This is a genomic window from Cryobacterium sp. MP_M3, from assembly GCF_015752155.1.
Taxonomy (GTDB): domain Bacteria; phylum Actinomycetota; class Actinomycetes; order Actinomycetales; family Microbacteriaceae; genus Cryobacterium.
Window position 1 is genome coordinate 1 of record NZ_JADOVI010000003.1, and the last position, 56,717, is coordinate 56,717.

52 protein-coding genes (1 of these 52 running past the window's edge) are annotated in these 56,717 nt (G+C 69.3%); 25 read left to right on the plus strand and 27 right to left on the minus strand.

Going from position 1 to position 56,717, the window contains the following annotated elements; genetic code table 11:
* Positions 1–100 precede the first annotated feature (100 nt).
* Positions 101–517, plus strand: coding sequence for a SufE family protein (locus IWX89_RS04600; protein WP_196902650.1), 417 nt, complete (start codon positions 101–103; stop codon positions 515–517).
* A 33-nt stretch (positions 518–550) separates the two neighbouring features.
* Here IWX89_RS04600 and IWX89_RS04605 read toward each other — a convergent pair whose 3' ends face one another.
* Entirely contained in the window at positions 551–1,738 is a 1,188-nt protein-coding gene (locus tag IWX89_RS04605; RefSeq protein WP_196902411.1) for a S9 family peptidase, read from the minus strand.
* A gap of 65 nt (positions 1,739–1,803) precedes the next feature.
* Between IWX89_RS04605 and IWX89_RS04610 the strand changes: the two genes are divergently transcribed.
* The 4 genes from IWX89_RS04610 to IWX89_RS04625 all read left to right on the plus strand — a co-directional run bounded on the left by IWX89_RS04610 (position 1,804) and on the right by IWX89_RS04625 (position 7,025).
* Positions 1,804–2,394: a DUF3000 domain-containing protein gene (locus IWX89_RS04610; protein WP_134509935.1), complete on the plus strand. Its 591-nt coding sequence runs from the start codon at positions 1,804–1,806 to the stop codon at positions 2,392–2,394.
* Positions 2,387–3,583 carry an HRDC domain-containing protein gene (locus tag IWX89_RS04615; RefSeq protein WP_374220485.1) on the plus strand — a complete coding sequence of 399 codons (1,197 nt, stop codon included), beginning with the start codon at positions 2,387–2,389 and terminating at the stop codon, positions 3,581–3,583. The genes IWX89_RS04610 and IWX89_RS04615 overlap by 8 nt, the downstream gene beginning before the upstream one ends.
* A gap of 76 nt (positions 3,584–3,659) precedes the next feature.
* On the plus strand, positions 3,660–4,859 hold the full coding sequence (locus IWX89_RS04620; protein ID WP_196902413.1) for a thiolase family protein: 1,200 nt from the start codon (positions 3,660–3,662) through the stop codon (positions 4,857–4,859).
* 3 nt (positions 4,860–4,862) lie between these two features.
* On the plus strand, positions 4,863–7,025 hold the full coding sequence (locus IWX89_RS04625; RefSeq protein WP_196902414.1) for a 3-hydroxyacyl-CoA dehydrogenase NAD-binding domain-containing protein: 2,163 nt from the start codon (positions 4,863–4,865) through the stop codon (positions 7,023–7,025).
* A gap of 113 nt (positions 7,026–7,138) precedes the next feature.
* Here IWX89_RS04625 and IWX89_RS04630 read toward each other — a convergent pair whose 3' ends face one another.
* The 8 genes from IWX89_RS04630 to dut all read right to left on the minus strand — a co-directional run bounded on the left by IWX89_RS04630 (position 7,139) and on the right by dut (position 18,129).
* On the minus strand, positions 7,139–8,116 hold the full coding sequence (locus IWX89_RS04630; protein WP_196902415.1) for an aldo/keto reductase: 978 nt from the start codon (positions 8,114–8,116) through the stop codon (positions 7,139–7,141).
* Entirely contained in the window at positions 8,113–8,496 is a 384-nt protein-coding gene (locus IWX89_RS04635; RefSeq protein ID WP_196902416.1) for a MerR family transcriptional regulator, read from the minus strand. Before IWX89_RS04635 ends, IWX89_RS04630 begins: the two co-directional genes overlap by 4 nt.
* A gap of 170 nt (positions 8,497–8,666) precedes the next feature.
* A complete protein-coding gene (gene dxs / locus IWX89_RS04640; RefSeq protein WP_196902417.1) occupies positions 8,667–10,622 on the minus strand; it encodes a 1-deoxy-D-xylulose-5-phosphate synthase in 1,956 nt (651 codons plus the stop codon).
* Positions 10,623–10,718: 96 nt separating this feature from the next.
* Complete coding sequence (locus IWX89_RS04645) at positions 10,719–13,541, minus strand: aconitate hydratase (RefSeq protein ID WP_196902418.1); 2,823 nt, start codon at positions 13,539–13,541, stop codon at positions 10,719–10,721.
* A gap of 203 nt (positions 13,542–13,744) precedes the next feature.
* Positions 13,745–16,138: an HAD-IC family P-type ATPase gene (locus IWX89_RS04650; protein ID WP_196902419.1), complete on the minus strand. Its 2,394-nt coding sequence runs from the start codon at positions 16,136–16,138 to the stop codon at positions 13,745–13,747.
* 4 nt (positions 16,139–16,142) lie between these two features.
* Positions 16,143–16,982, minus strand: a complete 840-nt coding sequence (locus IWX89_RS04655) for a DUF3159 domain-containing protein (protein ID WP_196902420.1) — start codon at positions 16,980–16,982, stop codon at positions 16,143–16,145.
* A gap of 29 nt (positions 16,983–17,011) precedes the next feature.
* Positions 17,012–17,641 (minus strand): DUF3710 domain-containing protein, encoded by a 630-nt coding sequence (locus IWX89_RS04660; protein WP_307836421.1) that lies wholly within the window; start codon positions 17,639–17,641, stop codon positions 17,012–17,014.
* Positions 17,638–18,129 (minus strand): dUTP diphosphatase, encoded by a 492-nt coding sequence (dut, locus tag IWX89_RS04665; RefSeq protein WP_196902421.1) that lies wholly within the window; start codon positions 18,127–18,129, stop codon positions 17,638–17,640. Before dut ends, IWX89_RS04660 begins: the two co-directional genes overlap by 4 nt.
* A gap of 38 nt (positions 18,130–18,167) precedes the next feature.
* Here dut and IWX89_RS04670 point away from each other — a divergent pair, with 38 nt between their 5' ends.
* Complete coding sequence (locus IWX89_RS04670; protein ID WP_196902422.1) at positions 18,168–18,623, plus strand: DUF3093 domain-containing protein; 456 nt, start codon at positions 18,168–18,170, stop codon at positions 18,621–18,623.
* A 6-nt stretch (positions 18,624–18,629) separates the two neighbouring features.
* Here the strand turns inward: IWX89_RS04670 and IWX89_RS04675 are convergent, their stop codons facing one another.
* Positions 18,630–18,923 (minus strand): DUF4193 domain-containing protein, encoded by a 294-nt coding sequence (locus IWX89_RS04675; RefSeq protein ID WP_066599570.1) that lies wholly within the window; start codon positions 18,921–18,923, stop codon positions 18,630–18,632.
* A gap of 197 nt (positions 18,924–19,120) precedes the next feature.
* Here IWX89_RS04675 and sepH point away from each other — a divergent pair, with 197 nt between their 5' ends.
* From sepH to IWX89_RS04695, 4 genes are all read left to right on the plus strand, one after another.
* Entirely contained in the window at positions 19,121–20,203 is a 1,083-nt protein-coding gene (sepH, locus tag IWX89_RS04680) for a septation protein SepH (protein ID WP_196902423.1), read from the plus strand.
* Positions 20,204–20,295: 92 nt separating this feature from the next.
* Entirely contained in the window at positions 20,296–20,577 is a 282-nt protein-coding gene (locus tag IWX89_RS04685) for a hypothetical protein (protein ID WP_307836440.1), read from the plus strand.
* Between the two features lie 19 nt (positions 20,578–20,596).
* On the plus strand, positions 20,597–21,784 hold the full coding sequence (locus tag IWX89_RS04690; RefSeq protein WP_196902425.1) for a winged helix DNA-binding domain-containing protein: 1,188 nt from the start codon (positions 20,597–20,599) through the stop codon (positions 21,782–21,784).
* A 4-nt stretch (positions 21,785–21,788) separates the two neighbouring features.
* Entirely contained in the window at positions 21,789–22,826 is a 1,038-nt protein-coding gene (locus IWX89_RS04695) for an aromatic acid exporter family protein (protein ID WP_196902426.1), read from the plus strand.
* Between the two features lie 254 nt (positions 22,827–23,080).
* Here IWX89_RS04695 and IWX89_RS04700 read toward each other — a convergent pair whose 3' ends face one another.
* Together IWX89_RS04700 and IWX89_RS04705 are read right to left on the minus strand one after the other, a co-directional pair.
* Positions 23,081–23,641, minus strand: a complete 561-nt coding sequence (locus IWX89_RS04700) for a YceI family protein (RefSeq protein WP_196902427.1) — start codon at positions 23,639–23,641, stop codon at positions 23,081–23,083.
* A gap of 106 nt (positions 23,642–23,747) precedes the next feature.
* Entirely contained in the window at positions 23,748–25,001 is a 1,254-nt protein-coding gene (locus tag IWX89_RS04705; protein WP_196902428.1) for a glycoside hydrolase family 3 N-terminal domain-containing protein, read from the minus strand.
* Positions 25,002–25,108: 107 nt separating this feature from the next.
* On the opposite strand from IWX89_RS04705, the gene IWX89_RS04710 reads away from it, so the two are divergent.
* The 6 genes from IWX89_RS04710 (at position 25,109) to IWX89_RS04735 (ending at position 30,512) form a co-directional block, all read left to right on the plus strand.
* On the plus strand, positions 25,109–25,909 hold the full coding sequence (locus IWX89_RS04710) for an oxygenase MpaB family protein (RefSeq protein WP_307836422.1): 801 nt from the start codon (positions 25,109–25,111) through the stop codon (positions 25,907–25,909).
* 40 nt (positions 25,910–25,949) lie between these two features.
* Positions 25,950–26,444, plus strand: coding sequence for an Lrp/AsnC family transcriptional regulator (locus IWX89_RS04715; protein ID WP_196902429.1), 495 nt, complete (start codon positions 25,950–25,952; stop codon positions 26,442–26,444).
* A gap of 111 nt (positions 26,445–26,555) precedes the next feature.
* Positions 26,556–27,722, plus strand: a complete 1,167-nt coding sequence (gene pdhA, locus IWX89_RS04720; RefSeq protein WP_196902430.1) for a pyruvate dehydrogenase (acetyl-transferring) E1 component subunit alpha — start codon at positions 26,556–26,558, stop codon at positions 27,720–27,722.
* A complete protein-coding gene (locus IWX89_RS04725; RefSeq protein WP_196902431.1) occupies positions 27,719–28,735 on the plus strand; it encodes an alpha-ketoacid dehydrogenase subunit beta in 1,017 nt (338 codons plus the stop codon). Before pdhA ends, IWX89_RS04725 begins: the two co-directional genes overlap by 4 nt.
* Complete coding sequence (locus tag IWX89_RS04730; RefSeq protein WP_307836423.1) at positions 28,732–30,201, plus strand: dihydrolipoamide acetyltransferase family protein; 1,470 nt, start codon at positions 28,732–28,734, stop codon at positions 30,199–30,201. The genes IWX89_RS04725 and IWX89_RS04730 overlap by 4 nt, the downstream gene beginning before the upstream one ends.
* A gap of 158 nt (positions 30,202–30,359) precedes the next feature.
* A complete protein-coding gene (locus IWX89_RS04735) occupies positions 30,360–30,512 on the plus strand; it encodes a hypothetical protein (RefSeq protein WP_196902432.1) in 153 nt (50 codons plus the stop codon).
* On the opposite strand, the gene paaZ is transcribed toward IWX89_RS04735, so the two are convergent.
* Genes paaZ through IWX89_RS04755 form a run of 4 tightly spaced genes read right to left on the minus strand, consistent with a single transcriptional unit; the run spans position 30,509 to position 35,384 of the window.
* A complete protein-coding gene (paaZ, locus tag IWX89_RS04740) occupies positions 30,509–32,554 on the minus strand; it encodes a phenylacetic acid degradation bifunctional protein PaaZ (RefSeq protein ID WP_196902433.1) in 2,046 nt (681 codons plus the stop codon). The two genes, IWX89_RS04735 and paaZ, sit on opposite strands and share 4 nt — an antisense overlap.
* Complete coding sequence (locus IWX89_RS04745) at positions 32,551–33,456, minus strand: 3-hydroxyacyl-CoA dehydrogenase family protein (protein ID WP_196902434.1); 906 nt, start codon at positions 33,454–33,456, stop codon at positions 32,551–32,553. The genes paaZ and IWX89_RS04745 overlap by 4 nt, the downstream gene beginning before the upstream one ends.
* Positions 33,453–34,199, minus strand: a complete 747-nt coding sequence (locus IWX89_RS04750; protein WP_196902435.1) for an enoyl-CoA hydratase/isomerase family protein — start codon at positions 34,197–34,199, stop codon at positions 33,453–33,455. The genes IWX89_RS04745 and IWX89_RS04750 overlap by 4 nt, the downstream gene beginning before the upstream one ends.
* Positions 34,200–35,384, minus strand: a complete 1,185-nt coding sequence (locus IWX89_RS04755; RefSeq protein WP_196902436.1) for an acetyl-CoA C-acyltransferase — start codon at positions 35,382–35,384, stop codon at positions 34,200–34,202.
* Between the two features lie 119 nt (positions 35,385–35,503).
* Here IWX89_RS04755 and IWX89_RS04760 point away from each other — a divergent pair, with 119 nt between their 5' ends.
* Positions 35,504–36,736 (plus strand): low temperature requirement protein A, encoded by a 1,233-nt coding sequence (locus IWX89_RS04760; RefSeq protein ID WP_196902437.1) that lies wholly within the window; start codon positions 35,504–35,506, stop codon positions 36,734–36,736.
* Positions 36,737–36,820: 84 nt separating this feature from the next.
* Here the strand turns inward: IWX89_RS04760 and IWX89_RS04765 are convergent, their stop codons facing one another.
* From IWX89_RS04765 to IWX89_RS04790, 6 genes are all read right to left on the minus strand, one after another.
* Positions 36,821–37,321: a hypothetical protein gene (locus IWX89_RS04765; protein ID WP_196902438.1), complete on the minus strand. Its 501-nt coding sequence runs from the start codon at positions 37,319–37,321 to the stop codon at positions 36,821–36,823.
* Positions 37,314–37,850, minus strand: a complete 537-nt coding sequence (locus IWX89_RS04770) for a hypothetical protein (RefSeq protein WP_196902439.1) — start codon at positions 37,848–37,850, stop codon at positions 37,314–37,316. Before IWX89_RS04770 ends, IWX89_RS04765 begins: the two co-directional genes overlap by 8 nt.
* Before the next feature lie 5 nt (positions 37,851–37,855).
* The gene (treZ, locus tag IWX89_RS04775; protein WP_196902440.1) at positions 37,856–39,670 is read right to left on the minus strand and encodes a malto-oligosyltrehalose trehalohydrolase; all 1,815 of its coding nucleotides are present in this window, start codon (positions 39,668–39,670) and stop codon (positions 37,856–37,858) included.
* The gene (treY, locus tag IWX89_RS04780) at positions 39,660–42,020 is read right to left on the minus strand and encodes a malto-oligosyltrehalose synthase (protein ID WP_196902441.1); all 2,361 of its coding nucleotides are present in this window, start codon (positions 42,018–42,020) and stop codon (positions 39,660–39,662) included. Before treY ends, treZ begins: the two co-directional genes overlap by 11 nt.
* A complete protein-coding gene (gene glgX / locus IWX89_RS04785) occupies positions 42,017–44,317 on the minus strand; it encodes a glycogen debranching protein GlgX (RefSeq protein ID WP_196902442.1) in 2,301 nt (766 codons plus the stop codon). Before glgX ends, treY begins: the two co-directional genes overlap by 4 nt.
* 117 nt (positions 44,318–44,434) lie before the next feature.
* Positions 44,435–45,469, minus strand: a complete 1,035-nt coding sequence (locus IWX89_RS04790; protein ID WP_196902443.1) for an LLM class flavin-dependent oxidoreductase — start codon at positions 45,467–45,469, stop codon at positions 44,435–44,437.
* A gap of 772 nt (positions 45,470–46,241) precedes the next feature.
* Here IWX89_RS04790 and IWX89_RS04795 point away from each other — a divergent pair.
* A complete protein-coding gene (locus tag IWX89_RS04795; protein WP_196902444.1) occupies positions 46,242–47,075 on the plus strand; it encodes a class I SAM-dependent methyltransferase in 834 nt (277 codons plus the stop codon).
* 34 nt (positions 47,076–47,109) lie between these two features.
* Here IWX89_RS04795 and IWX89_RS04800 read toward each other — a convergent pair whose 3' ends face one another.
* Entirely contained in the window at positions 47,110–48,081 is a 972-nt protein-coding gene (locus IWX89_RS04800) for an NAD(P)-dependent alcohol dehydrogenase (protein WP_196902445.1), read from the minus strand.
* Positions 48,082–48,257: 176 nt separating this feature from the next.
* Here IWX89_RS04800 and IWX89_RS04805 point away from each other — a divergent pair, with 176 nt between their 5' ends.
* The gene (locus IWX89_RS04805; RefSeq protein ID WP_196902446.1) at positions 48,258–48,461 is read left to right on the plus strand and encodes a hypothetical protein; all 204 of its coding nucleotides are present in this window, start codon (positions 48,258–48,260) and stop codon (positions 48,459–48,461) included.
* Here the strand turns inward: IWX89_RS04805 and IWX89_RS04810 are convergent.
* A complete protein-coding gene (locus IWX89_RS04810; RefSeq protein WP_196902447.1) occupies positions 48,452–48,826 on the minus strand; it encodes a hypothetical protein in 375 nt (124 codons plus the stop codon). The genes IWX89_RS04805 and IWX89_RS04810 overlap by 10 nt on opposite strands.
* A 210-nt stretch (positions 48,827–49,036) precedes the next feature.
* Between IWX89_RS04810 and IWX89_RS04815 the strand changes: the two genes are divergently transcribed.
* Positions 49,037–49,714, plus strand: coding sequence for a hypothetical protein (locus IWX89_RS04815; RefSeq protein ID WP_196902448.1), 678 nt, complete (start codon positions 49,037–49,039; stop codon positions 49,712–49,714).
* Between the two features lie 67 nt (positions 49,715–49,781).
* Here the strand turns inward: IWX89_RS04815 and IWX89_RS04820 are convergent, their stop codons facing one another.
* Positions 49,782–50,483 carry a TetR/AcrR family transcriptional regulator C-terminal domain-containing protein gene (locus IWX89_RS04820; RefSeq protein ID WP_196902449.1) on the minus strand — a complete coding sequence of 234 codons (702 nt, stop codon included), beginning with the start codon at positions 50,481–50,483 and terminating at the stop codon, positions 49,782–49,784.
* A 143-nt stretch (positions 50,484–50,626) separates the two neighbouring features.
* Here IWX89_RS04820 and IWX89_RS04825 point away from each other — a divergent pair, with 143 nt between their 5' ends.
* The 5 genes from IWX89_RS04825 to IWX89_RS04845 all read left to right on the plus strand — a co-directional run bounded on the left by IWX89_RS04825 (position 50,627) and on the right by IWX89_RS04845 (position 55,402).
* Entirely contained in the window at positions 50,627–51,673 is a 1,047-nt protein-coding gene (locus tag IWX89_RS04825; RefSeq protein ID WP_231382916.1) for an NAD(P)-dependent alcohol dehydrogenase, read from the plus strand.
* Between the two features lie 68 nt (positions 51,674–51,741).
* The gene (locus IWX89_RS04830; protein WP_196902450.1) at positions 51,742–52,143 is read left to right on the plus strand and encodes an SDR family NAD(P)-dependent oxidoreductase; all 402 of its coding nucleotides are present in this window, start codon (positions 51,742–51,744) and stop codon (positions 52,141–52,143) included.
* Positions 52,140–52,400, plus strand: coding sequence for a hypothetical protein (locus IWX89_RS04835; protein ID WP_196902451.1), 261 nt, complete (start codon positions 52,140–52,142; stop codon positions 52,398–52,400). The genes IWX89_RS04830 and IWX89_RS04835 overlap by 4 nt, the downstream gene beginning before the upstream one ends.
* A gap of 255 nt (positions 52,401–52,655) precedes the next feature.
* Entirely contained in the window at positions 52,656–54,752 is a 2,097-nt protein-coding gene (locus IWX89_RS04840; protein ID WP_196902452.1) for a ribonucleoside triphosphate reductase, read from the plus strand.
* On the plus strand, positions 54,749–55,402 hold the full coding sequence (locus IWX89_RS04845; RefSeq protein WP_196902453.1) for an anaerobic ribonucleoside-triphosphate reductase activating protein: 654 nt from the start codon (positions 54,749–54,751) through the stop codon (positions 55,400–55,402). The genes IWX89_RS04840 and IWX89_RS04845 overlap by 4 nt, the downstream gene beginning before the upstream one ends.
* Positions 55,403–55,428: 26 nt before the next feature.
* On the opposite strand, the gene IWX89_RS04850 is transcribed toward IWX89_RS04845, so the two are convergent.
* Together IWX89_RS04850 and IWX89_RS04855 are read right to left on the minus strand one after the other, a co-directional pair.
* Positions 55,429–55,833 carry a YchJ family protein gene (locus IWX89_RS04850; RefSeq protein WP_307836424.1) on the minus strand — a complete coding sequence of 135 codons (405 nt, stop codon included), beginning with the start codon at positions 55,831–55,833 and terminating at the stop codon, positions 55,429–55,431.
* A 73-nt stretch (positions 55,834–55,906) separates the two neighbouring features.
* Positions 55,907–56,717, minus strand: partial view of an erythromycin esterase family protein gene (locus tag IWX89_RS04855; protein ID WP_196902454.1) — the 3' portion only. 512 nt of this gene lie beyond the right edge of the window; the window shows 811 of its 1,323 coding nt (coding positions 513–1,323); its start codon lies beyond the right edge, outside the window; the stop codon is at positions 55,907–55,909.

Sequence of the window (56,717 nt, forward strand, 5' to 3'; positions counted from 1 at the left end):
GTGTTTCTTACCTTTGTCAGTTAGAAACCTAGACGGAGAGCGGCGTGCACTCGTTAAGGAGCTCGGAAACCACCCACGGAAGAGTCAGGAGAGCCCGAAACTGGCTGAGATCCGAGACGACTTCCTCGCCCTCGAGCAACCCGACCGCCTGCTGCTCCTGCTCGAGTTCGCGGGCGAGTTGCCGGCGCTCCCCGCGCGCTACGAGGAGCATCCCGACCTGCTGGAACGGGTCGTCGAGTGCCAGTCCCCCGTGTTCATGTTCGTCGAGGTCGATGACGACGCCCGCAGGACGGTGCACCTGTATGCGACCGCACCTCGGGAATCGCCGACCACCAGGGGCTTCGCGTCCATCCTCGCCCAGGGTCTCGACGGCCTCAGCACCGAGGAGGTCCTCGCCGTTCCCGACGACTACCCCAACTCGATCGGCCTGACCAAGGCGGTGTCGCCCCTGCGGATCCGCGGGATGACGGCCATGCTCGCTCGCACGAAACGACGGCTCCGCGCGAGCGCCGTCTGAGCACGCCTGTGCGCCCCGATGCGTCCGCCCGGGTCACCTGGCCGGGAGGGTGGCCAGCCAGTTCGTGATGGCCTGGTTCCAGCTCTCCCGGTCGTAGTTCCACAGCTTGGTGTGGCGGGCGACCGTGAACGGCAGGAAGGTGACGATGTCGGGCCGGCGCACGGCCAGCGCCCGGGAACCGGTCGCCGGCACATAACCGTCGTCGTCGCTGTGCATCAGAAGCACCGGCAGGTCGAGATCGCCTGCCCGCGACACGAAGTCCAGCCGGCCGAAGTCGATCGGGGCGCTCTGCCCGGTGATCCGCCCACCCCAGCGCCGGCCGAGCACCTGCATGGCGCCACTGGACACCATCCCGGGCAAACCCAGGCTTCCGCCCTGGTACGCGACGACATCGGCCCAGTCGATCACGGGCGAGTCCAGCACGACCCCGACGACCAGCTCACGGAGCCGTGACCGGGTGGCCGCCTGCAGCACGATGGCGCCGCCCATCGACCACCCCATCAGCACGATCTCGGTTGCCCCGCGGCTCGCGGCGAATGCCAGGGCCGCCTCGGCATCCTGCCATTCCGTGTCTCCCAGCCCGTAGCGCCCGTCCGCGCTCACAGGTGCCTCCCCGTCGTTCCGGTAGGAAATGAGAAGGGACGTGAAACCCGCATCCCGGAAGACCGGTACGGCCCGCAGCGTCTCCTGCCTGCGCACGCCGCGGCCGTGCACCTGGATCACCCAGCGCCCGCCGGGCACCGCAGCCGGAATCAGCCAGGCCGGCGCATCCCCGACCGAGGTCGGGACGAGCACATCCTCGTAGTCCACCTCGAGGTCCCAGGGACCCAGGAAGGAGTAGCCGCCGAGACGGCCGCGCCGCGCCGCGGCCAGGTCGCCGTAGTCGACCCGCAGGATGCGCCGGGTCACGGCCTCCGGCGTGCTGCGGAGGACCTCCCCCAGGTGCGCATGCCCATGGTCGCCGGAAAACCAGAAACTGTAGTCGCCCTGGAGCACGGAGTCGGCCGTGGACTGCAGCGTGATCGTGCCGGCCGCGATGTCGACGGCCTCGACCCGCACATCGTCGGCGCGCTTCGTCGACGGAGTGACGATCCGGCGGGCCATGACGCCGGACAGCACGGTCGCCGCCAGGCCGGCAACGGCCAGCACCGCGACACCGATCAGCCCGGTCACCGCTGCAATCCGCGCCGGCCGTGCGCCCTCTTCGAACCGTCTGCCCACCCGCTACCTCCCGCTGCCCGGCGTGCCTCGCGTACGGCACCCTGAAAAAACTCTAGTCTGCAGTCGTGCCCGAAACACTGGAACCGCTCCCGCCGGAGTTCGCCGCAGCCCTTGAGGCCGTCCGCCGCGCCCAGTCCAGGGTCGAACTGATCGTGAACGAGATCTCCGCGCCCGGAAACCTCGCCCCGCACGCCGTGGCGCTCTCCGCCGACATCACGCCGAGCCGGCACGGCGGAAACTCCGATTTCGGCACCGGCCGCTTCATCCTGCTCTACGACCCCGACGAGCCGGAGGCGTGGGGCGGGGCTTTCCGAGTCGTCTGTTTCGCGCAGGCTCCACTCGAAACGGATATCGGCCTCGACCCCTTCCTGGCCGAGGTCGCCTGGGCCTGGCTGGTCGACGCGCTCGACGCGCACGGCGCCCGATATACCGCTGCATCAGGGACTGCGACTAAGATCATCTCGTCAGGCTTCGGCGAACTTGCCAAGCAGGGCGATGGCGCACAGATAGAGTTGCGAGCTTCGTGGACACCGCTGGACCACAATCTCACCGCCCACGTCGAAGGATGGGGTGAACTGCTCTGCATGCTCGCAGGTCTTCCACCCACTGGCGAAGGAGTCAGCATGTTGTCCACACGCCGAACCGGACGTGGTTGATCACCACGTGATCGACACGCGGGATGCCTTTATGACGGCGACCGCGGAGATTGTGGGCGGCACCGGCCCGATCGGAGTCGACGCCGAGCGCGCCTCCGGGTTCACGTACTCCCAGCGCGCGTACCTGATCCAGATCTACCGTCGCGGCGCGGGCACGTTCCTGTTCGACCCGCCGGCGATCGGCGACTTCCAGGAGCTGAACGATGCCCTTGCCGGTGAGGAATGGATCTTCCACGCGGCCAGCCAGGACCTGGCCTGCCTGCGCGAGGTCGGCCTCGACCCGGCACGCATCTTCGACACCGAACTCGCCGCCCGCCTGCTCGGCCTGCCCAGGGTCGGCCTCGGCACCGTCGTCGAGGAGCTGCTCGGCATCCATCTGGCCAAGGAACACTCGGCGGCCAACTGGTCGACCCGCCCGCTCCCCGAGGCCTGGCTCGTCTACGGCGCACTCGACGTCGAACTGCTGCCCGACCTGCGCGACCGGATGGTCGACATGCTCGCGGCAGACCAGAAGACCGTCATCGCCGAGCAGGAGTTCGCCGCGGTGCTGACACGCGAGCCGAAGCCGGTCAGCGCCGAACCGTGGCGACGGCTTTCCGGCGTGCACTCGCTCCGAGCCCAGCGCAACCTGGCCGTGGCCCGTGAGCTCTGGCTCGCCCGGGACCGGCTGGCCCAGGACATCGATGTGTCACCGGGCCGTCTCGTCCCGGACGCCTCCCTCCTCGCCGCGGCCCGCACACTGCCGCCGACCCGCCAGGCCCTCGCCGACCTCCGCGAATTCAGCGGACGGGCCAGTCGCAGCGAACTCGATCGCTGGTGGGGCGCCATCCAGTCCGGCCTGGCCACGACCGATCTTCCCTCACTCCGTGCCAACGGGGACGCCCTGCCCCCGCCGCGAGCCTGGGCCGACCGCAATCCCGACGCCGATCTGCGTTTCAAGGCCGCGCGCGCGGTGCTCGCCGAGATCTCCGACGAGTTCGCGATCCCTCTGGAAAACCTGGTGACACCCGATTACGTGCGCCGGATGGCGTGGACTCCGCCGGAACGGATCGACTCCGAATCGGTGGGCGAGGCACTCGCCGTCCTCGGCGCCCGGGCGTGGCAGATTGAACTGACCGCACAACGAATAGCCGATGCCTTTGTCGAGGTTCACCAAACGATAGACGCGCCCTTGGAAGAGGATTCGTAGGAACCGTCCAACGATTCTTCCGCCCCAGGGTGTCACCTTAGGATCGACCGACACCCGTTGGATTGATGGAGGCAAAGTGGCCGATAGAGCAGAAGTCGTCTTCGTGGACGGGGTTCGCACCCCGTTCGGGAGAGCCGGCGAAAAGGGAATGTACTGGAACACCCGGGCCGACGACCTGGTGGTCAAGGCCATGATCGGGCTGCTGGAACGCAACCCGGCCGTGCCCGGAGAACGGATCGACGAGGTGGCCATTGCGGCCACCACCCAGACCGGGGACCAGGGCCTCACCCTCGGTCGCACGGCGGCACTGCTCGCCGGCCTGCCGAAGTCGGTGCCGGGATTCGCCATCGACCGGATGTGCGCGGGCGCCATGACCGCCGTCACCACTCTCGGCGCGGGGATCGGTTTCGGCGCCTACGACCTGGCCATCGCCGGCGGAGTCGAACACATGGGGCGTCACCCGATGGGGTCCGGCGTCGACCCGAACCCGCGTTTCCTGTCTGAGCGTCTCGTCAGCGAGGACGCCCTCAACATGGGCGCCACGGCCGAGCGCATCCACGACCGGTTCCCCTCGTACACCAAGGAACGCTCCGACCGCTTCGCGCTGCGCAGCCAGCAGAAGGTCGCCGCGGCCTACGCCGCCGAGAAGATCCAGCCCGACCTCATCCCCGTGGCCATCCGCAGTGACGCCGGCTGGGGACTGGCGACCAGGGACGAGGCACCGCGCCCTGAAACCACGCTCGAGGGCCTGTCCACGCTCAAGACCCCGTTCCGTCCCTTCGGCCGGGTCACCGCCGGCAACGCGTCCGGCCTCAACGACGGTGCCAGCGCCTGCCTCCTCGCCAGCGGCAAGGCCGCCAAGGAACTCGGTCTCACGGTCAAGATGAAGCTGGTCAGCTTCGCCTTCGCCGGGGTCGAACCTGAGGTCATGGGCCTCGGACCGGTGCCGTCGACGGAGAAGGCCCTGCGCAAGGCGGGCCTCAGCATCACCGACATCGGCCTCTTCGAACTCAATGAGGCCTTCGCCGTGCAGGTCATCTCGTTCCTCGACCACTTCGGCATCGACGACGACGACCCGCGGGTCAACGAGTACGGCGGCGCGATCGCGATCGGCCACCCCCTGGCATCCTCCGGCGTGCGCCTGATGAACCAGCTTGCCCGCCAGTTCAGCGAGCACCCCGAGGTGCGCTACGGCCTGACCGCCATGTGCATCGGTCTCGGCCAGGGCGGCACCGTGATTTGGGAGAACCCACACTTCAACCGAAAGGCCAAGTAAACGATGAGCGACTACTCCGCACTCGATTTCTCCCCGCTGGTCGCCCTGTCGGCCGACGAGGTCGTCACGCATTCCTTCGTCCGGGATGTCCCGCTCTCCCAGGGCCGTGTGCTCGCCCTGGTCACGCTCGACAACGGCCGGGACCACACCCGCCCGAACACCCTCGGCCCGGTCACCCTGCTCGAATTCGCGGCCACCATGGATGCCCTGAAGGAGCGGGCGGCACGCGGGGAGATCCACGGCGTCGCAGTCACCGGCAAGCCGTTCATCCTGGCTGCGGGCGCCGACCTGAGCAAGGTCAGCGAGATCCCGTCCCTGGAAACCGGCAAGCTCCTTGCCCAGCTCGGCCACCACGCCCTGGGCAAGCAGTCGGAGCTGGGCGTGCCGTCCTTCGTCTTCATCAACGGGCTCGCGCTCGGCGGAGGGCTCGAGATCGCCCTGAACGCCGACTACCGCACCGTCGACGCCTCCGTTCCCGCGATCGCGCTGCCGGAGGTATCCCTCGGGCTGATCCCCGGCTGGGGTGGCTCCTACCTCCTGCCGAACCTGATCGGAATCGAGAACGCACTCAAGGTGATCATCGAGAACCCGCTCAAGAACCGGGTGCTCAAGGCCGCGGATGCCCTCGAACTCGGAATCGCGGACGTCCTGTTCGACTCGGCTTCCTTCCTCGAGAACTCCATCGCCTGGGCCGACAAGGTCATTTCGGGCACCGAGACGGTGGCCAGGCCGAATGTGCCGGGCAAGATCGAGCGCCTCGTGAAGTGGGATGCCGCCGTGGGAATCGCCCGCCGGATGCTCGAAAACCGGATCGGCACCGTCGCCATGTCGCCCTACGTCGCACTCGACCTGCTGAAGGCCGCGAAGAGCGGCACCCGCCAGGAAGGCTTCGAACGCGAAGACGACTCACTGGCCGGCCTCATCTCGGGCGACCAGCTGCAGGCCAGCATCTACGCGTTCAACCTGGTGCAGAAACGAGCCAGGCGTCCAGCCGGCGCCCCGGACAAGGCACTGGCCCGCCCCATCACGAAGGTCGGCGTCATCGGCGCCGGGCTGATGGCCAGCCAGTTCGCCCTCCTCTTCGTGCGCAGGCTGCGCGTGCCCGTCGTGATCACCGACCTCGACCAGGCCAGGGTCGACAAAGGCGTCGCCTACATCCACGACGAGATCCTCGCGCTCGAGAACAAGAAACGGATCACCTCCGACGAGGCGAACCGGCTCCGCGCGCTGGTCACCGGGACCACCGACAAGGCGCAGTTCGCCGACGCCGACTGGGTGATCGAGGCCGTCTTCGAGGAGCTGGGCGTCAAGCAGGACGTGTTCGCCGAGATCGAGAAGCACATCGCCCCCGACGCCATCCTCGCGACCAACACGTCGTCGCTGTCGGTCGAGCAGATCGGAGCGAAACTCGCCCACCCGGAACGGCTGGTCGGCTTCCACTTCTTCAACCCCGTCGCCGTCATGCCCCTGATCGAGGTGGTGAACACCCCGCAGACCAACGACGTCACCCTGTCCACGGCCATGGTCGTCGCGGGCAAGCTGAAGAAGAACGCGGTGATCACACGGGACACGCCGGGGTTCGTCGTCAACCGGGTACTCGCCAAGGTGCTCGGAGAGGCGATGCACGCCGTAGACACCGGCACCCCGTTCGACGTCGTCTCCGAGGCGATCGCACCGTTCGGGCTTCCGATGACGCCGTTCGAGCTGCTCGAACTGGTCGGCCTCAAGGTGGGAGCGCACGTCCTGGACACGCACCACGCCGCATTCCCCGACCGGTTCTTCGAGAGCGAGAACCTGCACAAGCTCGCCGAGCACGGCAAGCTCCTCGAGCGGGACGCCAAGGGAAAGATCAAGGGCTACGACAAGGGTGCCCTGAAGATCGTCGCCGGCGGCACCACCCCGAGGACGGCCACGGAGCTCCAGCGCCGGTTCGAAGACGGCCTCGCCGATGAGATCAAGCGGATGCTGGACGACGATGTCGTGCACGCGGCCGAGGACATCGACCTGTGCATGATCCTCGGCGCGGGCTACCCGTTCCAGATGGGCGGCGTCACGCCCTACCTCGACCGGGTCGGCGCGAGCGAACGGGTCTTCGGCGGCACGTTCCACACTCCCCCGATCCGCGGCGTCGGAGCGGTTCCGGCTCTGGCCGGCGCGGCCGAGTAGCAGCCCGGCGGCCCTGCAACGACGGTGGTCGAGCGTGTCGAGACCTGGTCTCGACAAGCTCGACCACCGGACAGGGCCGACCACCGGACAGGGCCGACCACCGGCGCCGGCTGCTATCGGTTGACCGGCGACATGTCCGCGTAACGGTCGCCGACAGGCGCGTCGATCGCGCCGAGGGTGGCGAGCTGGTCTGCGCTGAGGCTGAGCGCATCCGCCGCCACGTTCTCCTCGAGCCGGCTGACCCGCTTGGTGCCGGGAATGGGCGCGATGTCGTCACCCTGCGCGAGCAGCCAGGCCAGGGCGACCTGGGCCGGGGTGGCAGACAGTTCCGCCGCGACGGCGTCGACCTGTTCGACGATGCGGATGTTCGCGGCCAGGTTCTCCCCGGCGAACCGAGGGTTGCTGCGCCGGAAGTCGGCCTCGTCGAGCTGGTCGAGGGAACGGATCGCGCCGGTGAGGAAGCCGCGTCCGAGCGGCGAGTACGGCACGAAGCCGATGCCGAGGTCGCGCACGAGGGGCAGTAGCTCCCGCTCCGGGTCGCGGCTCCACAGCGAGTACTCGGTCTGCAACGCCGTCACGGGGTGCACGGCGTGGGCACGGCGGATCGTCTCGGGCGCCGCCTCCGACAGGCCGTAGTGCCCGATCTTGCCCTCGGCGATCAGTTCGGCGAGTGCGCCGACCGTTTCCTCGACGGGCACGCCCGGGTCCATCCGGTGCTGGTAGTAGAGGTCGATGTGGTCGGTCCCGAGTCGGGCCAGCGATCCCTCCACCGACAGGCGCACGTTCTCGGCGCTGCCGTCGAGGCCGCGCCCGCCGTCCCCGCGGTGCAGGATGGTGCCGAACTTGGTCGCCACGACAACCTGGTCGCGCCGTCCGGCGAGTGCCCGGCCGAGCAGTTCCTCGTTGAGGTAGGGGCCGTAGATCTCCGCGGTGTCGAAGAAGGTGACCCCGAGGTCGATGGCACGGTGGATGGTGCGGATCGATTCGGCGTCGTCGGTGCCGGCACCGGAGTAGAAGGCCGACATTCCCATGCAGCCGAGGCCGAGGCGGGAGACGTCGAGGCCTCCGGTGCCGAGTGTGAGGTGCTTCATGCGGGTGAGATCCTTTCGGAGTAGATGGAGATCTTGTAGTCGATGGCGGCGAGGCTCGCCTGGATGTCCTCCAGCTGGGCGGCGACCGCGATCCGGTGCCGTTGCAGCAGTTCGAGGCGGTCCGCGCTGGTGCCGTCGCCCTGGCGGGCGAGTTCGGCGTAGTCGCGGATCCTCGCGATGGGCAGTGACGTGGACCGGAGCTTGGTCAGGAACTGGATCCAGCCGACGTCCCTGGCCGAGTAGCGGCGATGGGACGACGACGCACGATCGACCGGCTCGAGCATGAGCCCGGCCCGTTCGTAGTAGCGCAGGGTGTGGGCAGTGAGGCCCGTCTGCGCCGCGACCTCCGAGATGGAGTACAGCTGATCGGTTGTTGGCATGCCCCAACCCTAGAACTTTGAGTGCGCTCCAGGTCAAACCGGCCCACGACCATCCGTCCCAGCGCCGCCGAACTGTGGGTTCTGCACCGAAATCCTGGAAAAAAGGCGGCCTGACTCACAGCTCGGCGAGCCAGGACGACGGCGTGGGGCGTGGAGACGGAGGAGGCCGGTCAGTCCTTCTGGGCGCGGTTGACCGTGATCGAACCGGTGTCGGTGTGGTCGACCGGCAGGGCCCTGGCGTGCGGGATCTTGCTGCCGAGAACCATGGCGACCACGTCGCGGGCGATGTGCTGCGGGGTCAGGCCCACCTGCTCGAGGATCTCCGCCCGGGTGCCGTGGTCGAGGAACTCGTCGGGCAGGCCCAGTTCGGTCACCGCGGTGTCCACGCCGGCCTCGCGCAGGTCCTGGCGGATCCGGGTGCCGATGCCGCCGACGCGGATGCCGTCCTCGATGGTGACGACGATGCGGTGCTCGGCCGCCAGCGCGATGATGCTCCCCGGCACCGGCACCACCCAGCGCGGGTCGACGACGGTGGCGCCGATCCCCTGCGCGGCGAGGCGCTGTGCCACGTCGAGGCCCATCCCGGCCATCGGCCCGACCGTGACGATGAGCACATCGTTCTGGCTGGATTCCAGTAGCACGTCCACTCCGTCGTCGAGACGGCGGATGGCGTCGAATTCCACTCCCGTGCTCCCCTTGGGGAAGCGCAGCACGGTCGGTCCGTCGTCGACCTTGACGGCCTCCTCGAGTTCCTCCCGCAGCCGGATCGAGTCCCGGGGCGCGGCGAGACGGATGCCCGGCACGACCTGCAGGATCGCCAGGTCCCAGATCCCGTGGTGGCTCGGGCCGTCCGGACCGGTGACGCCGGCCCGGTCGAGCACGAAGGTGACGCCCGCCTTGTGCAGCGCGACGTCCATCAGCACCTGGTCGAATGCCCGGTTGATGAACGTGGCGTACAGCGCGACGACCGGGTGCAGGCCGCCGAAGGCGAGACCGGCCGCGCTCGCAACGGCGTGCTGCTCGGCGATGCCGACGTCGTGGACGCGGTCGGGGAAGCGTTCGGCCATCTTGTGCAGTCCGGTGGGGCGGAGCATCGCGGCGGTGATGGCGACGATCTTCTCGTCGAGGGTGGCGAGGCGGAGGAGCTCCTCGGCGAAGACGGAGGTCCACGACGGCGCACCGGCCGACTCGATCGATTCGCCGGTTTCCGGGTCGATCTGGCCGACGGCGTGAAACTGGTCGGCCTCATCCTGCATGGCCGGGTTGTAGCCCTTGCCCTTCTGGGTGATCGTGTGCACGATCACCGGGGCTCCGTAGCCCTTGGCCTGGCGCAGCGCCTCGAGCATGGCCACCATGTCGTGGCCGTCGACGGGGCCGATGTACTTGATGTCGAGGTTCGAATAGAGCGCCTCGTTGTTGGTGACTCGGGCGAGGAAGCCGTGCAGCCCGCCGCGAACGCCGCGGAAGAACGCCCGCGCGGGGGCCCCCATGTGGTCGAAGGCCTGACGGCTGGTCAGGTAGGCGGCCCGGTAGCTTCTCCGGGTGCGCACGGTGTTGAGGAACCGGGCCATGCCGCCGATGGTGGGCGCATAGGAGCGGCCGTTGTCGTTGACGACGATGATCAGTCGACGGGTGTTGTCGTCGCTGATGTTGTTGAGGGCTTCCCAGGTCATGCCGCCGGTGAGGGAGCCGTCGCCGACCACGGCGATCACGTGGCGGTCGCTCTGCCCGGTCATCTCGAAGGCCCGGGAGATCCCGTCGGCCCAGGACAGGGAGCTGGAGGCGTGGGAGCTCTCGACGATGTCGTGCACCGACTCCGAACGCTGCGGGTAGCCCGCGAGGCCGCCACGCTGGCGCAGCTTGCTGAAGTCCTGCCGCCCGGTCAGCATCTTGTGCACGTAGGTCTGGTGGCCGGTGTCGAACACGATCGCGTCGCGCGGCGATTCGAAGACCCGGTGGATGGCGATCGTCATCTCGACCACGCCGAGGTTGGGTCCCAGGTGGCCACCGGTCTTGGCGACCTCGTTGACCAGGAATGCGCGCACTTCGGCTGCCAGCTCGATGAGTTGCTGGTTCGAGAGACCATCGAGATCGCGGGGACCGGAAATTGTCTCCAGAAGACCCATCAAGAACACCTTTCACGTTGGCCGGCACCGAACGGAAACCGGCGCGTAGATACGGTCATACCGAGTCTACGCGCCGGTTTGGGAGCCAGCCGGGAGTTACTCCGAGACGAGCGACCGCAGCACGTACTGCAGGATGCCGCCGTTGCGGTAGTAGTCCGCCTCGCCCGGCGTGTCGATGCGCACGACCGCGTCGAACTCCACGGTCTCCTTGCCGGGCGCCGAGTCGGCGCTCGGCGCGGCGGTCACGTGGACCGTCTTCGGGGTGGTTCCGCGGTTGAGCTCCTCGATGCCCGCGATCGAGACGACCTCCGTGCCGTCCAGGCCCAGGGAGGCCCAGCTCTCGCCGGCCGGGAACTGCAGCGGCACGACGCCCATGCCGATCAGGTTCGAACGGTGGATCCGTTCGAAGCTCTCGGTGATGACGGCCTTCACGCCGAGCAGGCTGGTTCCCTTGGCCGCCCAGTCGCGGGACGAGCCGGAGCCGTATTCCTTGCCGCCGAAGATGACGAGCGGCGTGCCGGCGGCCTGGTAGTTCTGGCTCGCGTCATAGATGAACGCCTGCGGCCCGCCATCGACGGTGAAGTCGCGGGTGTAGCCACCCTCGACGCCGTCGAGCAACTGGTTGCGGAGACGGATGTTCGCGAAGGTTCCGCGGATCATGATCTCGTGGTTGCCGCGGCGCGACCCGTAGGAGTTGAAGTCGCCGCGTGCGACTCCGTGCTCGATCAGGTACTGGCCGGCGGGGCTGTCGGCCTTGATGTTGCCGGCGGGGCTGATGTGGTCGGTCGTGACGGAGTCGCCGAGCTTGGCGAGCACGCGGGCGCCGGTGATGTCGGTGACCGGGCTGGTCTCCAGCGTCATCCCGTCGAAGTACGGGGGCTTCCGCACGTAGGTCGACTCGGGGTCCCATTCGAAGACCTCGCTGTCGGGCGTCGGCAGTGACCGCCAGCGCTCGTCGCCCTCGAAGACCTCGCCGTACTCCTTGGTGAACATGGCGGTGTCGATCGAGCTGTCGATCGTGGCCTGGACCTCGGCCGAGTCGGGCCAGATGTCCTTGAGGAACACGTCGTTGCCGTCCAGGTCGGTGCCGAGGGCATCCGTTTCGAAGTCGAAGTTCATCGACCCGGCGAGGGCGTAGGCGATGACCAGGGGCGGGCTGGCGAGGTAGTTCATCTTCACGTCGGGGCTGATCCGGCCCTCGAAGTTGCGGTTGCCCGAGAGCACGGCGGTGACGGCCAGGTCGTTCTCGTTGATCGCGGCGGAGACCTCGTCGATCAGCGGGCCGGTGTTCCCGATGCAGACCGTGCAGCCGTAGCCGACGGTGTAGAAGCCGAGGGCCTCGAGGTCGCCGGTGAGGCCGGCCTTCGCGTAGTAGTCGGTGACGACCTTGGAGCCGGGCGCGAGGGTGGTCTTGACCCACGGCTTGCTCGTGAGCCCCTTTCTGACGGCGTTGCGGGCGAGCAGGCCGGCCGCGAGCATGACCGACGGGTTGGAGGTGTTCGTGCACGACGTGATGGCGGCGACGGCGACGGCGCCGTGGTCGAGGGTGTAGCTCCTACCGTCGGCCGTCGTGATCGGGACGGGACTCGACACCGATACCGGCGCGTGGCTCACGTGGCTGTGCGAGAGCTGGTGGGCGCTCGACTCGTCCTGGGCGGTGAAACCGACCGGGTCGGATGCCGGGAAGGTCGCCTCGACCGCCGCGTCCACCCGGGACAGGTCCTGGGTGGCGTAGCTCTGGAGGTCGAGCTCGAACTGCTCCTGGGCGCGGCTGAGCTCGACCCGGTCCTGCGGGCGCTTCGGGCCGGCGATCGAGGGGACGACGGTGCCGAGGTCGATTTCCAGGTATTCGCTGAAGACGGGTCCCTGGCTCGCGTCGTGCCACAGTCCCTGCAGCTTCGCGTAGGCCTCGACCAGGGCGACCTGCTCCTCGCTGCGGCCGGTGAGCCGCAGGTAGTCGAGGGTGACGTCGTCGATCGGGAACATGGCCGCGGTGGAGCCGAATTCGGGGCTCATGTTGCCGATCGTGGCGCGGTTGGCCAGCGGCACCTGGGCGACGCCCTCGCCGTAGAATTCGACGAACTTGCCGACCACGCCGTGCTTGCGGAGCATCTGCGTGATGGTGAGCACGACATCCGTCGCGGTGACGCCGGTGGGGATGGAGCCGGTGAGCTTGAAGCCGACGACCTTGGGGATGAGCATGGAGACGGGCTGGCCGAGCATGGCCGCCTCGGCCTCGATGCCGCCGACGCCCCAGCCGAGCACGCCGAGGCCGTTGACCATGGTGGTGTGCGAGTCGGTGCCGACGCAGGTGTCGGGGTAGGCCTGCAGCACTCCCTTGACCTCGCGGGTCATCGTGACCCGGGCGAGGTATTCGATGTTGACCTGGTGCACGATGCCGGTTCCCGGCGGGACGACCTTGAAGTCGTCGAATGCGGTCTGGCCCCAGCGGAGGAACTGGTAGCGCTCACCGTTGCGCTGGTACTCGATCTCGACGTTGCGTTCGAGGGCGTTCTCGCTGCCGAAGAGGTCGGCGATGACGGAGTGGTCGATGACGAGCTCGGCCGGGGCGAGCGGGTTGATCTTCTTCGCGTCGCCGCCGAGTTCGGCGACGGCCTCGCGCATGGTGGCGAGGTCGACGATGCAGGGCACTCCGGTGAAGTCCTGCATGATCACGCGGGCGGGGGTGAACTGGATTTCCGTGTCGGGCTCGGCGGTCGGGACCCACGCGCCGAGGGCGCGGATGTGCTCTTCGGTGATGTTGGCGCCGTCTTCGGTGCGGAGAAGATTCTCCAGCAGCACCTTCAGGCTGAACGGCAGTTTCTGGTAGCCCTCGACCGCATCGAGCCGAAAGACCTCATAGTCCGTCGAACCGACCCGCAGGGTGTCCTTTGCTCCAAAGCTGTTTACTGCAGACACGTTGCCCTCTCCTTCGTGGAAACCGACGGGAAACCGTCCGCAATCCCCAATCCTGACGACCGGACGCCTGCCCCTGCCAGCAAGGGTAACCTAACCAGCGGGCATGGAACCCGGTCGATGCTGTCCGCCAAACTATCTTGACGTAGAGATAACTCTAGCGTGACGGCTCCGGACCGGCCGCATTCCGGGCGGCATTTCCCGAACTATTCACGGTCGAAGATCAGGCCGCGGCGCCGCGCGAACCGGTACATCAGTTCGATGGCGGCAGCCCCCAGCAAGCCGACGAGGATGCCGAAGGCCAGCGCCGGGTTCGGAGACACCGAAATTGCGAAGAAGATCCGGCCGAACGGAACGGTGCAGGCGAGCACCATGGCCGCCGCCATGGACAGCACCAGCGCCAGCCGCGGCCCGGTGAGAGGCCGGGCCAGCGCGGCCAGGATCGCGAGGGAGACGAGGAACAGGGCGACCGTGGTGACGCTTCGCGCCTCGTTCAGGTCGATCCGGTGATAGAGCGGGAGGAAGGCCGCCAGCACGGTCGCGGCGGCGATCATCCCGGTCGGCACGGCGTAGCGGATGATCCGGCGCAGCACACCGGGCGTGTAGATGCGCCGGTTCGGGGCCAGAGCCAGCACGAACGACGGGATCCCGATCGCGAGGGCGGAGACCAGGGTCAGCTGGCGCGGCAGGAACGGGAACGGCAGCGACAGGGCGGCCATCGTCAGGGCGACCAGGATGCCGTAGACCGTCTTGGACAGGAACAGGTTCGCCACCCGCTCCACGTTGGCGATCACCCGGCGGCCGAGGGCGAGCACCTCGGGCAGCCGGTCGAACCGGTTGTCGAGCAGCACCAGCCGGGATGCAGCCTTGGTGGCGGGGGTCGCCGCGCCCATGGCGATGCCGAGGTCGGCATCCTTGATCGCCATGGCGTCGTTGACCCCGTCACCGGTCATCGCGACGGTGCGGCCCTCGGCCTGGAGGATGGCCACGGCCGTGCGTTTCTGTTCGGGGCTCACCCGGCCGAACAGGCTCGCCGTGCCGAGCGCCGTCGCAAGTGCGGCGTCATCGGGCAGGCCCGCCGCGTTCACCGTCTCCCCGGCGAGGCCGAGCCGGCGGGCGAGCGCCGCGACGGTGACGGGGTTGTCCCCGGACATCACGATCACGCGCACTCCCTGACCCGCGAAGTAGCGGAGCGTCTCGGCGGCGTGCGGGCGCACCGATTCACGGAACACCACGAGGGCGGCCGGGGTGAGGACCTGGTCGCCCGGGTCGGCGGCGGCATCCGTCGTCAGGTCGCCGGCCAGCCTGACCAGGGCGAGGGTGCGTTCGCCGCCGGCGGCGATGTCGTTGGCCGCGGCGAGGCGGTCCGGGTGCCCGGCGAGGAGCCGCTCCGGCGCCCCGAGGAGCCAAGCGGAGGTGTCTCCCGCGTGTTCGAGCGCGACGCCGCTGTACTTCCGGGCCGAGCCGAACGGCAGCCGGGATCGCACCGTGGCCCCGTCAGCGGAGAAGTGGCCGCCGAGGACCCGGGCCGTGAGGTTGGCGGCGTCGTCGGCCCCGAACGCGCCGAGGGCCCGGCTCGCCCCGGCTTCGAGCGCCGGGTCGAGCCCGGCGTCTCGGTCGAGGACGAGCCGGTCGAAGACGAGCTCGCCGCTGGTGAGCGTGCCGGTCTTGTCGAGGCAGAGCACATCGACGCGGGCGAGCACCTCGACCGCGGCCAGCTCCTCGATCAGCACCTTGTGCCTGGCCAGCTGGATCGCGGCCACGCCGAAGGCCAGGCTGATCAGCAGCACGAGGCCCTCCGGGATCATGCCGACGACGCTGGCCACCGCGTCGCGGAGGGCGGCGCGCCAGTCTCCGTCGCTGAAATCCGCCAGGGCTGCGATCCCGCCGTAGGTCGAGACCCGGCCGAGCAGGGTGACCACGATGACGGGCCCGAGGATCCAGGACAGCACGACGAGGATGCGGTTGGTCGCCGCCCGCAGCTCGGAGTGGACGAGGGAATGACGTTTGATCTCGGCGGTCAGCTTGTTCGCGTAGGAGGACGCACCGACGGCGGTGACGACCCCGTAGCCGGACCCTCCCGCCACGTGCGTGCCGGACAGCAACGGGTCGCCCGCCACCTTGATCTGCGGTTCGGACTCCCCCGTGAGCATGGCCTCGTCGACGACGAGGTCGTCGCCCGCCAGGACCCGGGCGTCGGCGGGCACCTGGTCGCCCGGCCGCAGCACGAGGATGTCGTCCAGGACGACCCCGGCGAGCGGCACGATCTGGCGCAGCCCGTCGCGCTTGACCGCGACCTCCGGCGTGGACAGGAGTGCCAGCCTGTCCAGCACGACCTTGGCCCGAACCTCCTGCACGATTCCGATCAACGCGTTCGCGACGACGACCCCGTAGAACAGGCCGTCACGCAGGTCGCCGAGGAGCAGCACGGCTGCGAAGCACACCGTGAGGATCGCGTTGAAGAGGGTGAAGACGTTCTCCCGCAGGATGTCCGCAACGGTGCGCGAGGTCGGCTGCGGCGCATCGTTGCCGCGACCGTCGGCGAGCCGCTGGGCTACCTCTGCGCCGGTGAGACCCGGAAGCTCATCGCCGGCGGCCATTTGGTCAGTCCCCGCTCGCCCCGGCAGACGTCGCGCCCGGTCGGCCCGGCGCCGGGTACACGGAGCGCACCATCAGCCAGGACACGACGAGGAGCGGGGCATACAACGGGATGCCCATGATCAGCTTGGCCGCAGCGAGCCATTCGACGTTGTTCGAGAAGTACAGCGGGAGCTGCACGATCAGGCGGAGTGCGAACAGTGCGGCCCAGCAGAGCGTGAGCACCGTGAGCACCCGGCGTTTCGACGGGTCGTTCCGCCAGGCGATCCCGTCGTTCATCAGGAAGCCGACGGCGAGCCCGAGGACGGGCCAGCCAACCAGGGCCGACACCAGGAGGACGGTGCCATAGGCGCCATTGGTCCAGAAGCCGGGCAGGAAGGCATCCGCGGCGTTGCCGGAGAACAGGGCCAGCACGGCGCTGAAACCGGCCCCGAGGATACCGCCGATGGCCGGGGTCACGGTCTGGCGCACCGCACGGCGGAGCACCAGGAACACGACACCGATGACCACAGGGGCGATCAGGGAGAGCAGGAGCGACTGGTCGGGGACGGTGGACCGGGTGAACGTGTAGACGATGAGGAAGACCAGGCCCGGCAGGACGGCCTCGACCAGGCCGCGAATGCCGCCCATCGCCGCGAGCAGGGCGTGGCCGCTGATCGGTTCGCCGTCGGCGGCCGAGGCGAACCCGGCGCGCCGTGCCGCCGCGGCCATCCCCTGGGCGAAGGTCTCCGAAACCGCGGGGCCGGCCGCGGAGTCCGACGTCCGGTCAGCGGCGGCCCCGGCCGGGGCATCCGCTGACGTCGACTCGACCGGGTACTCGTCTGGAGGTAGCTGGGCGTCCGTCATTCGGGCGTTCTTCCTGCGGGGAGGCCGGTTCAGCCGTCGGTGGGCTCGGCGGCGCCGGTCGGGGTGGACGGCATCCGGAGCGGGATGAGGTCGCGGGGCGGCATCGGCGCCGACCCGCGCACGACGACGATGCTGCGGAAGAGGTCTTCGATCTGGGCGGCCGCTTCCGGGTTGACGGCGCCCTCCCCCGCGATCACGCCACGGAGGAACCACCGGGGACCGTCGACGCCGATGAAGCGGGCCAGCCGACTCGATTCGTCAGCGCCTGAACCGGCCGCGACCGGGATCTCTGCGACGAGTTCGGGGCCGAACGGGCCCTCCCGCAGGCTGGTGGTGCCGCCCTGCTTCCCGATCTGGTCGGCGATCTGGTCGCGGATCTCGTGCCAGAGGCCGCTCGACCGCGGGGCGGCGAACGGCTGCACCTGGAGGGTCGAGCCGGCGTAGTCGAGTCCGATCGCGACGACCCGCTTGCTGCCCTCTTCGATCTCGAGGCGCAGGTGGAGGCCCTCGCGGGGAAGGATCTTCACGCCGCCGAGGTCGACGTACGGTCGCACGGGGTTCGCCTCGATCTCGTCGAGGGGACCTTCGGTCTCACGGTCTTCCGGTGCCGACTTGGCAAATGATTCCGGGAATTCTTCCGGTTCCACGATGTCACTCACGGGGTGTCTCCTGATTCTGGGGTGCCGGCCGGCCCTGCGGCGGCGGCACTCTTCCGGCCGAGCCCGGTCGATCCGAATCCGCCTTCCCCGCGCTGGCTGCCTGGCAGCCGCTCGACGGGGATGAAGGAGGCCCGGGCGACGGGCATGATGATGAGCTGCGCGATGCGATCGCCGACGGCGATCGGGAATGCGGCAGAAGTATCGGTGTTGAGCAGCGTCACCTTGATCTCGCCGCGATAGCCGGCGTCCACGGTGCCCGGCGCATTGACGATGGTGATTCCGTGCTTCACGGCGAGCCCGCTCCGGGGCACCACGAACGCGGCGTAACCATCGGGCAGCGCGATGGCGACACCGGTTCCGACCAGGGCACGTTCACCGGGGGCCAGGATGAGCGCCTCCGAGGAATGCAGGTCTGCCCCGGCATCGCCCGGATGCGCATAATTCGGGAGGACGGACGCGGTAATCAGGACTTCGACGCTTTCTGCCACGTGTCGAGGCTAGTGCAGAAGTCTGATCGAATAGAGCCATGCCTGAATATCGCGAAAAACTCTGGGCGTCACCTGCGCCTTACGTCGCCACAGCACTGGTCATCCCCGCAAGCATCCTCGTCTTCGCGCCGATTTCGATGCTTGCCGGAATCATCATCGCCGCCTGCCTGTATGCCGCCTGTGTCCTGACCCTGGTGCTCACCTCGCCCGTCGTCGAGGTGAAGGACGGGGTGGTGACGGCCGGGAAGGCAAGTATCGCGACCGACCTGGTCGGCGAGGCCGCCGCGTTCGAAGGCGCGGAGGCGACGCTGGAGCGGGGGCGCCGGCTCGATGCCCGCGCGTGGCTGCTCATCCGTGGCTGGGTCGGCCCGGTCGTGCGCATTCCGATCGAGGATGCGACCGACCCCGCGCCGTACTGGCTGGTGTCGACTCGCCATCCACAGAAATTGGCCGCCGCGATCAATGGATCGCGACGGCCAGCATCAAGTAACTAAGCGCGCTTAGGCGTCGCACTCCAGGCAGACCGGACCGAGCTTGGTCTCGTGCGACATCTGCGAGCGGTGCTTCACGAGGAAGCACTCAACGCAGGTGAATTCGTCGGCCTGCGGAGGCAGGACGACGACATCGAGGTCGAGGTCGGACAGATCGGCGCCGGGAAGATCGAAACCACCCGGGTTGTCTGAGTCGTCGACATCCACGACTCCGGACATCTTGTCGGGTACGCGCTCCTTGAGGGCCTCAATCGACTCAGAGTCGTCTTCGGTCTTTCGCGGCGCGTCGTAATCGGTTGCCATACCCATCCATTTCTTTGTCGCCGATAAACGAAATCGGCGGGCATAGTTTCCAACAATCCCGACGGAATAGCAAACTACGCGCCGTCCGTGTTCACCGGCACAGTCATCAACTTGCGGCACGCCCGGCGTATTCCCCGGAAAAGCGGTGATTGCATGGCAGTCTTGGCGACATCAGTGATCGCGAGAGGGCTTTCGAGATGCAGGAATTGAAAGTTATCGGAGTTGAGAACGGCGCGCTGCTTGCAGCGAGCGAGGATGGTGACCGGTTCAGGATCCCCATCGACGAGGTTCTCCAGTCCCGGCTTCGCCAAACCCAGACCGAGTCGACGTCTGGCCCGAAGTTGTCCCCACGCGAGGTGCAGGCGCACATCCGCTCGGGCATGTCAGCCGAGGACGTTGCCGCCGTGACCGGCGCACCCCTCGACTTCGTTCGCCGCTTCGAGGGGCCTGTCGTCGCCGAGCGCGAGTACATCGTGTCCTGTGCGCTGAGCGTGCCCGTGCACACGGCCATCGACCCTGACCCGCTCGAGGGCGGCGCCAACTTCGGCAGCGTCATCCGCGAACGCCTCGCGTCGCTCGGCGCCACCAATGAACGCTGGGCCAGCTGGAAAGAGCCGGGCGCCGGCTGGATCGTGAAGCTCGCCTTCACCGCCGACGACATCGACCACGATGCGCGCTGGGGCTTCGAACCGAAGAAGAACTCCCTCTCGCCGGTCGGCAACGAGGCCATCGCGCTCTCCCAGCAGGGCGAGCTCAAGGGTGCGCTCATCCCCCGCCTGCGCGCCGTCGGCGCCGAGACGAGCGCGGCCGACGTGTCCCGCTTCGACAGCGGAGCGTTCACGTTCAAGGAGTCGCTGGCCGACGACCTGCTCGCCGACACCGCGCCGCTGCTGGACCCGATCCCCTACTCGCGCCCGGCCGGAACGACGGATGCCGTCTCCAAGGCCGCGATCAAGCGCGCCGCCGAGCCGCCCCAGAGCCTGAGCGAAACCGCTGACCTCCTCGAATCCCTCCGTCGCCGGAGAGGCGAGCGGGAAGCCGCCGTGTTCGAGCATGACGAGGCCCCCGTGGTGCCGTCGCAGGGCATGCGACTGCTGGAGGCCCCGGCCCTGGCGCCCGCCGTCGAGCCGGCCACCGATCCGTCCAGGAATGCCTGGTCGAGCCAGGCCGCCACCGGTCAGCCCCGCAATACCGGCAGCCACGGCAAACGCGGCCGGGCCTCGATGCCCAGCTGGGACGAGATCGTCTTCGGCGCGCGCACGGACGACGACCTCGCCTGAGCACTGGCGGTAAACCTGCCAACGGAGTTATTGTTCTGTATCGAACATACGTTCGATTCGGGATGGTAATGAGGTGGTGCCCCTTGCCCAGGGTGGACGAACCGATCAGGGTCTGGACGAGTGCTGTCGGAGAACCGCAGCGGATGGTCTGGCGCGCGCGCCGGTTCCGGGTGACGGACACTCCGACGGCCCTCGTGGGAACCTGCGACTGGTGGCGGCCGTTCTCGCCGCACGACTTCGGCATCGGGCATCCGCCGCTCCGGATCGCGGGCTGGCGGTTCCAGGCCACCGCCGACGACGGCGAAACCCATGTTTTCGATGTCGAGCACGGCGAGACCGACGCGGACTGGCAATTGCTGCGCACGTTCGATTAGCGTCCGGCATACTGATCCGATGGCACTGACCGCCTCCGCTGGTGACATCGTCCGGCTGCGCCTGGTCCGGCACGGCCTCGGCCCCGTCACCGGCGGCTCGCCGGACGGGCCTGTCGCGGTCGTCGAGCGACTCCTCGCCCTGCAGGCGCAGGACTTCACGGCCGCCCGGTGGGCCATCGGCGTTCGGGCGCCCGGATCATCCGCCGACGACGTGCGCCGGGCGATCGACGACGCCCAGATCGTGCGGTCCTGGCCGATGCGCGGCACCCTCCATTTCGTGCCGGCGGCGGACCTGGGCTGGATGCTCGGCCTGACGGCCCCGAGGGTGCTGGCCGGGATGAGAACCCGCCGCGGTCAACTCGACCTGGACGAGGCGACCCTCGAACAGGCGAGAGGCGCTGCCCTGTCCTCCCTCGCCGAGGGCCGGCAACTCTCCCGGGCCGGTTTCCTCGCCGCCCTCGAGTCGGCCGGGATCAGCACGGCCGACCAGCGCGGCTACCACCTGATCGCCTACCTCGCCCTGACCGGCACGATCTGCTGGGGCAGGCAGGTCGGCTCGCAGCAGATGCTGGTGCTGCTGGACGCGTGGGTGCGCACGCCACGACGGATGGAGCGCGACGAGGCCCTGGGCGAGTTCGTGCTGCGCTATTTCTCCGGCCACGGGCCGGCGACCGTGCAGGACTTCGTCTGGTGGTCCCAGCTCACCGTCGCCGAAGCCCGGGTCGGTCTCCTGGTTGCTCGCGACCGACTGGTCGAACTGGAGGTGGACGGCATCACACACTACTGGGCCGCTGCGGCCGACACCGGCGAGACCGGTCATCCACCGGAGCAACGCACGCAGGTGCTCGCGCTGCCCGGTTTCGACGAATACCTGCTCGGCTATCGCCACCGCGGATTCGCGGTCGCCGACGCCGACTTCCCGCGGGTGGTGCCCGGCAAGAACGGGATCTTCCTGCCGCTCGTCCTGGTGAACGGCCGGGTGGCCGGCACCTGGCGTCGGGAGTCCGGCCGGTCCGCGAGCCCGGGCTACGAGGCCATCGCGTTCACCAGACTGACGGAGCGTCAGCGCACCGGGTTCGACCGGGCAGTCCAGGAGTACACCCGCTTCTTCCAGCCTGACGGCGCCCCGGCGACCCCCGGACCGGGCGAACCTCCGGAACACGTCGAACGGCCCGGACTGCCGGAGGGCCCGCTCGCGCTACCCTGAGCAAGTGAGAATAACGGCCCGCCTGCAATCCACGAGCCGGATCCCGCTACTCCAGGCCGTGAAGACATCCGTTGCCGTCGGGCTCGGCTGGCTGCTCTCGCAGTTCCTGCTGCAGACCGACCTGCCCATCTTCGCCGCCATCGCTGCGCTCCTGGTCGTGCAACCCAACATCAACCAGACCCTGGGCCGGGCGGTCGAACGCAGCCTCGGGGTCATCGGCGGCGTGCTCATCGCCTATGCGGTCGGCATCGCGTTCGGTCAATCCAGCTGGATCGTGCTGCTCGCCATCGTCTTCTGCATCATGCTGGCCTGGGCCCTGCGCCTCGCCCCCAGTTCGGCCAGCCAGATTCCGATCAGCGCGATGCTCGTGCTCTCGATCGGGGCGACGACCCCCGAGTACGCGCGTGACCGCATCCTGGAGACGATCATCGGGGCGGCCGTCGCCCTCGTCGTCAATGCGCTGATCGTGCCGCCGGTGCTGCTCGCTCCGGCGCACGACGCGGTCGTGCGACTCGCCCTCGAGGTCGCCGACACCCTCGACCGCATCGTCGACGCCCTCCGCTTTCCGCAGCAGACCGGCCAGATCGAGGAGATGATGATCAAGGCACGGCTGCTGCGGCCGATGCTGAGCAAGGCCGAGAAGGCGATCAAGCAGGCCGAGGAGAGCCTCACGCTCAATCCCCGGCATGGGATGCACCGGCGCCTGCTCGACATCGACGAGGAGTTCTACAACCGCCTTATCTCCCTGGTCACCCGCACCATCGGCATGACCAGGTCGCTCAGGGACCACTACGACCACTCGCTCCACCTGGAGCCGACAGTGCTGGCGATCACCGTGGAGCTCAGCCGGGCCGCCCACGACCTGAGGCTGTTGGCGTCGGAGGTCGACCATCCCGACCGCGAGAAGGTGTCCCTGCCCGTGGAGCCGCCGGCCCTGACCGCTCCGCTGATCATCGCGACTCCGCATCCGCAGCACTGGATTCTGATTGGCTCACTGATGGAAGACCTGCGCCGGGTGCGCGAGGAGATCAAGGGCGACTAGTCCGGGTGCAGAGAGGTCTCGACCAGCCCGACCACCGGCGCTCGACGGCGTTCCGAATTCAGGAGAACCCACCCATTGCGTGGCGCCGGCGGGCATCCGTCGCACTGTTCCGGGCTGCACACCTGAATTCGGGACAGGAATTGCGGAGGGGATCGGCCGCCGGCCGGGTGCGGCGGGGGCCGGGGCGGGCTACCGAGGGGGCTGGGCACAACGAAGGGGCCCCGCCGTGGCGGAGCCCCTGTCGATGGTGCCTGTTACGCCTGGTTCAGCGCAGCCTGGAGTTCAAGCGTGATGGTGACCTTCTCGCCGAGGAGCAGGCCGCCGGTCTCGAGGGCCGCGTTGTACTCGAGGCCGAAGTCTGCACGGGTGACCTCGGTCTTGGCGGTCGCGCCGGCCTTGTAGTTGCCGTAGGGGTCCATTCCGAAGCCGCCGAACTCGAAGTCGAAAGTGACCGGCTTGGTGACGCCCTTGATGGTGAGGTCGCCGTCGACGAGGAAGTCGCCCTTGACGCTGCGTACACCGGTGGAGACGAAGTTGATGGTGGGGAAAGTCTCGGCGTCGAAGAAGTCGCCGGTACGGAGGTGACCGTCGCGGTTGGCCTCGTTGGTGTTGATCGAGGCGACCTCGGCGGTCGCGCTGACAGTGCTGTCGAGCGGGTTCTCTGCGGTCACGAAGGTCGCGTCGAACTTCTCGAACTTGCCCTTGACCTTGCTGATCATCAGGTGACGGATGCTGAAGCCGACCTCGCTGTGGGTCGGGTCGATGGTCCAGGTTCCGGCCTTGTAGCCGGGGATGTTCGTGATGGTGTCAGTCATGGGTTCTCCTCGAGTCTCAGGCGGTGGATTGTCGCCGTCAATTACATGCAATTGCATAGGATCCCGGATTATTCCGGATCCGCGGGTATTTTTTCGTGCTGCCTTGTTATCGGAGCAGCCGGCGGCACTCGACATCGCACGGATCTCCGTGCGGTGAATGCACAGCGAGTCCCCGGCGCAGCACGAGCAGGCGGTAGGCCGCGTCGTCGATCTGGGCCTGCGTGATCCGCCCGGATTCGACGGCGCCGGCGACTCCGGCAACCAGTGCCGGAATGACTATCCCGACCCGCGCGGGGTCGGCAGGCGTGACGTAGAGCAGCATGGTGTTGCCGGCGGCAATCGCCGCGATCGCGTTCTCGGTCGGGTCGGCGTATTCGGCAAGCCCCGTGTCCTGAAGCATCAGCAGGTCGTCGGTGATCGCGATTCCGGTGAACCCGAGCGTGCGGCGCAGGATCGTGTGCCAGGCCGGGGACAGGCTGGCCGGCCGGGCATCGACGGCCGGATAGGCCAGATGCCCGAACATGACGACCTGCGCGCCGGCCGTGATTCCGGCCGTGAACGGCGGCGCCACCTGGCTGAGCCAGTCCCGATAGCCGAGCCCGGCCGACGGGATGCTCCGGTGCGAGTCCCCCGGTGCCGCCCCGTGCCCCGGGAAATGCTTGAGCGTGCTCAGCACCCGGCCACGTTCCCCGGCGACGGCGGCGGCCACGCGCACGGATGCCGCGGCCGGGTCCGTGCCGAGCACGCGGCCGTAGAGGAACGAGGTCGGATCGGCGGTGACGTCGGCCACGATCCCGAAGTTGACGCTGACCCCGGCCGACTGAAGCAGGGCGGCGCGACTGCGGAAGGCGTCCTCCGTGGCCTGCACCGGCCGGGGACGCAGAGCCTCCGCACCCGGGGCCTCGTCATTCCGCAGGCGGTCCACCTCGCCGCCCTCCTGGTCGATCCCGATCAGGAGGGGAAGCGCGGCGTCGGCGCTCAGCGCCGAGGTCATCGCGCCGAGGTCCTCCGGTGCGGGCGGCACGTTGTCGCCCATCAGGATGAGCCCGCCGAGGCCGTTGTCGGCGGCGAAGGAGCCGAGCGCGGCGGCATCCGTTCCCGGCTGGTGGAGCATCAGCAGGCTGGAGATCTTCTCGGTCAAGGTCATGGCGGACAGGCGCCGCCGGGCGTCTGCAGCGAGCGGGTCGACCGGGGCGCCGGTGCGGGCCGGCGCAGCCTGCTCGGGGGTCCCGGTGCCCCTCGAAGGCGAGACCGGGGAGCAGCCGGCCAGCACGACGGACAAGCCGACAGCGGCGGCCACAGTGGCGGCGAGCGACGCGTTCCCGCGGCGGCGGCCAGGTCGAACTCGCCCGGTGGTCATCGGTCAAGGGTAACCCCGCGAACCGGGGTGGGAACCCGGTCCCACGGCGCGCGCGAGTCGCACTAAACTCGGCATTCACAACGGGAGGCACCCGACGGGAGGAACCAGTGGCAGGTCGCGACCTCGGCATGCGGGACATCGCAGGCGAAGGCGTGCTCATCGCCGCCGGCGGGCGGTCCATCCTGCTGCAGATCGCGAATCCGGCCATCGGGCACGGCGTCGCGCACCACAGCGATTTCGCTTCGCGCCCCCTCGACCGGCTGCGCGGCACATTGACCTACGTCTACGCCGTGGTCTTCGGCACCCCGGCGGAGGCGGCGAGCGCCAGTCGGCGGGTCAACCGCGCTCATGGCCCGGTCGTCGGCGAAGCCGCCGATGGAGCCCCGGCCTACAGCGCGTTCACCCCGGAGTTGCAACTCTGGGTGGCGGCGACCCTGTACGACTCGGCGATCACGATGCGCGAGCTCGTCTTCGGGCCGTTGGAGCACGACGTCGCCGACGCCCTCTACCTGGACTACGCCGTTCTCGGCACGGCGCTTCAGGTTCCGGCGGGACTGTGGCCGGCCGATCGCGCGGCCTTCGCCGTGTATTTCCGGGACCGGCTCGCCGAGCTCCGAACGGATGCCACCACCCGGGCGGTGGCCAGGCAGCTCCTCCACCCCCAGACCGGTCCGGTCTGGCTCCGCCTGCTGATGCCCCTGGGTCGTCTCCTCACCGTCGGGCTCCTCCCCCCGCACGTGCGCGACCTGTTCGACCTGGACTGGTCACCGCGCTTGCAACGCCGTTTCGACCGCGTGATCGCGTTCACCGCGGTGGTCTACCCGCTGCTGCCACGCCGGCTTCGGCACTGGCCGAAGAACCACTACCTGCGCGCGGTGCGCCAGTCGATTGAGCCGGCGGTAGTCTGAAGCCTCCAGACCTGAGGACCACAATGACGCAGCCGCCGGTATGAGCGAGCACTCTCCATCGCCTGCGCCCGCCGGCCTGGACGCCATCGACCGGCGAATAGTCGCCGAACTGAGCAGGGACGCGCGCCTCTCCATGCGCCAGGTCGCCGCCCTCGTGCACATCTCCCGCACGGCGGCCCACACTCGGGTGCAGAACCTCGTGCGCCACGGGGTCATCACCGGCTTCGGCGCCCAGATCGATCCGCGCGCCCTCGGCCTGCACGTGTCCGCCCTGGTCGTGGTTAAAATCGGCGACGTCTCCTGGACGGATATCGCGTCCCGGCTCAGCAAGCTGCCCTTCGTCGAGAAGGCCCAGGCGGTCAGCGGCGACATCGACATCATCCTCACGGTGAGCGCGCCCGACCACGAGCAGCTCAGCCAGGCCATCCTGCGCGACATCCACAGCATGCCCGGCGTCATCTCCACCCGGTCCCATCTGATTCTGGAGGAGATCGCCGGGCACGCGCCCGCCGAAGCGCCGGACATCTGGCGCTGAATCCGAGGAAATTCTCGGACGTTTGGCACGGCGACGGGCCTGTTCGAGCCAATCGTTCACATCCGTCGCCGCGGTGTCGTGAGCGGCCGGCGGATGCCCCACGATTGCGTCATGAGCCTCAATGTCGAGAGCCCGGTCGTGTCCACCGCGTCGGCGCCGCAGCCCCTCCGCCTGATCGATGACACCGGGCATGCCGTGACGGACGACGCCGGCGGTTTCACCCTGCCCGACCCCGGTACGCTGCTCGGCCTGTACCGCCAGATGGTGGTCGCGCGCCGGTTCGACGTGCAGGTCACCGCCCTCACCCGGCAGGGCCGTCTGGCCACCTACCCGTCGGCGCTCGGCCAGGAGGCCTGCGAGATCGCGGCCGTCGCGGCGCTCGATCCGGGCGACTGGCTGTTCCCGACCTACCGGGACAGCATCGCCCTGCTCACCCGAGGGGTGAAGCCCGAACACATCCTCGCCTCGTTCCGCGGCGAGTGGCACAGCGGCTACGACCAGTACGAGCACCGGATCGCACCGCAGGCCACCCCGCTCGCCACCCAGGCGTTGCATGCCGTCGGCCTGGCCACGGCGTCCAAGCTCAAGCGGGACAGCACCGTCGCCCTCGCCCTGCTCGGTGACGGCGCGACGAGCGAGGGCGACGCGCACGAGGCGTTCAACTTCGCCGCCGTCTGGCAGGCGCCGGTCGTGTTCGTCGTGCAGAACAACCAGTTCGCGATCAGCGTGCCGCTCGACAAGCAGATGCACTGCCGCACCATCGCCGACAAGGCCATCGGCTACGGCATGCCCGGTTTCTACGTCGACGGCAATGACGTCGCCGCGATGTACGCGGTCACCTCCGCGGCCGTCGACCGGGCGCGCACGGGCGGCGGGCCGACCCTGGTCGAGGGGCTGACCTACCGGATGGAGGCGCACACGAACTCGGACGACCCGAGCCGGTACCGCACGGCGGGCGACGTCGACGTCTGGCGGCGTCGCGACCCGATCGAACGGCTGGAGACGTATCTGGTCTCGATCGGCGCCCTGAGCGACCGGGAGCGGGCCGGCATCCGTGACGAAGCCGAGGACCTCGCCGCGGCCACCCGGGACTGCATGACGCTGCCCGTGGAGGTGGACCCGCTCGAGCTGTTCGATCACGTCTATGCCACCCCGCGGCCCGCTCTCGCCGAACAGCGCGCCTTCCTGGCCGCCGAGCTGGCCGAGCACGCCGCACTGGCGGCTCAGCCGTCCGTTTCCCGTCCGTCTGTTTCCACCCCGTCAGGAGCCCACGCATGACGCTGCAGAGCACGGCCCCGCCCGTCGGTGCCCGCCCCCCGGCCACCCTGACCATGGCCGCCGCCCTCAACGCGGCCATCCAGGACTCGATGCGGGACGACCCGACCGTGGTGCTGTTCGGGGAGGACGTCGGCCCGCTCGGCGGTGTCTTCCGGGTCACCGACGGGCTCTACGCCGAGTTCGGCGAGACCCGGGTGAGCGATTCCCCGCTGGCCGAGTCCGGCATCGTCGGCACAGCGATCGGCATGGCCATCTACGGGCTGCGCCCGGTGGTCGAGATGCAGTTCGACGCGTTCAGCTATCCCGCGTTCGAGCAGATCGTGTCGCACCTGGCCAAGATGCGCAATCGCACCCGGGGCCGGATCTCCCTCCCCATCGTCATCCGCATCCCGTACGCCGGCGACATCGGCGGGGTGGAACACCACTCCGACTCGTCCGAGGCCTACTGGTGCGCCACCCCCGGCCTGACGGTCGTGTCGCCGTCCAACCCTGCGGACGCGTATTCGATGCTGCGCGAGGCCATCGCGAGCGACGACCCGGTGATCTTCATGGAACCCAAGAGCCGGTACTGGATGAAGGAGCAGCTCAGGCTGCCCGTGCAGACCGCGCCGATGAACACCGCCGTCGTGCTCCGGGAGGGCACCGACGTCACGCTCATCGCCTACGGCCCCACGGTGAAGACCGCCCTGGCCACCGCGGAACTGGCGATGAAGGAGGGACTGTCGATCGAGGTCATCGACCTGCGCAGCCTGTCGCCGTTCGACGACGAGACCGTCGGCGCGTCCCTGCGCAAGACGAGCCGGGCCGCCGTCGTGCACGAGGCCGCGCAGTTCGGCGGGTACGGCGCGGAGGTCGCGGCACGGCTCACCGAACGCAACTTCTTCCACCTCGCCGCGCCCATCCTGCGGATCACCGGATTCGACATCCCGTACCCGTCACCCAAACTCGAGGAGTACTTCCTGCCGACCCCCGACCGGATCCTCGCCGCCCTCGGCAGCTGGGAGTGGTCATGATGACGAACGACTTCATCCTGCCCGACCTCGGAGAGGGGCTGACCGAGGCGGAGATCGTCTCCTGGCTGGTGAGCGTCGGCGACACCATCGCGATCGACCAGCCCGTGGTGGAGGTCGAATCCGCGAAGTCGATCGTGGAGCTGCCGTCACCGTTCGGCGGAGTGGTGAAGGCGCTCTTCGGCGAGGCCGGCCAGGTGATCCACTCCGGCCAGGTGCTGCTGAGTGTGACGGATTCCACGCAGCCGTCCTCCGGGCCGGTTCCTCCGCCAGCATCAGCGCCTGAGCCAGCGTCAGCGTCAGCGTCGGCGCCAGAGCCTGCCGCGACGCCCGTTGGGCCGAGCGAGGAGCCGAGCGAGGAGCCGAGCGAGGCATCCGGCGCCGTGCTCGTCGGCTACGGCACGAGTGAGAACACCCGGCCGGTCCGGCGGCCGTCGGCGGCCAGGTTCGGCGCCAGGGGCGGCCAGCCTGGTGCCGTGCCGGTTCCCCCGGCGACCGCAGCGGTGGCCGCGCCGGTTCCCCCGGCTGCAGCCGCGGCCAGCCCTGCAGCCGGCCCGCCCGGCCTCGGCCGCCCGTCCCCGGTCGTCTCGCCGATCGTGCGACGGCTCGCCCGCGAGAACGGCTTCGACGCGAGCACGCTCCGCGGCAGCGGGCCGAACGACCTGGTCCTGCGTCGTGACGTCGAGGCCCGGATTCGCGCTGCCGAGGCACCGGCGCCTGCCCGGACTGCAGCGCCTGCGCCTGCCCAGGCAGCACAGCCGGCCGTGGCACCGACGACCGGGGACACCCGCATTCCGATCACGGGGCTCCGCAAGGTCGTCGCCGAACGCCTGGCCCAGTCCCGGCGGGAGATCCCCGAAGCCACGATCTGGCTCGACGTGGACGCCACGGAGCTGTTCACCGCCCGCGACCGCCTGCTCGCCGCCACCGGGGAACGCTTCAGCGTGACCGCCCTGATCGCGCGTTTCGTCGTGGCCGGCCTGCGCCGCTACCCGCTCCTCAACGCGTCGGTCGACACGGCCAGCCAGGAGATCCTCGTTCGCGGGGACATCAACCTCGGCATCGCCGCGCAGACTCCGCGGGGCCTGATGGTCCCGGTCGTGCAGGGCGCCCACGCCCTGACCACCCGGCAGCTGCGGGATGCCATCGCCGGGCTGGTCACGCAGGCCGGCGACGGCGCGTTCTCCCCCGGAGCCCTCGCCGGGGGAACCTTCACCCTGAACAACTTCGGATCCCTCGGGGTGGACGGGTCGGCGGCGATCATCAACCACCCGGAGGCCGCGATCCTCGGCATCGGCCGGATGATCGAACGCCCGTGGGTGGTCGACCACCAGCTCGCGGTGCGCACCGTCGTGGAGCTGTCGATGGTCTTCGACCACCGGGTCTGCGACGGGGACACGGCGGCCGGGTTCCTCACCTACGTCGCCCGGTGCATCGAATCCCCCGTTTCCCTGCTCGCCGATCTCTGAGGCACGAGCCCGGCGCGCCGCCCGTCTGAAGTTTCCTGAGTCGATCTCGCTCTGCTCTGCCACGATGGAGGCGTGAAATCGTTCCGGGACCGGTGGGGTGATGCCGCCGCGGAGGTCGGGCGGCGCGGGCGGCCAGTGCGGGCACCGCGGCGGCGGTCGTGCTGCTCTGCTGGAGCCTGCTGGTGCTGCTTCCCGACGCGCTCGGCCCGAACCCGCTCACCGTCGTCGACGCCGTCGCTGTGGCGACGACGACGGTGCTGACCTTCGTGTTCTTCGCGCTGCTCCGCTCCCCCGGTTCCCGGCTGCCCTAGTTCTTGCTGACCAGGGTGAGCACGTCGTAGCTGGCGACGACCTCATCGTTCTGGTTGTGCAGCACGGCGTCCCAGCAGACCTCGCCGTAGTCCTCCGTCTCGCGCGGCGTGATCCGCTTGGCGGTGAGGGTGACAGTGATGCTGTCGCCCGGGGAGACCGGAGTAAGGAAGCGGAGTCGTTCCAGCCCGGAGTTCGCGAGCACGGGCCCGGGAGCCGCATCCACGAACAGCCCGGCCGCCCACGAGACCAGCAGGTACCCGTGGGCGACGATGCCGGGGAAGAACGGGTTCGCCGCGGCCGCTTCCGCATCCGTGTGCGCGTAGAACTTGTCCCCGGTCGCCTCGGCGAACGCGGTGATGTCGGCGAGGGTTACGGTGCGCGGTCCGCCCTGCACCTGGTCGCCCACCCGGAGCGACGCGAGGGACTTGCGGAACGGGTGGATCCCGTGCCGCACGGCCGCACCGGTGTGCCACTGGCCGGTGATCGCGGTGAGCATGTCGGGCGACCCCTGGATGGCCGTGCGCTGCATGTGGTGCAGCACCGAGCGGATGCCGCCCAGCTCCTCGCTGCCGCCGGCGCGGCCGGGCCCACCGTGCACCAGGTGCGGCACGGGCGCGCCGTGGCCGGTGCTGCTGCGCGCGTCGACCCGGTCGAGCATCAGGACCCGCCCGTGGTGGGCGGCGATGCCGAGCACCAGGGCGCGGGCGACATTGGGGTCGTGGGTGGCGACCGTGGCCACCAGCGAGCCGCCGCCGAGGGCGGCCAGGGCGACGGCGTGGTCCAGGCCGGTGTACTCGATGATGGACGCGACGGGACCGAACGCCTCGATCTCGTGCACGGCGGGGCTTTCGGCATCGTCGAAGGCCAGGAGGAGCGGCCCCACGAAGGCGCCGCCCGGGTCGGTGCCGGCCGGGGCATCCGTCGACCCCATCACGATCCGGCCGCCGCCTTCGAGCAGGCGGGCGACGCTCCCGAGCACCTCCCGGCGCTGGTCGAGGCTGGCCAGGGGGCCCATGGTGACGCCGTCGGCGCGCGGGTCGCCGATCGAGACCCGCCGCTCCACCCGCTCGGCCACGGCCGCGACGATCTCGTCGCGCCGTCCGGCCGGCACGATCAGCCGGCGGATGCTCGTGCACTTCTGGCCGGCCTTGCTGGTCATCTCGGTGACGGCGGATGCGACGTAGGCGTCGAACTCGGCCGTGCCCTTGGTGGCGTCCGGGCCCAGGATCGCCGCGTTGAGGGAGTCGGTCTCGCTGGTGAACCGCACCCCGCCCTCGACCACGTTCGGGTGTGCCTTGAGGCTGCGCGCGGTGCCGGCTGAGCCGGTGAAGCCGACGAGGTCGCGGTAGTCGAGGTGGTCGATCAGGTCACGGGCGCTGCCGGAGACGAGTTGCAGGGTTCCGGCCGGCAGGATGCCGGAGGCGATGATGTGGCGAACGACCGCCTCGGTGAGGTAGCCGGTGGGAGAGGCCGGCTTGACGATCGAGGGCACCCCGGCGATGAACGCGGGAGCGAACTTCTCAAGCATCCCCCAGACCGGGAAGTTGAACGCGTTGATCTGGCAGGCCACCCCGGGGATGCGGGTGTAGATGTGCTGGCCGCTGAACGAGCCGTCCCGCGACAGCGCCTCGACGTCGCCGTCGACGTAGACCTGGCTGTTGGGCATCTCCCGCCGGCCCTTCGACGACAGGGTGAACAGCACGCCGATTCCGCCGTCGATGTCGACCATCGAGTCGTACCGGGTCGCCCCGGTGCGCGCGGAGAGCGTGTACAGCTCCTCCTTGACCCCGCTGAGGTACTGCGCGAGCTGCTTGAGCAGGATGGCGCGCTGGTGGAAGGTGAGCCGGCCGAGCGAGGCCTGGCCGACCGTGCGGGCGTGCTCGACCACGTCGGCGAGGTCCAGCCCCTCGCTGCTGACCGAGGCGACCTCCTCGCCGGTGCTCGCGTCGAGGACCAGCTGGGTGCGGGACCCGTCCGCCGGGGTCCACCAGGAGTCGAGGACGTAGCTGGGCACGATCGTGCCGGTGCTGAGGAGAGTCATGATGCGTCCTTCCAATCGAAGAATCCTTGGCCGCTCTTGCGTCCGAGGTCACCGCGGGCGACGAGGTCGCGCAGCAGCTGCGGCGGGGCGAACCTCTCGCCGAGGGTGGAGTGCAGGTGCTCGGCGATGCCGAGGCGCACGTCGAGTCCGACCAGGTCGGTGGTGCGCAACGGCCCGACCGGGTGCTTGTAGCCGAGCACCATGGCCGCGTCGATGTCGGCGGGGCTGGCGACGCCTTCTTCGACCATCCGGATGGCCTCCAGCGCGATCGCGACGCCGAGCCGGGAGCTGGCGAAACCGGGTGAGTCGCGCACCAGGATCGGCGTCTTGCCGAGGGCGGAGACCCAGCCGGCGGCCAGGTCGACGAGTTCGGGGCTGGTGGCCTCCCCCGTGACGACCTCGATCAGGGTCGAGACCGGCACCGGGTTGAAGAAGTGCAGCCCGATGAACCGGTCCGGGCGTTCGAGCACCCCGGCGAGTTCGGTGATCGAGAGCGACGAGGTGTTCGAGGCCAGCCAGGCGTCGGGGGCCAGCTGCGCCTCCACACTGCGCAGCGCCTCCGTCTTCAGCGCCACGACCTCCGGCACGGCCTCGACGACGAGCCCGGCGCCGGCGAACGCCGAGGCATCCGTCGCCACGCTGAGCCGGTCGGCGTAGGAGGACCGGTCGCCCTGGATCGCGCCGAGGCGGAGGGCGGTGTCGACGGCGCCGAGCACCCGCTCCCGTGCCGCGGCGGCCGCGTCCGCGTCGCGCTCGACGACGGTGACGTGGGCGCCGGCGACGAGGAAGGCGTGGGCGATGCCCGCGCCCATCCGTCCGCCGCCGAGCACGCCGACCTGAGTCGGCACGGTGGTGGGCACAGGCGCGGCCTGCTGGTCCGTGCTGCCGGGGGCGAGCGTCATCGTTTCTTCCTTTCCAGGAATGCGGTCATTCGGGCGAATTTCTCTTCGGATTCGAAGAGCACGGCCTGGGCCTCGTTGTCGGCGCGCGGATGCCGGGCGCGCGGCACGTGGAAGACCTCCTTGGCGAGCTGGGTGGCGAGGGGGTCCTGGGCGGCGATCCGGTCCGCGAGGGAGTGCGCGGCGGCGAGCAGCCCCTCCGCCGGGTGAACCTCGGTGACCAGGCGCACGGCGAGTGCCTCCTCGGCGTTCAGGATGCGGCCGGCCAGGATGATCTCCTTGGCGACGGGTTCGCCGACGAGTTCGGCCAGTCGCCAGAGCGCCCCGGCGGCGGGGATGATGCCGAGGGAGGTCTCCGGGTTGCCGAGGCGAGCCGTGTCGGAGGCGATCCGGAAGTCGGCGGCGTAGGCGAGTTCGGCGCCGCCGCCCAGCGCCCAGCCGTCGATCGCGGCGATGACCGGCATCGGCAGGCGGGCGATCCGCTCGAACAGCTCCGAGTTGATGCCTTTGAGGGCGTCGTCGCGGCGCCGCTCCCTCAGCTGGGCGATGTCGGCGCCGGAGGCGAAGACCCCGGCCGAGCCGCACAGGATCAGGATCCTCGGCCCGCGTTCCAGTTCGCCGCAGAGCAGGTGCAGTTCGTCGACCATGGCCTGGTCGATCGCGTTGCGCACGTCGGGGCGGTTGAGCTGCACCTGCACCCGGTCGGGGCGGCGTTCGACGAGCAGGGTGCTGAATTCCCGGGACATCTAGACACTCTCCACGATGAGGGCCGACCCCTGGCCGACGCCGACGCACATGGTGGCGAGGCCACGCCGGGCGCCCTCGCGTTCCATCCGGCCGAGCAGGGTGACCAGGATGCGCGCCCCGGAGGAGCCGAGCGGGTGACCGAGGGCGATCGCGCCGCCGTTGCGGTTGACGATCTCCGGGTCGAGGCCGAGGCGGCGGATGCACGCCAGGGACTGGGTGGCGAAGGCCTCGTTGAGTTCGACCGCGTCCAGGTCCTGGATGCCGAGGCCCAGCCTGCGCAGGAGTTTCTCGGTGGCGGGGACGGGGCCGAGGCCCATCGTCTCGGGCGCGACGCCGGCGCTGGCGCCGCCCGCGACCCGGGCCCGGGGGGTCAGCCCGAGACGTTCGATGGCGGCTTCGCTGGCCACGACGATGGCGGAGGCCCCGTCGTTGAGCGAACTGGCGTTCCCGGCCGTGACGATTCCGCCTGGGCGGACGACCGAACGCAGACCGGCGAGCCGTTCGAGGGTGGTGTCCGCCCGGGGGCCCTCGTCGGCGTCGACCAGGCCGGCCCGGGTGGGCACCGGCACGATCTCGGGGGCGAAGGTGCCGTTCTGGCGGGCGTCGACGGCAAGCCGGTGCGAGCGCAGGGCGAACGCGTCGGCATCCGCCCGGCTGATGCCGTCGATCGCGGCGACCTCCTCGGCGGTTTCCGACATGGAGAAGGTGGCCTTGTCGCGCTCGGTGAGGCGCGGGTTGGTGAAGCGCCAGCCGATCGATGTGTCGACGATCTCACCGGGTTTGGCCCAGGCCTTCTCGGGTTTGGCGAGCACCCAGGGTGCCCTCGTCATCGATTCGACGCCGCCGGCGATGACCAGGTCGGCCTCGCCTGCCTTGATCATGCTGGCGGCCAGGTGAACCGCGGAGAGGCCGGAGGCGCAGAGCCGGTTGACGGTGATCCCGGGGATGCTGTCGGGCAGCCCGGCGAGGAGCACGGCCATCCGGGCGACGTTGCGATTGTCTTCGCCGGCCTGGTTGGCCGCGCCCATGATCACTTCGTCGATCAGCAGCGGGTCGAGGCCGGAGCGGCTCACGACGGCGGACAGCACGAGGGCGGCCAGGTCATCGGGGCGAACGCCGGCAAGCGCCCCGCCGTATCGGCCGATGGGAGTTCGAACACCATCAACGAGGAATGCTTCGGGCATGGCTTCATCACCTTTGATCGCCGTATTACTTACTGACCGTTCGTTCCGTAAAGAATGACACAGAAACGACGGATGCGGCAACCGACCCTCCGGTCAGGAAGGTCGGGCAGACTGGAATCGTGATTCCCCGATCGAAGGATGCGACCCATCCGTCCACGCCCGCGCTCGGGCTCCGCCGCAATCTCGCCCGGCCCGTCGACCACCCGCGCACCGACCGGGTCACCTACATCGAGCTGTTCTTCGACCTCGTCTTCGTCTTCGCCCTCACCCAGCTGTCGCGCTTCCTCTACGAGAACCAGTCCTGGGTCGGCGCGCTCGAATCCGCGACCCTGGTGCTGGCGCTGTGGTGGGTGTGGGTGCACACGACCTGGGTGACGAACGTACTCGACCCGGCCCGGTTGCCGGTGCGCCTGGTGGTGATCGGGCTCTCGCTCGTGGGCCTGCTCCTGAGTGTGTCGATCGGGGAGTCGTTCGGCGACCGCGGCCTCGTCTTCGCCCTCGCCTACGTGGCGCTGCAGCTGGGGCGCACGGTCTTCATGGCACTGGCGCTGGCGCGCCACGACCGGGTGCTCTACCGCAACTTCCTGCGCATCCTGGTCTGGCTCTCGGTCGCGGGCGTCTTCTGGATCCTGGGGGCGCTGCTGCCGCTGGAGTTCCGGCTCCCACTGTGGATCGCCGGGCTCCTGGTCGAGTACGTGTCGGCCAGCATCGGCTTCCAGCTGCCGGGTCTCGGCCGGTCGGGCCTGGACGACTGGGACCTCTCCGGCCCGCACATCGCGGAGCGCAGCGCGTTGTTCGTGATCATCGCGCTGGGCGAATCCATCCTCGTCAGCGGCTTCGCCTTCGTCGACCAGGATGCGTCGGTTCCCGGCGTCCTCGGCCTGCTCCTCGCCTTCACCGGCGGCGTGATGATGTGGTGGCTCTACTTCGACCACGGCGAGCGGGCAGGGAACCGCACCATCGCCGCGTCGGCCGAGCCCGGCCGGATCGCACGCCTTGCCTACACGTACGTGCACGCGATCATCATCGCCGGTATCGTGCTGAGCAGCGTCGCTGACAAGGAGATCCTCGCGCATCCCGACGAGACGATGCGGCTGTCGACGGCGGTGGTGATCACCGGCGGCCCGTTCGTCTATCTCGTCGGGCTGCAGTTGTTCCGCTGGATCGTCGCCCGGCAGGTGCTGGCCTCACACCTGGCCGGGATCGTCCTCCTGGTGCTCGCGTTCGCCACGGCCGGGCGCGTCTCGCCGCTCGCTCTCGCGGGCCTGTGCACCGCTGTCCTCACGCTCGTCGCAGCCTGGGAGACCATCGTGCGGCTCCGGGCCGGCACGACCGACGCCGACGCCGGCTGACCTGCCCCGGCCCGTTCCCGGACCCGTCCCCGGCCGCGACAGCGATGAAACGGAACGGGGAAGCGGAGGGGGGAACGGGGTGGATCAGAAGAAGCCGTCGGGCGTGCCCGCCGCCTTCGTGACCTCGTCGGTGCGGACGCCGGCGGCGGCGAGCTTGGCCATGGCCACGCGAAGCCCTGATTCCATCTGCGCCGCCCAGACCTCGGTCTCCCGGCTGCCGGCGTCCGCGGCATCCGCACGTGCGATCGCCTTCTCCTTCTCGGCGCGCTCGTTCTTGACCTGCTGGATGCTCAGGGTGATCCCGTAGTAGGCGGCGACCATCGACGCGATCGGCGTCGCGAACACGGCGAGGGCGTTGATGCTCTCGCTGGACACCCCGACGAGGATCATCACGATGAAGGCCAGCGCCAGCGCGCCGATGCCGACGAGCACGACGAGGGCCGTGCGCTGGGCGGTGTTCGAGCGTGCGATGGTGTGCCCGGCAACGGCGGTCGGCGCGGGTTCCGGAGCAGGCACCGATGCGGCGCCGTCGAAGGTGGGCATCACCGCGGTCCGGTCGTCCTGGTTCGTGGGCAGGTCAGTCATCTGTTGCTCCGTCTTCGGTGTGGTGGCTGGTGGGCTCTGTGAGGTCCGTCGAGGCGTCGGCCGGGGCTCCCTCGAGGAAGACCCGCTTGTAGGAGCGGCCGTCCGGCAGCTCCACGGTGCGGCTGGCCAGTTTGCCTCGGCTCACCTGCAGGTAGACGGCCTGCACCGTGACTCCCAGTGTCGTCGCCGCCTGCGCGACAGACAAACCGGGCAGTTCGGTCGGCACGCTGCTGGGCCGGGCGCCGCGCTTCCGGCCGGCCGCCAGCCGCGCCGCGATGTCCTCGTCGGTGCCGCTCCAGCGCCACCGGGCTGCCGCCGGTTTCAACCCGGCGGCGTCGGCGATCTCGTCCCAGCCGGTGCCGGCGTCCAGGGCGTCACGCACCCCGGCCAGGGTGGCCGGGTCGGCCTCGAGTTCGTGGACCAGGCGACGGATGCCCCGCACGCGTTCGAGCGGCGCCGCCTGGTCCTCGGCCAGTTCGGCCAATCGCACCAGGGCAGCCCGGGTGGACGGCGCCAGGAATGAGTTCATCGCGGTCATCGGTCCCGCTGGTGGAGCGGGGCCGCGCTTCCGGGCCGGTCGCGGAACACGACGACGGCGTGCCCGGCCAGGGTCAGCCCGCCCTCGTGCGTCGCGACGACTGCGTCACCTGACGCGGCGAACGACGCGGCCGGCCGGCCGGCCGGCGTGGCGACCCGGCAGGGGTCGACGCCCAGGTTGACCACGATCTCCGTCTCGCCGCGGCGCAGGCTGAGCCGGCGTTCCCGCTCGTCGAAGTCCACCTGGATCCGGTCGAATCGGGGGTCGGTGAAGCCGGGGACGGCCCTGCGCAGGGCCGCCAGGGCCTGGTAGTACGACAGCAGGCGGGCGTGGCCTGGTTCATCCGGCTCTGTCCAGTCGAGCCGGGACCGGGTGAACGTCTGCGGGTCCTGGGGGTCAGGGACCAGGGCCGGGTCCCAGCCCATCCGGGCGAACTCGCTGATCCTGCCCTTCCTGGTGGCTTCGCCGAGTTCGGGCTCCGGGTGCGAGGTGAAGAACTGCCACGGTGTGCGGGCTCCCCACTCCTCTCCCATGAAGAGCATGGGAGTGAACGGGCCGAGCAGGGTCAGGGTCGCCGCGATGGCGAGCTGGCCGAGGTCCAGCTGGGCGCTCAACCGGTCGCCGATGGCACGGTTGCCGATCTGGTCGTGGTTCTGGCTGGCGACGACGAGGCGCCAGGCCGGCATCCGCTCGGTGTCGATCGGGCGGCCGTGGGTGCGTGCCCGGAAGCTGGAGAAGGTGCCGTCGTGGAAGAAGCCGTGGGTGAGCACCCTAGCGAGGGCGCCGAGCGGCTCGAAGTCGGCGTAGTAGCCCGTGGTCTCGCCGGTCAGGGCGACGTGCACCGCGTGGTGGAAGTCGTCGCTCCATTGCCCGGTGAGCCCGTAACCGCCCGCCTCCCTGGTGGTGATCAGGCGCGGGTCGTTCAGATCGGACTCGGCTACCAGGCTGAGCGGGCGACCGACGTGCGCGCTGAGGGCATCGACCTCGATGGCGAGTTCCTCGAGCAGGTGGGTGGCCCGGTCGTCGTGCAGGGCGTGCACCGCGTCCAGGCGCAGGCCGTCGACATGGTAGTCGCCGAGCCACATCAGGGCGTTGTCGATGATGTACCGACGCACCTCGTCCGAGTCGGGGCCGTCCAGGTTGAGCGACGATCCCCAGGTGTTCCCGGCGGCGGCGCTGAGGTAGGGCCCGAATTTGCCCAGGTAGTTGCCGCTCGGTCCGAGGTGGTTGTAGACGACGTCCTGGATGACCCCGATGCCGGCCGCGTGGCAGGCGTCGACGAAACGGCGGTAGGCGGCCGGGCCGCCGTAGCCCTCGTGCACCGCGTACCAGAGCACGCCGTCGTAGCCCCAGTTGTGGGTGCCGTTGAACGCGTTCACGGGAAGCAGTTCGACGAAGTCCACGCCGATCGACGCGAGGTGGGCCAGTTTCCCCGCCGCGGCGTCGAGCGTGCCCTCGGGGGTGAATGTGCCCAGGTGTAGCTCGTAGATGGTGCTTCCGGCCAGCTGGCGGCCGGTCCAGGCCTGGTCGGTCCAGGCCCCGCCGTGATCCACGGTCCGGGACAGCCCGTGCACGCCGTTCGGCTGGTGCCGGGAGCGAGGGTCGGGGAACGGCCCGTCGCCGTCGACCCGGAAGCCGTAGTCGAGCGGGCCGGTGTCCTCCGGCCGCGATGCCCGCCACCAGCCGTCGCCGGCCTGGGTCATCGGACGGGTCGTGTCGGCGAGCACCAGTTCCACGGTGTCCGCGGCCGGAGCCCAGACCTCGAAGGACTCCTCGAACGATTCACTGTCCTCGAACTTCTCACTGGGCATGTCGGCCGCCTTTCGTCGATTCGCGCCGGTCGGTGGCGTCCTCGGTCACGAGCAGCGCCACCGGGTAGCGTGCCAACAGGTCGGCCAGCCTGATCGACCCGCCGTCGAAACGGATGCCGGTGAGCAGGTCGACGACCGGGCGGCCGGCGAGCACGATGGTCGTGTCCTCCCACCCGCCCGCGTCGGCCAGGCCGAGCGGGAGGCGGGTCGCGACGGTGACGGCCTCGCCGCGGTCGAAGGCGATGACGTGCCCGGCCCGTGCCCCGAAGGCTGGGACCGGCGCGTAGCGGAAGAACCGGCCCGGCTGATCCCGGCGCAGTCGCAGGGCACGGCTGGTGACCAGGAGTTTGGCCGCACCGCTCTCGTCGACCTCCGGCAGCCATCCGTCGTCGATCCGGGTCAGGTAGTCGCGCCGGAGCGCGTAGTCGACGGGGCGGCGGTTGTCGGGGTCGACCAGGGAGGTCTCCCACAGTTCGCTGCCCTGGTAGACGTCGGGCACGCCGGTGGTGGTGAGCTGCACGAGTTTCGCGGAGAGGGAGTTGCTCCAGCCCGCGTGCCGCACCCGATCGACGAATCCGCTGATCGTGCCGGCGACGGGCTCGTTCCCGGTCGTCGCGGCGGCGAGGTCGCGCAGGGCCGTTTCGAAGGCGTCGTTCTGGTCTGTCCAGGTGGTCGAGGTGCCGGCCTCCCGCGCGGCCTTCTCCGCGTAGGCGCCGAGACGTTCGGGGCCGGCCGGCCAGGCGCCGATCACGGCCTGCCAGAGCAGGTTCTCGAACGGGGCCTCGCCGAGCGGCGCCGCCTGGCGGAGCGATTCCAGCGCTGTCGCCCATTCGGCGGGGACCTCGGCGAGCACGTTGATCCTGGCCCGCACGTCTTCGCCGCGTTTGGTGTCGTGGGTGGAGAGGGTCGTCATCGAGCCGGGCATGGTGGCCTGCCGCAGTTGCTGGCGGCGGTGGAACTCGGCCGGGTCGATCGCGAATTCCGACGGGTCGGCGCCTACCTCGTTGAGCGAGGTCAGCCGGCTGTACCGGTAGTAGGCGGTGTCTTCGACGCCCTTGGCCATCACCATTCCGGAGGTCTGCTGGAACCGGACGGCGGCGGGATGCGCCGGGTCGCCGAGCACGGGCAGCAGCAGGTCGATCGTCGGCCCCAGCTCGGGGCGACGGGCGACGGCGGCCCGCGCGGCAGCCTGCAGCCGGTCGATCCCGACCGGGAGATAGGACCGGTAGACCGGGAAGCAGGCGAGCAGTTCGGCGATCGCGTCGGCGGGGTCGGCGATCTCCGGCACCAGCCTGGCCAGTCGCAGCACCTCGGCGCGCAGCGTCCGGTCGGCGATGGTGCGTTTGTTGGCGTGCACCAGCTCCTCCCAGGCGAGCGCGTCGGCACCCTCATCCAGGCGGCCCGCTTCGCGCTGCAGGCGGGCCTCGAGGGCGTCGAGAGCGTCTTCCCCTGCCGGGTCGACGAGCACTCGGTCGAAGTCGCCTAGCGCGTCGTAGCCGGTGGTGCCGCTGGTGGCCCAGGTCGCCGGCAGCTGTTCGTCGCCCTCGAGGATCTTCTCGACGAGCACGTAGGCGCCCCTGGTGGACGCGCGCAGCCGGTCGAGGTAGCCGCCCGGATCGGCCAGGCCGTCGGGGTGGTCGACTCGCAGGCCGTGCACGAGCCCGTCCCGCACCCAGCGCACGATCTCCCGGTGCGACTCCTCGAACACCCAGGGCACTTCGACCCGGATCCCGGCCAGGCTGTTGACGGCGAAGAAACGCCGGTAGTTCAGGTCGGTGTCGGCGCGACGCCAGTTGACGAGTTCGTAGTGCTGGCGGGAGTGCACGGTGCGCGCATCCGCCCCGTCATCGGCGCTGCCGGGCGCGAGCGGGAACCCGTTGTCGAAGTAGTGCAGCTCGTCGCCGACGACCTCGAGCCGATCGAGCTCGTCGTCACCGTCTCCGAGAACCGGGAGCAGGATGCGACCGGCTCCGGCCTCCCAGTCCACGTCGAATGCCTCGGCGAAGCGCGAGTCCTGGCCGCCCGCGAGCAGGTCCCACCACCACGCGTTGTGCCGTGGCGTGGCCACCCCGACATGGTTGGGCACGATATCGACGAGGATTCCGCGCCCCGCGCCCGTCGCCGCGGTCGCGAGGCGGAGGAGGGCCTCCGGCCCGCCGCGCTCCGGGTCGACCGTGGAATGGTCGACGACGTCGTAGCCGTGGTCGGAGCCGTCCTCGGCCGCGAGCAGCGGAGAGAGATAGAGCCAGTCAGCGCCAAGGGCCGTGACGTAGTCGAGGATGCCGGCGGCGGCATCCAGGTCGAAGTCGGCCGTGATCTGGAGACGGTAGGTCGAGAGCGGGATCCTCACGCGGATTCCTCCGGCTTGGTGCGGGGCTTCCGCACTCTCTTCACCGGCTTCGCGGCAGGTTCGGCCGGCGCTGCGGCTTCCGTTGCTCCGGCTTCCGGCGCGGCGTCTTGCGCCGGGACGTCAGTCGGGATCGGTGAACCGGCCAGGGCGGCGAGCGAGGCCGCCACCGAGTGGTCGGGGGCGGTTTCGGGCGGCTGGTAGGCGCGCAGCACGACGAGCGATCGGCTCGACACGGTCTGCACCGCGCCGGCGGCGTGCGGCACGGCGTCGGCTCCCCGCCCCGCGGTGTCGACGACGATCTCCCAGGCCGGCGCGTAATCGGTGGGAGGCAGGGTGAAGTCCACGTCGTCGGGGTCGGCGTTGAAGATCAGGAGGAAGTTGACGTCGGTGACGTTCTCACCACGGGCGTTCCGCTCCCGGATTCCCAGCCCGTTCAGGAACATGCCCACGGTGCGCGCGCGGTTCTCGTCCCAGTCCTGGGACTGCATTTCCTTGCCGTCGCTGTTCAGCCAGACGATGTCGGGCAGCGAGTCGCCCTCGGCGCGCTTGCCGGGGTGGCCGTCGAAGAACCGGCTGCGCCGGAAGGTGGGGTGATCCCGCCGCAGGCGCGACACGGCCGCCGTGAACTCGATCAGCGGGTGATCGGCCTCGTCCCAGTGGATCCAGCTCAGCTCGGAGTCCTGCGCGTAGGTGTTGTTGTTGCCCTGCTGGGTGCGTCCCAGCTCATCCCCGTGCAGAATCATCGGCACCCCCTGGGAGAGGAGCATGGTCGCGAGGAAATTGCGGTGCTGCCTGGCCCGCAGGGAGCGGATCTCGGGGTCGTCGGTGGGCCCTTCCGCGCCCATGTTCCAGGATCGGTTGTGAGACTCGCCGTCGTTGTTGTCTTCGCCGTTGGCGTCGTTGTGCTTCTCGTTGTAGGAGACGAGGTCGGACAGGGTGAACCCGTCGTGTGCGGTGACGAAGTTGATCGAGGCCACGGGCCGGCGGCCGGAGTGCTCGTAGAGGTCGGCTGAGCCGGTGATGCGCGAGGCGAACTCACCCAGCGTCGACGGCTCGCCGCGCCAGAAGTCGCGGACGGTGTCGCGGTACTGCCCGTTCCATTCCGTCCACTGGGCCGGGAAGTTGCCGACCTGGTAGCCGCCGGGGCCGACGTCCCACGGTTCGGCGATGAGCTTGACCTGGGACACGATCGGGTCCTGCTGCACGAGCTCGAAGAAGGTGGACAGCTTGTCGACGTCGTAGAGGTCGCGGGCCAGCGCCGAGGCCAGGTCGAAACGGAAGCCGTCGACGTGCATTTCGATCACCCAGTACCGCAACGAGTCCATGATGAGCTGCAGGGAGTGCGGATGCCGCACGTTGAGCGTGTTGCCGGTGCCCGTGTAGTCCATGTAGTAGCGCTTGTCGTCGTCCATCAGCCGGTAGTAGGCCTGATTGTCGATGCCCTTGAAAGAAATGGTCGGGCCGAGGTGGTTGCCCTCCGCGGTGTGGTTGTAGACCACGTCGAGGATGACCTCGATGCCGGCGTCGTGCAGGCTGCGCACCATCCCCTTGAATTCCTGCACCTGCTGGCCGCGGTCGCCGGTCGACGAGTACGCGTTGTGCGGGGAGAAGAAGCCGATGGTGTTGTAGCCCCAGTAGTTGTTCAGCCCCTTCTCTTCGAGGGTGCCGTCGTTGACGAACTGGTGCACCGGCATCAGCTCGATGGCGGTGACGCCGAGCTTCTGCAGGTGGTCGATGACCGACGGATGCGCGACGCCCGCGTAGGTGCCGCGCTGGGATTCCGGCACGAGCTCCTGCAACTTGGTGAGCCCCTTGACGTGGGCCTCGTAGATCAGCGATTCGCTGTACGGCGTGCGCAGCGGGCGGTCGCCGACCCAGTCGAAGAACGGGTTGACGACGACGCCCAGCATCATGTGCGACGCGGAGTCGTCGTCGTTGCGCGAATCGGGGTCGCCGAAGTTGTAGGAGAACAGCGACTGGTCCCAGTCGATGGTGCCGCACGTGGCTTTCGCGTACGGGTCGAGCAGCAGCTTGTTCGGGTTGGCGCGCTGCCCGTTTTCCGGGTCGTAGTCGCCGTGCACCCGGTAGCCGTAGCGCTGTCCGGGTTGCACGAGCGGGAGGTAGCAGTGCCAGATGAACGCGCTGGACTCGATGACGTCGATGCGGGTTTCGCCGCCGTCGTCATCGAACAGGCAGAGTTCCACCTTGGTGGCGGCCTCGCTGAACAGGGCGAAGTTCGTTCCGCTCCCGTCATAGGTGGCGCCGAGTGGGTAAGCAGTTCCAGGCCAGGTTTCCAAGGGACTCCTCAGGGTTTTTCGGATCGTTACAGGTGCCCGGCGGCGGCCGCAGAGCACACCAGTACGCTACCGTCTCCGGGAGACTGCCACGTCCGGCGGAACCGCGGCGACGCCGAATCAGGCCAGTTGCTCGCGCACGAGCGGGGCCACCTGGGTGCCGTAGAGCTCGATGCTGGTCATCAGTTTCTTGTGGGCGAGCGTGCCGAGGCTGTACTTGAGGTCGAACCGCGACAGGCCGAGGCCCTTCGCGACGGCGGCGATCTTGGTGGCGACGGTCTCGGGCGAGCCCACGAAGAGGGCGCCGTCAGGGCCGGCATCGTGCTCGAACCGTTCCCGGCTGACCGGGCCCCAGCCTCGTTCGCGTCCGATCCGCTCCTGCATGGCCGCGTAGTGCGGCCACATCTCCTCGCGGGCCTGGGCATCCGTCGCCGCGACGTACCCCGGCGAGTGCTCGCCGATCGGCTGGGTCGGCTTCTCGAACTGGGCGAGGGCACGGTGGTAGAGGGCGACCAGCGGCTCGAACGCGAGCGGCGAGCCGCCGATGACGGCCAGCATGAGCGGCAGGCCGTAGTGCGCGGCGCGCACGACCGACTGCGGGCTGCCGCCCACCCCGATCCAGGTGCGGAGCGACCCGGATGCGGTGGGCGGGTAGACGCTCTGGTTGTTCAGCGCGCCCCGAGTTTCCCCGGCCCAGGTCACCGGCTTCTCCTTGAGCAGTTCGGTGAAGAGGTTGAGCTTCTCCTCGAAGAGGAGCTCGTACTGGTCGAGTTCCAGGCCGAAGAGCGGGAACGATTCGGTGAACGAGCCGCGGCCGAGGATGACCTCGGCCCGCCCGTTCGACACGGCGTCGAGGGTCGAGAAACGCTGGAACACTCGCACGGGGTCGTCGGAACTGAGCACGGTGACGGCTGAGCCGAGCCGGATGCCGCGGGTCTGGCCCGCAATCGCGGCGAGCACGACCTCGGGCGCCGACACGGCGAAGTCCCTGCGGTGGTGTTCGCCGATGCCGAAGAAGTCCAGCCCGACCTGGTCGGCCAGGACCGCCTCGGCGACCACGTTCCGCAGCACCTGCGGCTGGGGAAGCAACTCCCCCGCCGCGTCGAAGGTCACGTCTCCGAAGGTGTCCAGTCCCAATTCGATCTTCTGCGCCATCGTCGTCCTCCCTCAGTCAATTTGCATGCAAATGCATTCAACAGGGGAACCGCGCCGGCGCCTGCCTTATTCCGGAGACTCCGATCCCGTCGTTCGTGGCGTCAGGCGAGCTTCACCCAGTTCGATTGGGCCGGGTCGCCGCCGACCTTGCAGACCACAGGCTGACGATCTCCTTGCCGCGCTGTTCCCGGTCCGCCCAGATGGTGGTCAGGGGTTCTCCGGCGGTCGATCGCTTCAGGTCCAACGGGCTTTCAATCCGCAAGGGAACGAGGAGGAGCTGGGCCATCCGCGTTAATTCAAGGACCGCAGCCTGCTCAGACGAGGACGATGCAAGCACCCCGGGGCCGTCATTGCCCGTCGCGACCAGTCCGGTCAGCCCGACGGCCAGGACTCCCGGTCCGCCGGCGGATTGGCCCTCGACGCCAGGGACACCGCGCCGCCTTGCGCGATGATCCCGTTCCCGGCCGGGATTGTTCCGATGTAGCCTCCGGTCGGAAAGGAGACCGTGCCCATGGCATGGATGGCGTCGACGCCGTGAGGGGACGAAACGAGTACCGTGTCGCCCTGGGTCGACGCCTGTTCTCGTCGTCTCAATGAGCGACGAGCATGCGCGCACCGTCGCTCGCTTGCATTCTGGCCTCCCCCGCTTGCAGGGACGAGCAACTCCTCAACGTCCGCCCCGGGGCTTCCTCCTGGCCGCCCTGAGGGTCTAGCGTCATCACGAGAGCCACGACAGAAGGCACCTGCGACAAGACCGAGAGGAGTGCGCGCCGTGATCGTCCCAGACCAGGGCTTCTTCGAACCCGCACGCATCGCCGAGCACTATCGCCGGTACCTCCAGCCGTACCTGTTCGACCCGTGGGCCCGGCGCCTGGTCGAGTTCGTGGGCCCCCGCTCCGGCCAGATCGTGCTCGATGTGGCAGCCGGCACCGGTGCCGTGGCGCGCGCCGCGGCATCCGCCGTCGGTGCCGGCGGGCACGTGATCGCCAGCGACATCAGCCCGGCGATGTTGTCCGCGCTGACGGCGGCCGTGGCGGCCGAGCCCGGTTCGGGCGCGGCACGGATCGAGACCCTCGTCTGTCCGGCCACGGAGATCGACCTGCCCGACGCATCCGTTGACATCGTCTTCTGCCATCAGGGGCTCCCCTTCATGCCGGATCGGGTCGCTGTCGCTCGGGAGATGCGACGTGTGCTCCGGCCGGGCGGCACGGTTGCCGTTGCGGTCTGGGCGCTCGGTGAACGGCTGGAACCGTTCGACACCTACGCGGAATTCGTGCGCCGCAACCTGCCCGACTCACCGTTCGCGCGGGCGATGGCCGGCGGCACGCTCTCGATGACCACGGACGGCGTGGCTGCGGCTTTGGCGGGCGGCGGATTCGAGCAGGTCGCCGCGTCACGGGAACGCCTCACGCTTCGCTGGCCCACTCCGGGAGACGAAGCCAGTGGGATTGCCGGCACCCCGTTCGGCCCGGAGGTCGCATCATTGGGCCCGGATGCCGCAGCGGCGTTCCTCGCGGACCTGGCCGTTGCCCTGGCCGGTGCCGATGGGGCGACGGTCCCACACTCGGTGGCAGCCATCTTCGGTCGCGGAACGGCAGCCCGGTAGCCTTCCCGTGGCTGTCGGCGAGTTCGCGCGACAGTCAGGCTTGATCCGCCAGGCTGATCACGACGCTGCCGGTCTTCTGACCCGTCTCCACATACCGGTAGGCGTCGACGATGCGGTCCAACGGATACGTCCGGTCGACGACCGGGGTGAACGTCCCGGCCTCGATCAGTCCCCTGATGAACACGATCATCGCCTGGTCGTGGGTGGGGATGGGGAACATCACCCTCGTGCCGGAATGCAGTGAACCGGCCAGGGCGAGGAACGGGTTCTCGGCGCGGGGGCCCAACTCCGTGGAGATGTAGATCCCGCCGGGCTTCAGAAGCGGCCTGCACCGGCGGAAAGAACTCTTGCCGACGGCGTCGAGGACGACGTCGTACGCCTGGGCGTCTGCGGTGAAGTCCTCCAGTTGGTAGTCGACGACCCGGTCCGCACCCAGTCCCCTCACCAGTTCCACGTTCGCCGTGCCGCAGACAGCGGTCACGCCGGCGCCGAGTCCCGTCACGAGTTGGACCGCCGCCGAGCCGATCGCCCCGCTCGCACCGTAGATGAGCACGTCCTGTCCCGCCGTGATCTTCGCCGCCCGGATCTGGGCCAGGGCGTAGTGCGCGCCCTCCGTGCTCGAGGCAGCCTCCGCGAACGTCGAATTCGCCGGCATGGTCGCGATCGATCCGGTGGCGGGAAGCGACAGGTAGTCGGCGTGGGCCCCGAATGGGCCCTCGTTGTACCCGAAGACCCTGTCGCCGACCTCGAACGCCCGCACGCCGGCGCCGACCTCGTCGACCACACCCGCGAACTCGTTGCCGAGAATGGTCGCGCGCGGGCCGGTCAACCCGGTGAACAGCCTCATGAAGAACGGCTTCGCGGCCCGGCAGGCGCAGTCCGTGCGATTGACGGTCGTCGCGTGGACCCTGACGAGCACCTGCCCGGCTCTGACGGCCGGCCGGTCCACCTCTTCGATCCGGACCACGTCCGGCGGACCATACCGTGTGTGCACCGCTGCCCTCATGACTGGACTCTAGCGAATTGGCCCCTAGCGGGCACGGGTTCTCGGGGTTATCTTGGTGCGCAGAAGCCCGAGCGGCAATGGAGGCGAAAGTCACTACGTGTGAGCTGGGGCTTCCCCTCTGCGCCGGTCCTGCGCGGGAGCAACACCTCGGCCCTCAATCAGGCCATAATCGAGCCATGCAGCCTGATGCCTCCGCACCGACGCCGAAGGAGCTCGCCGCGGCGCGGGCCGACCTCGACCGCTGGGCGCACTACTCGGCCCATCCCGGCTTCATCGCGAAAGCCGGCGGGCAGGACGCGTTCGACGCGGAACATGAGCGGCGGCGGCGTCATGTCACCGAGTTGCATTCCCGTCAGCGGTCGGGTTCCCCTCAACGCTGAGCGGACTTGTCCGCCCTGAATCCTCGAGCGAAAAGCACGATGGCACCGACCAGCGCCATCAGCCAGCCGACGGGGTATGGCAGCACCAGGATGCTCCACCAGATCGAAACCCCGCTGGTGCCGCCGACGCCACCGAGGGCACTCAACGCGAGTATGGCAGCGACCCCGAAAAAGATCAGGATGAAGACCCAGAGCGCGTAGTGGACCACCCGCCGGTCCGGTGTGCCGAGGAAGACCCCCAGCGCCACCAGCCCGCTGCCGGGAAGAATCAGCAGCGCGCCCTCCAAGGGGTCGATGGCTCCGATCAGCATGGCGGCACCGCCGACGGAGAGCAGGATCCGCGACCACAGCGTCTTCGATGTCATGTCGAACTCCCTGGGGCAGACGGGCGGGGCGGATGCCGTGCCCGGCCGCTGTCCCACCTGTCACTGCGCATGATAGACCTCGTCCAGACTCCCTTGACGGCGAGTTTGGCCGCGGGTAGCGTCTGGCCTCAGAGGGCACGGTTTCCCGGCGGACACCTCGTCACGACCGCCCGACCGGAGTCCGGGAAGCCCGCGGAACGGAGGGCCGGGATGCGCTCGCTACTCCTCATCGCCTTCGGCATTGCCCTCGCCGCGCTCCCGGGTTGCGCCGCGCAATCCACGGTGGCGCCATCGAACTCCTCCACGCCGAGCGCGGAGCCCTCGACGCCGACGCAACGCATTGTGCTTCGCCCGGTCACCGCGGCCGGCCGGCCGGCGGGAGGGTTCTCCGTCACCAGCGACACGTCCGTGACGATCGACTGCGGGTCTCCGTCATCGGCGCGCCCGTCGCCGGTCGCCGTCGACGACGACATCCTGGTCTGTTCACCGTCAAGCGCCTATGCCGTCGCCTGCTGGAAGGGCGCCGCACCGGCCACCGCGATCTGTTTCCGCGACCCATGGAGCCCCGACCTGGTCGAAATGACGCTCAGCGGCAGTTTCCCGGCGGCACCGGCCCCCGCCACGCCCCAGCCGCTCGGCCTGGTGCTCAGCGACGGTGACCGCTGCCTGATCCGCAGCGGCGGCGTGTGGAACGACCTGGCCGGTCACCCCGGCTGGTTCGGAACTTACTCGTGCGCCGTGAACGGAGCCGTCTGGGCTGCGGAGGGCGACGGCGTCGATCGGTCGTCACCCCGCTGGACCGTGCAGGTGGCCCCGATCTCGGGTTCCGGGCCGCTGGGAACCCGCGGTGTCGTCACCGCGTTCTTCGTGGCAACGCGCGCCGCCTGACCGCCCGGACTCCCCCGCCCGCCCCAGGTCGAGGCTGAGGTCACCGAACACGGGTTGCACGGCCCGTCTACGACGGGGGCTGCCCATTCGACGAGGTGGCGGCATCCGCGGCCAGGGCCGCCTCGAGGCCGTCGAGGATCACGCCGACTCCGAATCGGAACTCGTTCCCGTAGGCGTAGCCCGGCTGGAGGATGTGGGCCACGGCCATCTCGGACAGGTAAGGGAATTCCGCCATCAGGTCCTGCCTGCCCATGATCTGCTCGGTGGCGGCGCCGATGTCGCCGGACTCGTCGAGCGGGAGTGACGCCTCCTGGAGCGCGAACCCGTGCACGTAGCTGTCGAGGAGGGACATCGCGTGCGCGGCCAGACCGAAGCTGAATCCGGCGTTCCGGAGGCAGCCGATCACGGCATTGTGATGCTTGAGCGTCGCCCGGGTGGTGCGCGAGTCCATCAGGCTGATGGCCCACGGATGCCGTCCGAGCACCGCGCGCGCAGACTCGGCCCCGTCCCGCAGTGCCGCCTGCCATTTCGCACCGTCGGCCGGAAGGGCCATCTCGGCGACGACGACCTCGACCATGCCGTCGAGGATGTCGTCCTTGCCCGTGACGTGGTAGTAGAGAGACATCGCCTCGATTCCGAGTTCGCGGGCGAGCTTGCGCATGCTGAGGGAATCCAGCCCGTCCCGGTCGGCGAGCGCGACCGCCGCCCGCACGGCGCCTTCCCGGGTCACCGGCGCCCGCGTCGACTCGCTCGGTGCCGTCGTCACCATCTCATGCCTCCGTCTGCGTGCCGGCGACCCCGGCCGACGGTCGGTGGGGTGGGCCCTAGACGCACCTTACATCGTATGGTACATTCGTGCCAATCACCTTACGCCGTATGGTGCAGGTGTCACCGAGACCCCAGGAGGGCGAAATGACCAGAACAAACCATTCCAGCAGAGCGACCGTCGGCCGAGGGGTCTCCCCCGAGCCGGTCGCACCGGTCCAGACGATGGAGGCCATCGTGCAGCGCCGCTACGGGTCACCCGCGGTCCTGGGCCTGGAACGCATCGATAGGCCGATGATCGGCGACGACGACGTGCTCATCCGGGTTCGCGCGGCCGCCGTCAACCACGCCGATTGGGTCCTGACGACCGGCCGTCCCATGATTGGCCGGCTGGCCTTCGGTCTGCGGCGGCCGAAAGAGCGCGTCCGAGGCATGGATGTCGCGGGGCTGGTCGAGAGCGTCGGCGCGAACGTGACCGGGTTCCACCCCCGAGACGAGGTGTACGCCCATGTCCCGGCGGGGGGCTTCGCCGAGTTCACCCGCGCACCGGCAGCCCTGGTCTCGCCGAAGCCGGCGAACCTCTCGTTCGAGCAGGCCGCCACCGTGCCGCTGGCGGCGAACACAGCCCTGCAGGGACTCCGCGACGCGGGCGGCCTGCGCGCCGGGCAGCGGGTCCTGATCAACGGCGCCTCGGGAGGTGTCGGCAGCTTCGCCGTGCAGATCGCCCGGGCCCTCGGGGCAGAGGTCACCGGCGTCTGCAGCGGGCGGAACGTCGACCTGGTGCGATCGCTCGGCGCCGACGAGGTGATCGACTACACCCGGCATGATTTCACGGCGAACAACCGGCGCTACGACCTCATCCTCGACCTGATCGGCAACCATCCCGTGCGCTCCTGCATCGACTCCCTCACTCCCACGGGCACGCTCGTGCTCTCCAGCGGCACCGGCGGCCGGGCACTGGGGCCGCTCGGCCGCGTGGTCAGCGGGCTCGTGCTGTCCCGCTTCGTCAGTCAGAGCGTGCGCACATTCGTGGGCACCCCCGGCCGGGAGAACCTCGACCTCCTGCGCACCCTCATCGAATCCGGGAAGGTCACTCCGCTCGTCGACCAGAGCTACCCGCTCCGCGACGTGCCCGAGGCGATCCGCCACTTCGCCGAGGTCCACGCCAGGGGGAAGATCGCCATCACCCTGTGACGCACGGCTCCCCGGCATCCGACCCGGACCCTGACAACCCGACCACGAGAAGGAGCACGACGATTGAAATGAACCCCGAGAAGCCGATGTCCGGTCGAACGGTCCTGATCACCGGGGGCACGGCCGGGATCGGCAGGGCAACCGCCCTCGGCCTGGCCCGGCTGGGGGCGCATGTCGCCATCACCGGGCGGGACCGCGGCCGGGCCGAGGACGCGGCCCGGGAGATCCGCGCGGCCGCGGGAGGCAGGGTGACGGCGTTCGTCGCAGACCTCTCCTCCCAGGGCGAGGTGCACCGGCTGGCCGGCGAGGCTCTCCTGACCCTTCCCCGGATCGACGTGCTGGTCAACAACGTCGGCGGCTACTGGCGTACAACCAGTCCAAACTGGCCAACGTCCTGTTCACCTACGAACTGGCCAGGCGACATCCGGACAGGCTCGTCACTGCGAATGCACTGCACCCGGGCGTCGTGAACACGTCGTTCGGCGGCGAAGACCCGGCCCGCGCGCAACGGCTGCTCGTCCCGCTCCTCCGGCCGTTCATGAAAACCCCGGCCGCCGGTGCCGTCATGTCGATCCGTGTGGCCTCCGCTCCCGATCTCGCGCGATCGACCGGGCAGTTCTTCGCCGGCGGCAGGGCCCGCACATCCTCTCCGCGCAGCTACGACGAGGCCACGGCCTCCCGGCTCTGGCGGGAGAGCGCGCACCTCGTCGGGCTCGGCGCCGGCTGACGCGACGGGTCCCGCGGCCGGCGGAGCAGCCGCGACTCGCCCGTGACGCCGTGATCGGCTGATGTGGTCTGACAACATTTTGGACGACGCTCCGCCCGCGCTCGACTGGAAAACATTGGGCACTAAGTATCCGGCCAGACCACTACATGCAGTTGCGCGGCGCGGTTCGACCACTACATATGGTGTCCGGGCGTAGGGTGGTGATTCAACGGCCCCATCATCCGGATGTCGGCCACAATCCAAGGAACGCCTCGAATGACACCACAAACCATTTCTCCTTTAGGCATCATCAAGCGCACCGGCGCGACCGCACCCTTCGATGCCCAGCGCATCCGTGCCGCCATCAACAGCGCCGGAACCGCGTCGGGAGAAATGACGGATGACGATGCCGACCTCGTCACGAACACCGTCGTCGTGGCGCTCGCCGACCTGGGCCGGGCCTACCCGACCGTCGAACAGGTTCAGGACCTCGTCGAGCAGACCCTGCTCGCCAAGAATTATGCCGCCACCGCCCGGGCCTACATCGCCTACCGGGACCAGCATGCACGCGAACGCGACGTCACCCGCACCACGGTCGACGTGAGCACGTCCATCAACGAATACCTCGACCGCTCCGACTGGCGGGTCAACGCCAACGCGAACCAGGGTTACTCGCTCGGCGGCCTCATCCTGAACACGGCCGGAAAGGTCGTCGCCAACTACTGGCTCTCCAACGTCTATTCCCCCGAAATCGGCAAGGCCCACCGCGAGGGCGAACTGCACATCCACGACCTCGACATGCTCGCCGGCTACTGTGCCGGCTGGTCGCTGCGCGTGCTGCTCGAAGAAGGACTCAACGGAGTGCCGGACAAGGTCGAATCGACTCCCCCGAAGCACTTCTCCTCCGCGATCGGCCAGATCGTCAACTTCCTCGGCACCATGCAGAACGAATGGGCCGGAGCCCAGGCGTTCAGCTCCTTCGACACTTACATGGCGCCGTTCGTACGGATCGACAAGCTCAGCTACGCCGAGGTTCGCCAGGGCATCCAGGAGCTCATCTACAACCTCAACGTGCCCTCCCGCTGGGGCACCCAGACCCCGTTCACCAACCTCACCTTCGACTGGGTCTGCCCGGAGGACCTGCGCGAGCAGGTGCCCGTGATCGGCGGCGTCGAGCAGTCCTTCGCCTACGGTGAGCTCGCCGAGGAGATGGCCGTGATCAACCGCGCCTACATCGACGTGATGACGGCCGGGGATGCCAGCGGCCGTGTGTTCACGTTCCCGATCCCCACCTACAACATCACCGAGGACTTCGACTGGGAATCCGAGAACGCGGACCGTTTGTTCGAGATGACCGCGAAGTACGGCACGCCCTACTTCCAGAACTTCATCAACTCCGAGCTCAAGCCGAACCAGATCCGGTCGATGTGCTGCCGCCTGCAGCTGGACATGCGCGAGCTGCTCAAGCGCGGCAACGGGCTGTTCGGCTCCGCGGAGCAGACCGGCTCGCTCGGCGTCGTCACCATCAACTGCGCGCGCCTCGGCTTCGTGCACCGCGGCGACGAGGCCGGTCTGCTGGCCGACCTCGACCGCCTGCTCGACCTGGCCCGGGACTCCCTCGAGCTCAAGCGCACGGTGATCGACCAGCTCATCGTCGACGGGCTCTTCCCGTACACGAAGCGCTACCTCGGCGCCGGCCTGCGCAACCACTTCTCCACCATCGGCGTCAACGGCATCAACGAGATGATCCGCAACCTCACCGACGACGCGCACGACATCACCAGCGAGGAGGGCCACGGGATCGCCGTGCGCCTGCTCGACCACGTGCGCACCCGCATGATCGAGTTCCAGGAGGCCACCGGGAACATGTACAACCTCGAGGCCACCCCGGCCGAGGGCACGACCTACCGGTTCGCCAAGGAGGACAAGAAGCGCTTCCCCTCGATCCTGCAGGCCGGCACCGTCGCGAACCCGTATTACACGAACTCCTCCCAGCTGCCGGTCGGCTTCACCGACGACCCGTTCGATGCCCTCGACCGTCAGGACGAGCTGCAGACCAAGTACACCGGCGGCACCGTGCTGCACCTGTACATGTCGGAGAAGCTCTCCACGGCCGCAGCCTGCCGCGAGCTGGTCAAGCGCAGTCTGTCGACGCACCGGCTGCCGTACATCACGGTCACGCCGACGTTCTCGATCTGCCCTGACCACGGCTACCTGGCCGGCGAGCACCCGACCTGCACGACCTGCGGAGGTCCGTGCGAGGTCTGGACCCGGGTGATGGGGTACTTCCGCCCGGTCAGCTCGTTCAACATCGGCAAGAAGGGCGAACACGCCGAGCGCACCCACTTCCTCGAAGCCGCGATGGCCCGATGAGCACGCCGGCGTGCGCGGACGACCTGCAGATCGCGGGGCTGGTCAGCCTGTCCACCTGTGACTGGCCGGGCAAGCTCGTGGCGACGGTGTTCCTCCAGGGCTGCCCCCTGGCCTGCACCTACTGTCACAACCCCGAACTGCTCGACCCGCGCACGCCGGGAACCGTCACCTGGCAGCAGGTGCGAGAGCTCCTCGCCAAACGTCATGGCTTGCTTGACGGTGTCGTCTTCTCCGGCGGGGAACCGACCCGCCAGGCCGGCCTGGCCGCGGCGATGCGCGAGGTGAAGGAGCTCGGCTTCGGAGTCGGAATGCACACCGCCGGCCCATACCCGAAACGGTTCGCCGAGGTGCTTCCGCTCTGCGACTGGGTCGGCCTCGACATCAAGGCGCCCGAACATCTGTACGGCGCGGTCACCGGGGTGCAGTCCGCGGCGGCCAAGGCGTTCGCCTGCCTCCGGGTCGCGCTGGATTCCCCGGTGGACCTGCAGGTGCGCACCACGGTGGACCCGATGATCATGTCGGACGAGGACGTGGCCGGGCTCACCGGCATCCTCAGCGACCTGGGCGTGGACGAGCACGTCATCCAGACGGTGCGTTCAGAGGGCGCACGCCCGGAATACGCAGAGCGCCTGGCCGCCCATCTCGCCTGATCCGGCCGGGCCGGCCGGGCGCCACGTCAGTCCGCTGCGTCCAGATAGAGCCACTGGCGATCCACCCGCACGAAGCGGCTGACCTCGTGCTGCCGACTTCGGATGCCGTTGGCGCGGCACTGCGCCGTGAATTCCACCACGCCGTCGGTGTCGAACGGTCCTCCTCGCTCGGTCCGTTCGATGTCGAGGCGCGTCCAGACGAGGCTGGCGTCCAGGTCGAACTCGTCGGGCCGGGTGCTCGGATGCCAGGTCGAGAGCAGGTATCCGACGTCGCCGACCGCGAAGGCGCTGTACCGGGAGCGCATCAACCGTTCGGCGGTGGGAGCGACCGAGACGCCGTCGTGGAGCGGCCCGCAGCAGCCGAGGTAGGAGTCGCCGCTCTGGCACGGGCAGGGCCCAGGGCGGAGGGTTGTCGGTTCACGGGTCGGCACAGCCCCATTATCGGCCACGGCCGGGCGGTGGTCCAAACGGATGCCGCGGCATCCGTGACGCTCCGTGGCGGCCTCAGAACCCGGTCGGCTCGGTCTCGAACTCGTGCTCCTCCGGACGGGGTTCGTGCCGCAGGGGCCGCACCGCGGTGGACTCCTCGCACCAGATCAGTGCGTCGTAGCGGGCACCCATCCGGGTCGGCACATAGTTGCCGACCTCGTGCGCCGGCTGGTAGACGACCCCGATGGCGCGGTGGTTCAGCCAGGCGTTCAGCCAGACGCCGGAGCGGTCGTCGCCGAAGAGGAGGACGGCCGGTCGTCCCAGCGCGCGGTGGAGGATGTCCTCGTGGCTTCCGACGCGCGCCTCAGGCACGGTCATCACGCTCTCCGGCTTGCCCCAGTCCAGCGCGGCCAGCACGTCACCGCGGTGGGATGCGAAGCCGACCAGCACCACCTCGTCCTCGCCGTAGCGCTCACGGAGGAGTTGTCCGACGTTGACGATGCCGTCGATGGCCATGTCCGTGGCCCGGGCGTCGCCGATGTGAGTGTTGTGCTCCCAGATCAGGCCCTTCGACTCAGGGCCGAGGTGGGCCGCCACCCGGTCGATGGTGTCGGCCATGTGCCGGTCGCGGATGTTCCAGGACTCCCGGTCGCCGCGCACCATGACGCGGTAGTAGCGTTCCGCGTTTGCGGCGACTTCCGCGTTCTGACGGGCGTCGAAGGCCGCCTCGTCGTCACCCGGCCGCCCCTGCGTGGTGACACGCACCTGGGAGAGCAGCGCGACCACGTCCGCCTCGCAGGACGCCGGTACAAGCCGGGTGCCCCACGCGTACTGCTGCGGGTCCTCCCCGTAGGGCAGGAAGCACCGCCACGCCTGCATGGCGTCC

What these genes read in the sequence shown, in the direction of transcription:
- IWX89_RS04690 (WP_196902425.1), top strand. Translation starts at nt 20,597, where the DNA reads ATGGCACTGACCGCCTCCGCTGGTGACATCGTCCGGCTGCGCCTGGTC.
- IWX89_RS04840 (WP_196902452.1), top strand. Translation starts at nt 52,656, where the DNA reads ATGACACCACAAACCATTTCTCCTTTAGGCATCATCAAGCGCACCGGC.
- IWX89_RS04650 (WP_196902419.1), bottom strand. Translation starts at nt 16,138, where the DNA reads ATGGCCGCCGGCGATGAGCTTCCGGGTCTCACCGGCGCAGAGGTAGCC.
- IWX89_RS04670 (WP_196902422.1), top strand. Translation starts at nt 18,168, where the DNA reads ATGCCTGAATATCGCGAAAAACTCTGGGCGTCACCTGCGCCTTACGTC.
- IWX89_RS04830 (WP_196902450.1), top strand. Translation starts at nt 51,742, where the DNA reads ATGAACCCCGAGAAGCCGATGTCCGGTCGAACGGTCCTGATCACCGGG.
- IWX89_RS04655 (WP_196902420.1), bottom strand. Translation starts at nt 16,982, where the DNA reads ATGACGGACGCCCAGCTACCTCCAGACGAGTACCCGGTCGAGTCGACG.
- IWX89_RS04820 (WP_196902449.1), bottom strand. Translation starts at nt 50,483, where the DNA reads ATGGTGACGACGGCACCGAGCGAGTCGACGCGGGCGCCGGTGACCCGG.
- pdhA (WP_196902430.1), top strand. Translation starts at nt 26,556, where the DNA reads ATGAGCCTCAATGTCGAGAGCCCGGTCGTGTCCACCGCGTCGGCGCCG.
- IWX89_RS04705 (WP_196902428.1), bottom strand. Translation starts at nt 25,001, where the DNA reads ATGACCACCGGGCGAGTTCGACCTGGCCGCCGCCGCGGGAACGCGTCG.
- paaZ (WP_196902433.1), bottom strand. Translation starts at nt 32,554, where the DNA reads ATGACTCTCCTCAGCACCGGCACGATCGTGCCCAGCTACGTCCTCGAC.
- IWX89_RS04725 (WP_196902431.1), top strand. Translation starts at nt 27,719, where the DNA reads ATGACGCTGCAGAGCACGGCCCCGCCCGTCGGTGCCCGCCCCCCGGCC.
- IWX89_RS04730 (WP_307836423.1), top strand. Translation starts at nt 28,732, where the DNA reads ATGATGACGAACGACTTCATCCTGCCCGACCTCGGAGAGGGGCTGACC.
- IWX89_RS04825 (WP_231382916.1), top strand. Translation starts at nt 50,627, where the DNA reads ATGACCAGAACAAACCATTCCAGCAGAGCGACCGTCGGCCGAGGGGTC.
- IWX89_RS04810 (WP_196902447.1), bottom strand. Translation starts at nt 48,826, where the DNA reads ATGACATCGAAGACGCTGTGGTCGCGGATCCTGCTCTCCGTCGGCGGT.
- IWX89_RS04715 (WP_196902429.1), top strand. Translation starts at nt 25,950, where the DNA reads ATGAGCGAGCACTCTCCATCGCCTGCGCCCGCCGGCCTGGACGCCATC.
- IWX89_RS04700 (WP_196902427.1), bottom strand. Translation starts at nt 23,641, where the DNA reads ATGACTGACACCATCACGAACATCCCCGGCTACAAGGCCGGAACCTGG.
- IWX89_RS04805 (WP_196902446.1), top strand. Translation starts at nt 48,258, where the DNA reads ATGCAGCCTGATGCCTCCGCACCGACGCCGAAGGAGCTCGCCGCGGCG.
- IWX89_RS04800 (WP_196902445.1), bottom strand. Translation starts at nt 48,081, where the DNA reads ATGAGGGCAGCGGTGCACACACGGTATGGTCCGCCGGACGTGGTCCGG.
- IWX89_RS04755 (WP_196902436.1), bottom strand. Translation starts at nt 35,384, where the DNA reads ATGCCCGAAGCATTCCTCGTTGATGGTGTTCGAACTCCCATCGGCCGA.
- treZ (WP_196902440.1), bottom strand. Translation starts at nt 39,670, where the DNA reads ATGCCCAGTGAGAAGTTCGAGGACAGTGAATCGTTCGAGGAGTCCTTC.
- IWX89_RS04625 (WP_196902414.1), top strand. Translation starts at nt 4,863, where the DNA reads ATGAGCGACTACTCCGCACTCGATTTCTCCCCGCTGGTCGCCCTGTCG.
- IWX89_RS04630 (WP_196902415.1), bottom strand. Translation starts at nt 8,116, where the DNA reads ATGAAGCACCTCACACTCGGCACCGGAGGCCTCGACGTCTCCCGCCTC.
- IWX89_RS04675 (WP_066599570.1), bottom strand. Translation starts at nt 18,923, where the DNA reads ATGGCAACCGATTACGACGCGCCGCGAAAGACCGAAGACGACTCTGAG.
- IWX89_RS04765 (WP_196902438.1), bottom strand. Translation starts at nt 37,321, where the DNA reads ATGACTGACCTGCCCACGAACCAGGACGACCGGACCGCGGTGATGCCC.
- sepH (WP_196902423.1), top strand. Translation starts at nt 19,121, where the DNA reads ATGCAGGAATTGAAAGTTATCGGAGTTGAGAACGGCGCGCTGCTTGCA.
- IWX89_RS04790 (WP_196902443.1), bottom strand. Translation starts at nt 45,469, where the DNA reads ATGGCGCAGAAGATCGAATTGGGACTGGACACCTTCGGAGACGTGACC.
- IWX89_RS04745 (WP_196902434.1), bottom strand. Translation starts at nt 33,456, where the DNA reads ATGACGCTCGCCCCCGGCAGCACGGACCAGCAGGCCGCGCCTGTGCCC.
- dxs (WP_196902417.1), bottom strand. Translation starts at nt 10,622, where the DNA reads ATGGGTCTTCTGGAGACAATTTCCGGTCCCCGCGATCTCGATGGTCTC.
- IWX89_RS04750 (WP_196902435.1), bottom strand. Translation starts at nt 34,199, where the DNA reads ATGTCCCGGGAATTCAGCACCCTGCTCGTCGAACGCCGCCCCGACCGG.
- IWX89_RS04845 (WP_196902453.1), top strand. Translation starts at nt 54,749, where the DNA reads ATGAGCACGCCGGCGTGCGCGGACGACCTGCAGATCGCGGGGCTGGTC.
- IWX89_RS04770 (WP_196902439.1), bottom strand. Translation starts at nt 37,850, where the DNA reads ATGAACTCATTCCTGGCGCCGTCCACCCGGGCTGCCCTGGTGCGATTG.
- IWX89_RS04635 (WP_196902416.1), bottom strand. Translation starts at nt 8,496, where the DNA reads ATGCCAACAACCGATCAGCTGTACTCCATCTCGGAGGTCGCGGCGCAG.
- IWX89_RS04815 (WP_196902448.1), top strand. Translation starts at nt 49,037, where the DNA reads ATGCGCTCGCTACTCCTCATCGCCTTCGGCATTGCCCTCGCCGCGCTC.